Source organism: Gordonia rubripertincta, from assembly GCF_038024875.1.
GTDB classification, from domain to species: Bacteria; Actinomycetota; Actinomycetes; order Mycobacteriales; family Mycobacteriaceae; genus Gordonia; species Gordonia rubripertincta.
This window is the reverse complement of record NZ_CP136136.1, coordinates 115,344-172,401: the sequence shown is the minus strand read 5'-3', so window position 1 is coordinate 172,401 and position 57,058 is coordinate 115,344. Positions and strand designations below refer to the sequence as shown.

54 protein-coding genes and 2 pseudogenes (2 of these 56 only partly in view) are annotated in these 57,058 nt (G+C 67.4%); 37 read left to right on the top strand and 19 right to left on the bottom strand.

Annotated elements, in window-relative coordinates; translation table 11 throughout:
- Window positions 1-1,452, top strand: the 3' portion of a protein-coding gene (locus RVF83_RS23680; RefSeq protein ID WP_423133037.1) for an amino acid adenylation domain-containing protein. The gene continues 2,454 nt to the left of window position 1, outside the view; the window shows 1,452 of its 3,906 coding nt (coding positions 2,455-3,906); the start codon falls outside the window, past its left edge; its stop codon occupies window positions 1,450-1,452.
- Here RVF83_RS23680 and RVF83_RS00785 read toward each other — a convergent pair.
- The 5 genes and pseudogenes from RVF83_RS00785 to RVF83_RS00765 form a co-directional block, all read right to left on the bottom strand.
- Window positions 1,354-1,590, bottom strand: a pseudogene (locus RVF83_RS00785) (sigma factor); the annotation flags it as partial. The gene RVF83_RS23680 and the pseudogene RVF83_RS00785 sit on opposite strands and share 99 nt — an antisense overlap.
- A gap of 47 nt (window positions 1,591-1,637) precedes the next feature.
- Window positions 1,638-2,420, bottom strand: a complete 783-nt coding sequence (locus RVF83_RS00780; protein ID WP_005197651.1) for an ABC transporter permease — start codon at window positions 2,418-2,420, stop codon at window positions 1,638-1,640.
- A complete protein-coding gene (locus RVF83_RS00775) occupies window positions 2,410-3,624 on the bottom strand; it encodes an ATP-binding cassette domain-containing protein (protein ID WP_005197649.1) in 1,215 nt (404 codons plus the stop codon). The genes RVF83_RS00780 and RVF83_RS00775 overlap by 11 nt, the downstream gene beginning before the upstream one ends.
- On the bottom strand, window positions 3,602-3,859 hold the full coding sequence (locus RVF83_RS00770) for an MbtH family protein (RefSeq protein ID WP_005197647.1): 258 nt from the start codon (window positions 3,857-3,859) through the stop codon (window positions 3,602-3,604). The genes RVF83_RS00775 and RVF83_RS00770 overlap by 23 nt, the downstream gene beginning before the upstream one ends.
- A complete protein-coding gene (locus tag RVF83_RS00765) occupies window positions 3,859-17,652 on the bottom strand; it encodes a non-ribosomal peptide synthetase (RefSeq protein ID WP_005197645.1) in 13,794 nt (4,597 codons plus the stop codon). Before RVF83_RS00765 ends, RVF83_RS00770 begins: the two co-directional genes overlap by 1 nt.
- Window positions 17,653-18,223: 571 nt before the next feature.
- On the opposite strand from RVF83_RS00765, the gene rplN reads away from it, so the two are divergent.
- The 5 genes and pseudogenes from rplN to RVF83_RS00740 all read left to right on the top strand — a co-directional run.
- Complete coding sequence (gene rplN, locus RVF83_RS00760; protein WP_005197644.1) at window positions 18,224-18,592, top strand: 50S ribosomal protein L14; 369 nt, start codon at window positions 18,224-18,226, stop codon at window positions 18,590-18,592.
- Between the two features lie 2 nt (window positions 18,593-18,594).
- Window positions 18,595-18,912 (top strand): 50S ribosomal protein L24, encoded by a 318-nt coding sequence (rplX, locus tag RVF83_RS00755; protein ID WP_005197643.1) that lies wholly within the window; start codon window positions 18,595-18,597, stop codon window positions 18,910-18,912.
- Window position 18,913: 1 nt separating this feature from the next.
- Window positions 18,914-19,492, top strand: coding sequence for a 50S ribosomal protein L5 (rplE, locus tag RVF83_RS00750; protein WP_005197642.1), 579 nt, complete (start codon window positions 18,914-18,916; stop codon window positions 19,490-19,492).
- 1 nt (window position 19,493) lies between these two features.
- Window positions 19,494-19,679: a type Z 30S ribosomal protein S14 gene (locus RVF83_RS00745; protein ID WP_005197641.1), complete on the top strand. Its 186-nt coding sequence runs from the start codon at window positions 19,494-19,496 to the stop codon at window positions 19,677-19,679.
- A 242-nt stretch (window positions 19,680-19,921) separates the two neighbouring features.
- A pseudogene (locus RVF83_RS00740) lies at window positions 19,922-20,743 on the top strand (IS30 family transposase); the annotation flags it as partial.
- 244 nt (window positions 20,744-20,987) lie between these two features.
- Here the strand turns inward: RVF83_RS00740 and RVF83_RS00735 are convergent.
- Complete coding sequence (locus RVF83_RS00735) at window positions 20,988-22,730, bottom strand: hypothetical protein (protein ID WP_341261980.1); 1,743 nt, start codon at window positions 22,728-22,730, stop codon at window positions 20,988-20,990.
- Between the two features lie 32 nt (window positions 22,731-22,762).
- On the opposite strand from RVF83_RS00735, the gene RVF83_RS00730 reads away from it, so the two are divergent.
- Window positions 22,763-22,990, top strand: a complete 228-nt coding sequence (locus tag RVF83_RS00730) for a hypothetical protein (protein ID WP_341261979.1) — start codon at window positions 22,763-22,765, stop codon at window positions 22,988-22,990.
- 726 nt (window positions 22,991-23,716) lie between these two features.
- Window positions 23,717-24,313 (top strand): hypothetical protein, encoded by a 597-nt coding sequence (locus tag RVF83_RS00725; RefSeq protein WP_341261978.1) that lies wholly within the window; start codon window positions 23,717-23,719, stop codon window positions 24,311-24,313.
- Window positions 24,314-24,759: 446 nt separating this feature from the next.
- Here RVF83_RS00725 and RVF83_RS00720 read toward each other — a convergent pair whose 3' ends face one another.
- Window positions 24,760-25,215, bottom strand: a complete 456-nt coding sequence (locus tag RVF83_RS00720) for an SRPBCC family protein (RefSeq protein ID WP_005197638.1) — start codon at window positions 25,213-25,215, stop codon at window positions 24,760-24,762.
- 205 nt (window positions 25,216-25,420) lie between these two features.
- Between RVF83_RS00720 and RVF83_RS00715 the strand changes: the two genes are divergently transcribed.
- Both RVF83_RS00715 and RVF83_RS00710 read left to right on the top strand, forming a co-directional pair.
- Complete coding sequence (locus tag RVF83_RS00715; protein ID WP_005197635.1) at window positions 25,421-26,278, top strand: ParA family protein; 858 nt, start codon at window positions 25,421-25,423, stop codon at window positions 26,276-26,278.
- Window positions 26,275-26,745 carry a hypothetical protein gene (locus RVF83_RS00710; RefSeq protein ID WP_005197634.1) on the top strand — a complete coding sequence of 157 codons (471 nt, stop codon included), beginning with the start codon at window positions 26,275-26,277 and terminating at the stop codon, window positions 26,743-26,745. Before RVF83_RS00715 ends, RVF83_RS00710 begins: the two co-directional genes overlap by 4 nt.
- 30 nt (window positions 26,746-26,775) lie before the next feature.
- Here the strand turns inward: RVF83_RS00710 and RVF83_RS00705 are convergent, their stop codons facing one another.
- The gene (locus tag RVF83_RS00705; protein ID WP_005197632.1) at window positions 26,776-28,185 is read right to left on the bottom strand and encodes an AIM24 family protein; all 1,410 of its coding nucleotides are present in this window, start codon (window positions 28,183-28,185) and stop codon (window positions 26,776-26,778) included.
- Between the two features lie 266 nt (window positions 28,186-28,451).
- On the opposite strand from RVF83_RS00705, the gene RVF83_RS00700 reads away from it, so the two are divergent.
- Window positions 28,452-28,592: a hypothetical protein gene (locus tag RVF83_RS00700; protein ID WP_157226834.1), complete on the top strand. Its 141-nt coding sequence runs from the start codon at window positions 28,452-28,454 to the stop codon at window positions 28,590-28,592.
- Window positions 28,593-28,644: 52 nt separating this feature from the next.
- Here the strand turns inward: RVF83_RS00700 and RVF83_RS00695 are convergent, their stop codons facing one another.
- On the bottom strand, window positions 28,645-29,244 hold the full coding sequence (locus RVF83_RS00695) for a DUF4262 domain-containing protein (RefSeq protein ID WP_005197630.1): 600 nt from the start codon (window positions 29,242-29,244) through the stop codon (window positions 28,645-28,647).
- A gap of 131 nt (window positions 29,245-29,375) precedes the next feature.
- Between RVF83_RS00695 and RVF83_RS00690 the strand changes: the two genes are divergently transcribed.
- The 13 genes from RVF83_RS00690 to RVF83_RS00630 all read left to right on the top strand — a co-directional run bounded on the left by RVF83_RS00690 (window position 29,376) and on the right by RVF83_RS00630 (window position 40,796).
- Window positions 29,376-30,071 carry an EthD domain-containing protein gene (locus RVF83_RS00690; protein WP_005197629.1) on the top strand — a complete coding sequence of 232 codons (696 nt, stop codon included), beginning with the start codon at window positions 29,376-29,378 and terminating at the stop codon, window positions 30,069-30,071.
- 251 nt (window positions 30,072-30,322) lie between these two features.
- Window positions 30,323-30,721, top strand: coding sequence for a 30S ribosomal protein S8 (gene rpsH, locus RVF83_RS00685; RefSeq protein WP_005197628.1), 399 nt, complete (start codon window positions 30,323-30,325; stop codon window positions 30,719-30,721).
- Between the two features lie 13 nt (window positions 30,722-30,734).
- Complete coding sequence (gene rplF, locus RVF83_RS00680; protein WP_005197626.1) at window positions 30,735-31,271, top strand: 50S ribosomal protein L6; 537 nt, start codon at window positions 30,735-30,737, stop codon at window positions 31,269-31,271.
- A 3-nt stretch (window positions 31,272-31,274) separates the two neighbouring features.
- On the top strand, window positions 31,275-31,679 hold the full coding sequence (rplR, locus tag RVF83_RS00675; protein ID WP_005197625.1) for a 50S ribosomal protein L18: 405 nt from the start codon (window positions 31,275-31,277) through the stop codon (window positions 31,677-31,679).
- Between the two features lie 46 nt (window positions 31,680-31,725).
- The gene (gene rpsE / locus RVF83_RS00670; RefSeq protein WP_005197623.1) at window positions 31,726-32,373 is read left to right on the top strand and encodes a 30S ribosomal protein S5; all 648 of its coding nucleotides are present in this window, start codon (window positions 31,726-31,728) and stop codon (window positions 32,371-32,373) included.
- 2 nt (window positions 32,374-32,375) lie between these two features.
- A complete protein-coding gene (rpmD, locus tag RVF83_RS00665; protein ID WP_005197622.1) occupies window positions 32,376-32,555 on the top strand; it encodes a 50S ribosomal protein L30 in 180 nt (59 codons plus the stop codon).
- Between the two features lie 3 nt (window positions 32,556-32,558).
- Window positions 32,559-32,999 (top strand): 50S ribosomal protein L15, encoded by a 441-nt coding sequence (gene rplO, locus RVF83_RS00660; RefSeq protein WP_005197621.1) that lies wholly within the window; start codon window positions 32,559-32,561, stop codon window positions 32,997-32,999.
- A 202-nt stretch (window positions 33,000-33,201) separates the two neighbouring features.
- A complete protein-coding gene (gene secY / locus RVF83_RS00655; protein WP_005197620.1) occupies window positions 33,202-34,530 on the top strand; it encodes a preprotein translocase subunit SecY in 1,329 nt (442 codons plus the stop codon).
- The gene (locus RVF83_RS00650) at window positions 34,527-35,081 is read left to right on the top strand and encodes an adenylate kinase (RefSeq protein ID WP_005197619.1); all 555 of its coding nucleotides are present in this window, start codon (window positions 34,527-34,529) and stop codon (window positions 35,079-35,081) included. The genes secY and RVF83_RS00650 overlap by 4 nt, the downstream gene beginning before the upstream one ends.
- A 22-nt stretch (window positions 35,082-35,103) precedes the next feature.
- Entirely contained in the window at window positions 35,104-35,898 is a 795-nt protein-coding gene (gene map, locus RVF83_RS00645; RefSeq protein WP_005197613.1) for a type I methionyl aminopeptidase, read from the top strand.
- A 180-nt stretch (window positions 35,899-36,078) separates the two neighbouring features.
- Window positions 36,079-37,068, top strand: a complete 990-nt coding sequence (locus RVF83_RS00640; RefSeq protein ID WP_039880289.1) for an aldo/keto reductase — start codon at window positions 36,079-36,081, stop codon at window positions 37,066-37,068.
- A 261-nt stretch (window positions 37,069-37,329) separates the two neighbouring features.
- Complete coding sequence (locus RVF83_RS00635) at window positions 37,330-38,622, top strand: alpha/beta hydrolase (protein WP_005197608.1); 1,293 nt, start codon at window positions 37,330-37,332, stop codon at window positions 38,620-38,622.
- Window positions 38,619-40,796, top strand: a complete 2,178-nt coding sequence (locus RVF83_RS00630) for a bifunctional lysylphosphatidylglycerol flippase/synthetase MprF (protein WP_005197606.1) — start codon at window positions 38,619-38,621, stop codon at window positions 40,794-40,796. Before RVF83_RS00635 ends, RVF83_RS00630 begins: the two co-directional genes overlap by 4 nt.
- Before the next feature lie 82 nt (window positions 40,797-40,878).
- On the opposite strand, the gene RVF83_RS00625 is transcribed toward RVF83_RS00630, so the two are convergent.
- The 6 genes from RVF83_RS00625 to RVF83_RS00600 all read right to left on the bottom strand — a co-directional run bounded on the left by RVF83_RS00625 (window position 40,879) and on the right by RVF83_RS00600 (window position 45,504).
- Entirely contained in the window at window positions 40,879-42,306 is a 1,428-nt protein-coding gene (locus RVF83_RS00625) for an alanine--tRNA ligase-related protein (protein ID WP_005197603.1), read from the bottom strand.
- Window positions 42,307-42,437: 131 nt separating this feature from the next.
- The gene (gene fdhD / locus RVF83_RS00620) at window positions 42,438-43,265 is read right to left on the bottom strand and encodes a formate dehydrogenase accessory sulfurtransferase FdhD (protein ID WP_005197601.1); all 828 of its coding nucleotides are present in this window, start codon (window positions 43,263-43,265) and stop codon (window positions 42,438-42,440) included.
- 16 nt (window positions 43,266-43,281) lie between these two features.
- Window positions 43,282-43,731 carry a D-aminoacyl-tRNA deacylase gene (gene dtd / locus RVF83_RS00615; RefSeq protein WP_005197599.1) on the bottom strand — a complete coding sequence of 150 codons (450 nt, stop codon included), beginning with the start codon at window positions 43,729-43,731 and terminating at the stop codon, window positions 43,282-43,284.
- Between the two features lie 55 nt (window positions 43,732-43,786).
- Window positions 43,787-44,284, bottom strand: coding sequence for a hypothetical protein (locus tag RVF83_RS00610; protein WP_005197598.1), 498 nt, complete (start codon window positions 44,282-44,284; stop codon window positions 43,787-43,789).
- Between the two features lie 84 nt (window positions 44,285-44,368).
- On the bottom strand, window positions 44,369-45,103 hold the full coding sequence (locus RVF83_RS00605) for an SIMPL domain-containing protein (protein WP_039880288.1): 735 nt from the start codon (window positions 45,101-45,103) through the stop codon (window positions 44,369-44,371).
- Window positions 45,104-45,111: 8 nt separating this feature from the next.
- Window positions 45,112-45,504 (bottom strand): phage holin family protein, encoded by a 393-nt coding sequence (locus RVF83_RS00600; RefSeq protein ID WP_005197594.1) that lies wholly within the window; start codon window positions 45,502-45,504, stop codon window positions 45,112-45,114.
- 296 nt (window positions 45,505-45,800) lie between these two features.
- On the opposite strand from RVF83_RS00600, the gene infA reads away from it, so the two are divergent.
- The 8 genes from infA (at window position 45,801) to truA (ending at window position 50,562) form a co-directional block, all read left to right on the top strand.
- Window positions 45,801-46,022 carry a translation initiation factor IF-1 gene (gene infA, locus RVF83_RS00595; protein ID WP_004023539.1) on the top strand — a complete coding sequence of 74 codons (222 nt, stop codon included), beginning with the start codon at window positions 45,801-45,803 and terminating at the stop codon, window positions 46,020-46,022.
- Window positions 46,023-46,141: 119 nt separating this feature from the next.
- Complete coding sequence (gene rpmJ, locus RVF83_RS00590; protein ID WP_005207978.1) at window positions 46,142-46,255, top strand: 50S ribosomal protein L36; 114 nt, start codon at window positions 46,142-46,144, stop codon at window positions 46,253-46,255.
- 214 nt (window positions 46,256-46,469) lie between these two features.
- Window positions 46,470-46,838, top strand: coding sequence for a 30S ribosomal protein S13 (rpsM, locus tag RVF83_RS00585; RefSeq protein WP_005197588.1), 369 nt, complete (start codon window positions 46,470-46,472; stop codon window positions 46,836-46,838).
- Window positions 46,838-47,245, top strand: coding sequence for a 30S ribosomal protein S11 (gene rpsK / locus RVF83_RS00580; RefSeq protein ID WP_004023536.1), 408 nt, complete (start codon window positions 46,838-46,840; stop codon window positions 47,243-47,245). The genes rpsM and rpsK overlap by 1 nt, the downstream gene beginning before the upstream one ends.
- A gap of 24 nt (window positions 47,246-47,269) precedes the next feature.
- Window positions 47,270-47,875, top strand: coding sequence for a 30S ribosomal protein S4 (rpsD, locus tag RVF83_RS00575; protein WP_005197585.1), 606 nt, complete (start codon window positions 47,270-47,272; stop codon window positions 47,873-47,875).
- Window positions 47,876-47,963: 88 nt separating this feature from the next.
- Window positions 47,964-49,016, top strand: a complete 1,053-nt coding sequence (locus tag RVF83_RS00570; RefSeq protein WP_005197582.1) for a DNA-directed RNA polymerase subunit alpha — start codon at window positions 47,964-47,966, stop codon at window positions 49,014-49,016.
- A gap of 81 nt (window positions 49,017-49,097) precedes the next feature.
- Entirely contained in the window at window positions 49,098-49,667 is a 570-nt protein-coding gene (rplQ, locus tag RVF83_RS00565) for a 50S ribosomal protein L17 (RefSeq protein WP_005197581.1), read from the top strand.
- Window positions 49,576-50,562 carry a tRNA pseudouridine(38-40) synthase TruA gene (gene truA / locus RVF83_RS00560; protein WP_210735746.1) on the top strand — a complete coding sequence of 329 codons (987 nt, stop codon included), beginning with the start codon at window positions 49,576-49,578 and terminating at the stop codon, window positions 50,560-50,562. The genes rplQ and truA overlap by 92 nt, the downstream gene beginning before the upstream one ends.
- Here the strand turns inward: truA and RVF83_RS00555 are convergent.
- The 3 genes from RVF83_RS00555 to RVF83_RS00545 are packed head-to-tail and all read right to left on the bottom strand — an operon-like array spanning window position 50,559 to window position 52,865.
- On the bottom strand, window positions 50,559-51,188 hold the full coding sequence (locus RVF83_RS00555) for a TM2 domain-containing protein (RefSeq protein ID WP_005197576.1): 630 nt from the start codon (window positions 51,186-51,188) through the stop codon (window positions 50,559-50,561). The two genes, truA and RVF83_RS00555, sit on opposite strands and share 4 nt — an antisense overlap.
- Before the next feature lie 51 nt (window positions 51,189-51,239).
- The gene (locus RVF83_RS00550; protein WP_005197574.1) at window positions 51,240-51,746 is read right to left on the bottom strand and encodes a hypothetical protein; all 507 of its coding nucleotides are present in this window, start codon (window positions 51,744-51,746) and stop codon (window positions 51,240-51,242) included.
- Window positions 51,747-51,794: 48 nt separating this feature from the next.
- Complete coding sequence (locus RVF83_RS00545) at window positions 51,795-52,865, bottom strand: alpha/beta fold hydrolase (protein WP_005197572.1); 1,071 nt, start codon at window positions 52,863-52,865, stop codon at window positions 51,795-51,797.
- 166 nt (window positions 52,866-53,031) lie between these two features.
- On the opposite strand from RVF83_RS00545, the gene RVF83_RS00540 reads away from it, so the two are divergent.
- Window positions 53,032-53,727: a DedA family protein gene (locus tag RVF83_RS00540; RefSeq protein WP_239581767.1), complete on the top strand. Its 696-nt coding sequence runs from the start codon at window positions 53,032-53,034 to the stop codon at window positions 53,725-53,727.
- 9 nt (window positions 53,728-53,736) lie between these two features.
- On the opposite strand, the gene RVF83_RS00535 is transcribed toward RVF83_RS00540, so the two are convergent.
- On the bottom strand, window positions 53,737-55,287 hold the full coding sequence (locus RVF83_RS00535; RefSeq protein ID WP_005197568.1) for a MinD/ParA family ATP-binding protein: 1,551 nt from the start codon (window positions 55,285-55,287) through the stop codon (window positions 53,737-53,739).
- 430 nt (window positions 55,288-55,717) lie between these two features.
- Between RVF83_RS00535 and RVF83_RS00530 the strand changes: the two genes are divergently transcribed.
- The 4 genes in view from RVF83_RS00530 to RVF83_RS00515 are tightly spaced (at most 57 nt apart) and all read left to right on the top strand, a layout consistent with a single transcriptional unit that may run on beyond the window.
- Entirely contained in the window at window positions 55,718-56,104 is a 387-nt protein-coding gene (locus tag RVF83_RS00530) for a hypothetical protein (RefSeq protein WP_005197566.1), read from the top strand.
- A gap of 8 nt (window positions 56,105-56,112) precedes the next feature.
- Window positions 56,113-56,427, top strand: coding sequence for a YbaB/EbfC family nucleoid-associated protein (locus RVF83_RS00525; protein WP_039880295.1), 315 nt, complete (start codon window positions 56,113-56,115; stop codon window positions 56,425-56,427).
- 57 nt (window positions 56,428-56,484) lie between these two features.
- The gene (locus RVF83_RS00520) at window positions 56,485-56,793 is read left to right on the top strand and encodes a type VII secretion target (RefSeq protein ID WP_005197560.1); all 309 of its coding nucleotides are present in this window, start codon (window positions 56,485-56,487) and stop codon (window positions 56,791-56,793) included.
- Between the two features lie 14 nt (window positions 56,794-56,807).
- Window positions 56,808-57,058, top strand: the 5' end (the start) of a protein-coding gene (locus RVF83_RS00515) for a hypothetical protein (RefSeq protein ID WP_039880294.1). Its footprint extends 1,084 nt past the window's final position; only the first 251 of its 1,335 coding nucleotides appear in the window; it begins with the start codon at window positions 56,808-56,810; the stop codon falls past the right edge of the window.

Below are 57,058 nucleotides of genomic sequence, written 5' to 3'. Positions count from 1 at the left end.
GGTTCGCCCGACGATGCCGAGTCGGTCATCGGCAGGCAGCTCGGATATTGGCGCGAGGCACTCGCCGGGATGCCAGACCTGCTCGAACTGCCCTACGACCGGCCGCGGCCCAGAGTCGCCACCGGCCGGGGCGGGGCCACCGCGTTCACCATCCCGGAGAACCTGGCCCGCCGCATCGGCGACGTCGCCACCCGCACCGGCGCGACGCCGTTCATGGTGCTCGACGCCGCACTGGCTACACTGCTCGCCCGAATGTCGGCGACTGATGACATCGCCATCGCCACCCCGGTCGCCGGTCGCGGCCGGCCCGAACTCGACCCGCTGATCGGCATGTTCGTCAACACGCTGGTGCTGCGGTCGAAGATCGATCTCGGTGAGTCCTTCGTCGACGTCGTGTCCCGGACCCGCACCACCGCGCTGGGGGCGTTCGAGAACGCCGACGTGCCGTTCGAGACAGTGGTGGACGCGGTGAACCCGGTGCGCAGCGAGGCCTTCGCGCCGCTGGCCCAGGTGATGCTCACCCTCGACCCCGGGGGCGCGGCGCGTTCGACCGGCTTCCCGGTGGGCGACCTGGTGTTCTCCGGTGTCGAGATCGACAGCCGACCGGCGCAGGTGGATCTGACCTTCATGGTCAATTCCGAGCCCGCCGGCAACTGGCAGGGTGCGGTCGTGTTCGCCACCGACCTCTTCGAGGAGTCGACGGTGCGCACGCTGGCCGCACGGTTCGTGAAGCTGCTCGATGCTCTGACCTCCGACGTGCACAAACCGGTCGGCGACGTCTCGATCCTCGGGACCGACGAAGCAATGTCGATCACCGCCGGACAGCAGGGCCTCGCCCGGACGCTGCCGACCGAGGACCTGGCCTCCGCGCTCGCCGCTAGCGTCGCCGAGTACCCCGATCGCGAAGCCCTCGTGTTCCGGGACCGGAGCGTCACCTACCGCGAACTGGGCGCGCGGGTGAACACCCTGGCCCGGCAATTGATCGCGGCCGGGATCGGCCCGGATGTCGCGGTGGCCGTGTGCATCCCGCGGTCGGTGGAGCTCCTCGTCGCGATCCACGCGATCGTCACCGCTGGCGGACAGTACGTCCCGGTCGACACCGCCGCGCCCGTCGACCGCGCCGAGTACATGGTCGAGACCTCCGGTGCGACAGTCGCTCTCGTCCACGCCGGGTTGCCCACCCCGGAGCCGATCGCCGGACTCGGCGACAAGGTCGGGGTCGTCGCAGTCGATGCGTCGGTGCCGGTCGAGGGCGCCGACGCTCCGGTCACCGACGCCGAGCGGCGTGGTCGACTGCGTCCGCAGCACGCGGCGTACACGATCTTCACCTCCGGATCGACCGGCCGGCCGAAGGCCCGCCTTCTGCCAGTACTGCAGGTAGGCCTCCTGCACGATCTCCTCCGCGTATTCGCGGTCGCGGACGACGCGGAACGCGAGTCCGTAGATGCGTGAACTCGTCAGGTCGTACAGACGCGTGAAGGCGACACGGTCCCCGGTTGAGGCCGATTCCAGGAGATCGCGCAACAAGCGAGATTCGTGTCCACGTCCGTGGTCCGCATCGGGGGTAGCGCTGCCGTCGTCCGATGTCACCTCTTCACCGTAACCGGAATGGCCGGGAGTTCTCCGGCGATCCGCAATCACCGGTTTGCTGACCTTCGGTAAAGGACAAGGGACACAGGGACGCACGCGGCCAGGATGACCAGCGACGAGCCCACCGCATACCCCACGGCATGGTCGGCGACCCACCCGGTCGCGGTCGGGAACATCGGTGGTGCCTCGTTCCCGAACAGCTGCCGGCAGGCGGTCGCGACGGCGGTCACCGGGTTCCATTCCGCGATGGTCCGCAGGGGTCCGGGGAGGCTCTGCGCGGAGATGAACGCGCTCGACAGGAATGTCACCGGGAACATCCACAGGAAGCCTATACTCTGTGCCGCTTCGACATTCGGCGCCGCCAGGCCGCTCACGGCACCGACCCAGGCCATCGCGATGGCGAAGAGTCCGATGATGCCGAAGGCGATCGCGGCGTCGGCGGCGCTGCCGTAGATCCGCCAACCGATGGCCAGGCCGCAGGCGACCATCACCGCCAGTCCGACGGCGCCCAGGAGCATGTCCGAGGTGACCCGGCCGCTGATGACACCCAGTCGGGTCATCGGCAGTGAGCGGAGGCGGTCGATGATCCCGTCCGAGGTGTCGTTGGCCAGACCGACGGTGGTGAAAGCGGCATTGAACACGACGGTCTGCGTGAAGATCCCCGCCATCAGGAACTCGCGGTACGAGCTGCCGCCGAAGGTCGCGCCGAAGACATAGGCGAAGAGGAAGACGAACATCAGCGGCTGGATCGTCGCGCTGATGAGGAGTGTCGGGATACGTTTGACGGTCAGTAGATTTCGTTCGACCAGTACTGCGGTGTCAGTGAACACGGGCTCGCTCCGATCGGCTGGGCGGAATGTCGGTTACGTCCGCGAAGTTGTCGTCTGTTTCGACGACAACCTCGGCAAACCTGTTGACCGCCTTGCCATTGATGTCCGGTTCGGCGAACGTGATGTCCGACTCGGTTGGCGTGTCGGCGATCTCGTCGACCGGAGGGGTGTTGTCGCCGGACCGATCGGTGAGTGTCAGGAAGACGTCGTCGAGGGTGGGTGTCGACACGGATGCGTCGACGACCTCGATGCCGGCCGTCGACAGCGCCCGGACCGCCGCGACCGCACTTCGGGTGCCGGCGTCGACGGGAACAGACCAGCGCACCGAACCGGTGTCGGTGTCCGATCCGAGGTATTCTGCCGGTCCGACGCCGATGTCGGTGAGGGAAGCCGAGACCCGCGCGTCCGCGTCGTCCGTATGGGGTACAACGACTTCGACGGTGAGTATCGACCCGCCGGTGGCGGACTTCAGCTCCGCCGCGCTTCCCTGGGCCCGAATCGTGCCGTGGTCGATCACGGTGATCTCGTCGGCGAGAGCGTCGGCCTCCTCGAGGTACTGCGTCGTCAGCAGAACCGTTGCACCGGAGCTGACCTGCTCGGCGATGACCTCCCACATCTGGCGTCGTCCGCGTGGATCGAGTCCGGTCGTCGGCTCGTCGAGGATCACCAGTGAGGGGCGGTTGATGAGGGCGCCGGCGAGATCGAGGCGACGCCGCATCCCGCCCGAGTAGGTCCGCATCGGCCGGTCGGCGGCATCCTCGAGGTTCAGCTCCGCGATCAATTCGCGGGCACGTTCCGATGCCACCGCGCGCGGTTGCCCGTACAACTGACCGACCATGCGCAAATTCTCGAAACCGGTCAGGTTCCCGTCCACGGCGGCGTACTGGCCGGACACCCCCACGATCTTCCGGACCGCGCCGGGATCGGCGATGGCATCGATACCGTCGACGACGACCGAGCCCTCGTCGGGGGTCATCAGCGTCGCCACCGCGCGGACCGTGGTCGTCTTGCCCGCGCCGTTGGGGCCGAGGAGGGCGTGCACAGTTCCGGTGGGGACCGAGAGATCCAGGCCGTTCAGGGCGTGGACCCGCGGGCCGCGGCCGAACAATCCGGTGCGGAAGGTCTTCTGCAGCCCGCGGAGCTCCAGCGCGTACGGTGACGCCCCACGGTCAGGGGTGTCGTCAGCGATACTGTGTCGCCCCACGGGTGACCTCGCTTCCCTCGTCCTGTGCACTTTCCATCGTCCGGATCAGGCTGGCGGGCCGCATGTCTCGCCAGTTCTGTTCGACGTACTCGAGGCATTCGTCGTGACCGGACGGGCCGAAGACGGTCCGCCAACCGTCAGGCACGGGTGCGAACTCCGGCCACAGCGAGTGTTGGTTCTCGTGGTTGACGAGCACCCGGAAGACTCCGTCGGTGTCGTCGAAGGGATTGGTCATCACTTCTCCTGTCGTGTGGCGGACGCCGGTTCTCCCGGCGATACACCGATGGCATGTACCCAGTCGGACACGTGCTCGGGCAACATCATTCGTGCATGCGTGCTGTGCGACTCGATCTCGACGACCCGTCCGGTCACCTTCGAGGACCAGGCCTCGACGGCGGGCGCGCCGGGCTGAGGGTCGACGGTGGCGGTGACGAAGGTCAGGTCGCCGTCGTAGACACGCGGCCGCCACTTCTCCGCGAGCGGTGAGGCGTGGCGGAACACCTCGTGGACCGTGCCCAGGGTGTCCCGCGTGAGGCCACCGAGCGCTCCGCCCACCGAGGAGATGATGCGGTGGGCATCGGCTACGGTGAGTTCGTCTGTGCCGGAGAGGTCTTCGCTGTCGAGGTCGAGACCGAACTCGCGCATCAGGTCGGTGATCGACGCCTCCGCGTCGAGGTCCGGCCGCTCGGAGATGACGTAACTGTCGAGCACGACGAGCCGGGCGACCTCATCGCCGGCCTCGCGCAGCTGCACCGCCATCTCGTGCGCGATGAGTCCGCCGAGCGACCACCCGACGAGGTGGTACGGACCCTCCGGTGCGACGGTCCGGATCTGCGCCACGTAGTCCGCGGCGAGGTCGCCGATCGAGCGAGGGCAGCGCTTCCCGGACAGCGCCGGATGTTGCAGTCCGTACAGCGCCCGGCCGGCGGGCAGATGGGGCAGGAGCGAGGTGAAGCTCCACGACAGCCCGATCGCCGGATGGACGACGAACAGCGGTGGCTCGCCGGGATTCCCTGTGGTGTCACCGCGTTGCCGACGCAGCGGCAGGAGCATGTCCAGCCCCGCAGTGCCGGACTGTTGCGACGGATCGGTCGGCGCCGCCCCGTCGATCCCCAGTGCCGCAGCGAGTTCCGCCGGGCTCGGCGCGCCGAACAGTGATTGCGCGGACACCTGGCGGCCGGTCCGTTCGGTCAGGCGTGCGGTGACGGCGGTGGCCAGTAGGGAATTGCCCCCGAGGTCGAAGAAGCCGTCGTCGGCCCCGATCGTGTCCGGGGCGACTTCCAGGACCTCGGCGAAGACCTGCGCGATCGTCGTCTCCCCACCCGGGGCGGGTGAACGACGGGTGGCGTCATCGGTGGGTGCGGGCAGCGCCTTGCGGTCGAGCTTGCCGGTGGGGGTCAGCGGGATGGAGTCGAGCAGCGTCACCGAGGTCGGCACCATGTGCCGGGGGAGCCGGCGACTCACACGGCGTCGGAGATCGGCGGGGTCCGGTGCGGCTCCGTCGGTCGCGGTGACGTAGCTACGGAGCTTCGCCGCCGCAGCGGTCCCGTCGACGAGGGTCACCGCGAAGTCGACATCCGGCTCGGTTGTCAGGGCGTCGTCGATCTCGCCGAGCTCGATCCGGAAGCCGCGGACCTGCACCTGGGTGTCGCCGCGGCCCACGTAGACCAGTCGCCCGTCCTCGGTCCAGCGGACCAGGTCGCCGGTGCGGTACATCCGACGCCCGGCGAAACGCGGGCCGGTCACCATCGGTGCCGGCACGAAACGGGTCGAGGTGAGGCCCGGCCGGCGATGGTAGCCACGCGTGATCTGCGGTCCCATGAGGTAGAGCTCGCCCACCACCCCGGCCGGGACCGGATGGAGACGCTCGTCGAGAACGAGCGCGCCCACTCCGTTGTTCGGCGTGCCGATCGTCAATTGACGGTTGGGTGTGAGGGATTCGCTGCCGGTGATGATGATCGTGGTCTCGGTCGGACCGTACACGTTGATCAGGGTGCGTCCGGGAGCCCAGCGCCGGACCAGGTCGGCGCCGTAGTCCTCACCGCCGACGGCGAGCGCCCGCAACGAGGGCACCGCGGCCGGCGACATGCTCGCCACGGCCGCGGGCGTGATGAACGCATGGGTGACCTGCGCGGAGTCGATGACGTCGCTGAGGGCCTCACCGCCGTAGACCTGCGGACCGACGATGACCAACGGCGCCGAACCGGCAAGGGCGAGCAGCATTTCCAGGACCGACGCATCGAAGCTGGGCGACGCGAAGTGCAGCACCCGCGACATCGGACCCGGGGCCATCCGGTGGGCGAGTTCGTCGTGCACCGGACGCAGCCCGGAATGCGGCACGAGCACACCCTTGGGTCGTCCGGTCGAACCGGACGTGTAGATGATGTAGGCGAGCTGATCGGGCCGGATCGTCGAACCGCGTTCGGAATCGGTGATCGGCGAGGGCGACGAGTGCTGCAGCCGGGTCATCGTCGACGCGTCGTCGAGAACCAGCAGCGGTGTCGGATCCCCGGCCATCCCGGCGGCGATGGATTCGCCGGCCGCCGCGGTCGTCACGACGAGCCGTGCACCACTGTCGCCGAGCATGTGAGAAATCCGGTCGGCGGGATAGGTGGGGTCGATCGGCACATAGGCAGCACCGGTTTTCACGATGGCCCAGATCGCCACGAGGGACTCGATCGACCGCTGCACGGCCATTGCGACCACGTGTTCGGCGTCCGCGGCGCCGACGCCGCGACCCAGCAGGACGCGGGCCAACCGGTTCGAACGGGCGTCGAGCTCTGCATAGGTGATGGTCTCGGGAGACTCCGGCGAGCCCGCCATCGCCGCCACACCATCGGGGTTGCGTTGCACGGCCTGCGCGAACAACCGGTCGAGCGTGGTCGGCATCTGCGCCGGACGTCCGAGTGACGGTGTGCGCTCGGCGATCTCGAGCGGGTCGGTGATCCGGATGTCGCCGATCGGGCGGCCCGGGTCGCCCAGCATGCCTCGTACGACCCGCATCAGGCGCGTGGCCAGGAGTTCGGCATCCTGTCGGCGATATCGAGCGGTGTCGTAGGTGACCTGGAGTGTGGCGTCGCCGTCGCGCATGCCGGTGAGCGTGAACTGAAGGTCGAATTTCGCTTCCGGGGAATCGAATTCGGCGATCGACGCGCGGAGTCCGGCATCCATCTCGATGGTCGCCGCCGGCAGGCCGTCGGCCGGAACCCCGGTGTTCCCGGCGGTGTAGTCGTGGACCGACAGCGCGACCTGGAACAGCGGATGCCGTCCGGGGGTGCGCGGCGGGTTCAGCGACGCGACGATGTCGTCGAACGGCAGGCCGCGGTGGTCGAGTGCGTCGACGTCGGCGTCGCGAACCCGGCGGACGAGTTCGGCGACCGTGTCGGCCGCCGCCAGACGCGTTCGCAACGGCACGACGTTGACGAACATGCCCACCACACCGCTGTAGTCCTGGTCGGCGTCGTGCCCGATGCGATTGGAGACCGGGCTGCCGACGACGAGATCGTCGCCGAGGCCGAGCCGGGTCAGCAGGATCGCCAGCGCCGTGTGCAGCACCGAGAACGGCGTGGTCGACTGCTCACGGGCGAAGGCGACCAGGCCCGCTCGCGTGTGTGCCGGAAGCCCGAGACTCACCGAGCCCGCTCCGGACTCGGATGGCTGTGCGTCATCCGTCAGCGGCGCGACGGTGGTCTCCGCCGGGGCATCGGCGAGGGTCTCCTCCCAGAAGCGGAGGTCGTCGGCGAGACTCTCGGCGTCGGCACTCGCCAGCGCGTGGTCGCGGTAGTCGACGACGGCCGGTGGCCAGTTCTCGGCACGGCCGCGTCGACGTTCGCCGTAGGCCCGGGTGAGGTCGGCCACGAGGATCGGCAACGACGCACCGTCGGCGGCGATGTGATGCAGGACGAGCACGAGTACGTGTTCGGTCTCCGAGCCGATGGTCGAGCTGTCCGCGACGAGTGTTGCGGTGATCGGAGCACGCCGGGTGAGATCCATCGACCGGGTTGCGGACCGGGCGATCTCGGCGGCGACGTCCGTCGTCCACTGCACGGTGAGCTCCCCGATCACCGCCTCCGGGTCGTCGAGCACTCGACCCATGGGGCCGTGCTCGCCGGGTTCGAAGACGGTACGCAGGCTGGTGTGCCGGGCCACGATGTCGACGAGTGCGCCGCGCAGCGCCGGCACGTCGAGTTCTCCGCGAAGACGCAGCACGAAGGGCATCAGGTACTCCGTGGATTCCGGGTTCGCGGTGGCCATCGAGTGGAGTCGACGTTGGGCGGGCGCCAGCGGGAAGCGCTCGGGCCGGGCCGAAAGCCGTTCGGACGCGGTGTGTTCGGGTGCCCCCGAGATGGCGCCGGCCTGGGCCGGCGCGCTCGCGTCCCAATCCTCCGGGAGCACGAGCAGCGGCGCCAGCGATTCGGCTGTCGGATGGTCGAACACGTCCCGGACCCGGAGGCGCTCGCCGGTGTGAACGCGGTTGATCCGGCTTACGAGCGTGGTCGCCTGCAGCGAGGTGCCGCCGAGGAGGAAGAAGTCGTCGGTGGCCCCGACCTCGTCGGGACGGAGATCGAGAACGTCGGCGAGGATCTGCGTCAGGGCGTTCTCGGCGGGGGTGCGGGGAGCTCGGCCCGACGCCGACAACGTGGTCGTGGCGGGATCGGGGAGTGCCCGATGATCGAGTTTCCCGTTGCCTGTCAGCGGGATCGAGTCCAGCACGACGACGGCGGACGGGACCATGTGGCGCGGGAGTCGCTGCCGGACGGTGTCCAGGATCGCAGCGGTGTCCGGTGCGCCGGTCGGATCGGTGAGGGTGACATACCCGACCAGCACCGCGTCGGCCCCCTGTCCGCGGACGATCGTCGTCGCGAAGTCGACGCCCTCGGAGGCGTTCAGCGCGGCCGTGACCTCGTCGAGTTCGATGCGGAAACCGCGGACCTTGACCTGGTTGTCGCTGCGGCCGTGGTAGATCAGCGATCCGTCGGCGTCGCGCCGGACGATGTCGCCGGTGCGGTACATGACGTCACCCGAACCGTCGGGTCGGGCGACGAACCGGGCGGAGGTCGGTCCCCGCCGATCGAGATATCCGCGGGCCACGCCTGGTCCGCTGAGGTACAGCTCGCCGGGCACGTGGTCGGGCACCGGGCGCAGGCGGTGGTCGAGGACCAGTGCGGTGCAGTCGGTGACCGGGGTGCCGATGGTGACCGGCCCTCCCGGACGGAGCGGCCGCGACATGACGGCGACGATGGTGGTCTCGGTCGGACCGTAGGAGTTGATGTAGCTGCGGTCGGCTCCCCAGCGTGCCACCAGCTCCGGCGTCGAGGCCTCGCCTCCGACTCCCAGCGTGCGCAGCAGAGGAAGTGGATGCGGGGCGGCGGTGGCCAGCGCAGCCGGGGTGATGAACGCGTGGGTGACCGCGTGCTCGTCGATGAAGTCGACGAGTTCGTCACCGCCGTAGATCGTCGACGGGACGATCACCATCGTCGCGCCGATCTCGAAGGCCAGGAGGAACTCGAGCATCGCGGCGTCGAAGGCCGGGGAGGCGAAGTGCAGGGTGCGGTCCCCGGGCGCCACCCGGTAGCGATCGCGTTGCGCTGCACCGAACGCGGCGAGCCCGCGATGGGTCACGCTGACGCCCTTGGGCTTTCCGGTGGAGCCGGAGGTGTAGACCACGTAGGCGAGCGAGTCGGTGTGGCGGGGACCCGCGAGTGCGTCGGCATCCGGGGTCGGGCTTTCCCACGGGACACCAAGGATGCCGGGGGAGGCCCACCAGACCTCCTGCGGCATCTCCGCGAACCGATCCGCTGACGTGATGCCCAGGCGGGCCCCGGAGTCGCTGACCATGTGGGCGATCCGGTCGGCGGGGTAGCGGGTGTCGACGGGGAGGATCGCGGCCCCGCTCTTGGCCACTGCCCAGGTCGCGATCACCGACTCGACGCTGCGCTCGAGTGCGACGGCGACGACATCATCGGTGCCCACCTTGAAGGCCTGCAGGTTGTGCGCCCAGATCGTCGAGATCTCGTCGATCTCGGCGTAGGTCAGACCGCGACCGGAATCCTCGACGGCCACCCGGTCGGGATACCGACGCGCGGTGGCCGTGATGATGTCGGCGAGGTGGCGCGGTGTGATCGTGGGTTCGCCGACCGGTTGCGGGTCTGCGGTCGTCGTCAGGGGGAGATCGTCGAGGGGGACCTCTGGGTGTGCCGTCGCGGCGTCGGCGAGGTCGACGAACATCCGGGCCAGGGCCTCGACGCGAGCGCGGGTGTGGACGTCGGTGGCGTAGGTGAACCGTGCGTGCCCGTCCCGGATCCGCAGCTCGAGATCGAAACGGGCCACGCCGGTGTCGATCTCGTCGGCGTCGATTCGGAGGTCGGGGATCCCGGAGCCGGCGTCGAGCGGACCCGATGCCCCGCCGTCGGTGGAGGCGTCGCTCGTCTGCGCGTCGAAGGCGAGCGCGATCTGGAAGAGCGGATGCCGACCGGTACGCGGCGGATTGACCATCGAGACGATCCGCTCGAAGGGCATGTCGGACTGCGAGAGTGCCTCGAGGTCACGGTGTCGAACGGAGTCGAGCAGCGTCGCGAAGCTCTCACGACCGTCCACCGGGGTCCTCAAGACCACCGAGTTCACGAACATCCCGACGACGCCGGCGAGCCGGGGGTCGTTGCGCCCGGCGACCGGGGTACCGATGACGATGTCGGAGGCCGCGCCGTCTACATGGGTGGCGGGATCGGCGTGCAGACGGTGGAGCAGCGCCGCGAACAGTGCGTGCACACTCATGAATTCGGTTGCGCGACCGGGGGAGACGGTCATCAGCCGGCGACGGATCTCGGCGCCGAACTCCACCTCGACGACCTCGGCACGTCGTGCCCGCCCGGCCGGGGCGTCGGGGATCAGGATGGGACCGGCGTCGATCCCGTCGAGCTCGCGCCGCCACCATTCCGTGAGCTCGCCGTGGTCGGCGAGGTTCTCGGCCTGCCACCGCAGGTAGTCGAGGTAGTCGATCGCGGCGTCGGTCACGGGCTTCGCGCCCGCTGCGGCATCCTCACGGAGTTCGGCGTAGGTGCGGGTGATGTCCCGATGGAGCGGGATCATCGACCACCCGTCGGCGGCGATGTGGTGGATGACGATCGACAGCCGGTGGTGCATGGCGTCGCCGTCGATCCGATGCAATGCGGTCCGCAGCGGGAGGTCGGTGGTCAGGTCGAACGGGCAAGCGGCGAGAGCACGGGCCAGGTCCGGCCACTGCGCTTCCGTGGTGTCGGTGACCGCGAGATCGAGAGTCACGGCGTCGGCGGGGCGCACATCGAGGACAGGCCTGCCGTCGAGGTCCGGATACACGGTTCGCAGCATCACGTGACGGTCGACGGTGTGCCGGATCGCGGCGGCGAGTGCGTCCACGTCAAGCCGGCCACGGAGATCGAGTGCGAACGCGATCGCGTAACCGGCTGTCGCGGAGCCGTCGCCATCGGCGGCCTCGCCGACGGCGAGCTGATTGAGGAACCACAGCTGCTGCTGGGCGGGGCCGGGCTCGACGGGTGCGTCGGGATCGTGCACGAGACGGGGGATGCGCGTCTCGTCGTTGTCCGCTCGCTCGGTGTCCCGTCCGGGCACGAGGCGAGCGATGGCGGCGACGGTCGAATGGTCGAAGACCTCACGCACCGGTATCCGGTGACCGGTCAGGTGCTCGAGCGCACCGACGATCTGGGTCGCCAGCAGCGAGTTCCCGCCGAGGTCGAAGAAGTCGTGATGACGGCCGACGGTACCGGGTTCGAGGTCCAGACGTTCGGCGATGAGGTCGGCCACCGCCTGCTCGGTCGGCGTGAGCGGCGCGACATACACGACGCCGGTCTCGGCCGGCAGGGCCTCCGGCGCGGGCAGCGCTCGCAGGTCGACCTTGCCGATCGGTGTCGTCGGGATCTCGTCGAGTTCGACGATCGTCGACGGGATCATGTGCCGCGGAAGACGATCCGACAAACGCTCACGCACGTCGGACGCGGTGTCGGAGGTCCCGTCAGTCATCGTCACATACGAGACGAGATGAGCGCGGTCGCCCTCGCCGTGGGTGGTCGTGACCGCCGCACGCACCGCGGCGTCGGCGACGAGCACGGCGTCGATCTCGCCGAGTTCGATACGGTGACCGCGGACCTTGGTCTGATGGTCGGCGCGGCCACGGAACTCGAGCTCGTGATCGGGCGTCCAACGCACCAGGTCGCCGGTGCGGTACATCCGCTCGCCCGGATCGCCGAACGGGTTGGCGATGAACATCTTCGAGGTCAGCGGTCGTACCCCGTGATACCCGCGGGCGAGATGCTCACCGGCGATGTACAACTCGCCGACCGCGCCGGGGGCGACCGGCTGCAGTCGTTCGTCGAGCACGAGCGCGGAGACGCCGCGAATGGGCCGTCCGATGGTCAGCGTCCGGTAGTCGGGTTCGATCGGCGACGACACGGCCGCGACGACCGTGGTCTCCGTCGGGCCGTAGGCGTTGAACAGCCGCGGCCCGCTCGACCACGTACGCACCACCTCAGGGTTCGGATGCTCGCCGCCGATCACGAGGGCCTCGAGTTCGGGGACGTCGTCGGGCGACATGGTGGTGAGCACGGACGGGGTCAGGAAGGCATGGGTGACATGGCCTTCCCGCATCAGCTCGGCCAGTTCGGCGCCGCCGACGATGCCCGGCGGGACGATGTGCATCGTCGAACCGGCCGCGATCGCCATCAGGATCTCGAGCACCGACGCGTCGAAACTGGGCGAGGCCATGTGCATGGTCTGGCTGTCGGGGGTGATCCGGTACTGCGTGACCTGCTGCGCCGCGAAGTCCGCGAGACCGCGATGACTGACCACCACGCCCTTGGGCGTGCCGGTGGTGCCGGAGGTGTAGATCAGGTAGGCGGGCTGGTCGACGTCGAGCGGGCCCGGGCGTTCGCCGGACGACACCGGCGCGGCGGACATCCGGCGCACCGACTCGATGACCTCACCGTCGTCGAGAACGAGAGTTTGCGGGAGATGCCCGGGGTTGCTTGCCGCTTCGTCGGCCAGTGCTGTCCGCGGGTCGGCGGACCGGTCGGTCAGGAGCAGGCAGGCACCGGAGTCGCCGAGCATGTGAGCGATACGCGCCGCCGGGTAGGCCGGGTCGACGGGCACCCACGCGGCCCCCGACCGGGCCACGGCCCACATGGCGATCATCCAGTCCACGCCTCGGGGAAGCGCCACCGCGACATGACGTTCGGGTCCGGCGCCCCGTTCGATCAGCAACCGCGCGAGCCGGTTCGACGCCGCATCGAGGTCTCGATACGTCAGCGACCGCGTGCCATCGGTGATGGCGATCCGATACGGGGACGACGCGGCGGCCGTGGACAGCAGCGTCGTCAGATGCTCGACGGGTCGGCGTCCCTCGCCGACCGCGGGAACGAGATCGAGTCGCTCGTGGAGATCGAGGACCGGGAGGTCGCCGACCGCGGAACTCGGCTGTGCGGTGGCCGCCTGGAGCAGGCGGTCGAGGCGGGAGGAGAGCGCGGTTACCGTGGACCGGTCGAACAGTGCCGTGGCATAACCGATCTCGAGAGAGATTCCGGCGGGCTCGCCGTCGGTGTCCTGCACCTCGGTGAAAGTCAGCTGGAGGTCGAAGGTGGTGTATCCGGTGTCGACGCGTGACGCGGTGGCCGAGAGCCCGGCGAAGTCGAGGCGGATGGCCGAACGGTCCTCCAGTGCGAGGGACACCTGGAAGAACGGATGGACATGCGACGACCGGTCCGGATTGAGTTCGGTGACGAGACGGTCGAAGGGCAGGTCGGCGTTGTCGAAGGCGTTGAGGTCGACGTCGCGCACGTGCGCCAGCAGGTCGACGAACGCGGCGTCCTTGTCGACCGCCGTGCGCAGTGCCAGTGTGTTGACGAACATGCCGACGAGACCGTCGAGGTCGGCGTCCCCGCGCCCCGCGACAGGTGTTCCGACGATGACGTCCGACGACCGGGACAACGACCGCAGCAGGGTGGCCACGGCGGCGTGCAACACCATGAACACGGTGGCGCCGGTGGCGGCGGACAGGTCTCGGATGGCGCGGTGCGTGTCGGGTGAGAGGGTGTGGGTCACCGACGCCCCCGATGCGTCACCACGGCCGGTACGCGGGCGGTCGAGTGGGAGGTCGGTCTCGCCGGGGGCGTCCGCGAGGGTGGCCCGCCAGAACTCGAGTTCGGCCGTGGCGCCGCTGCTCGCGGACAGCCAGGCATGACGATCCGCACTGACCTGCGAGTACGTGACGGGCAGTGCGGCCCAGTCGGGTTCGTTGCCGTCGCGCCGGGCGCGATAGGCGGTGGCCAGGTCACCGGCGAGGGGCGCCAACGACCATCCGTCCGCGGCGATGTGGTTGACCACCATGGTGAGGCGGTGGTCATCGTCGGAGGTACGGACGAGACGCGCCCGGATCGGCAGGTCGACGCCGAGATCGAAGGTCTGGGAGGCGAACTCACGGTCGGGGAGGTCGCGCACGTCCTGTGCCCGCAGGACCGGCAGGTCGACGGTCACCGTCTCCGGCGAACGCGGCGACACGAAGGCGACGCCGTCGCGCTCGACGACGACGCTGCGCAGCGGTTCGTGGCGGACGATGACGTCGGTGAGGGCCTGCCGCAGGGCGTCGGTGTCGAGCATGCCGACGAGCCGGACGGTGAAGGGCATGTTGTAGGTGGCCGCGCCGGCCGGATCGAGGCGGGTGGCGAGCCACAGCCGGTGCTGTGCCGGCGACAGGGGTACCGGGGAGTCGGCGAGGACGGGTGAACCGGTGCGGGCGGAGGTGCTCTGCGGGGAATCGTCGGCCCCGACACCCAGCTCGGCGAGCGCGTCGACGATCCCGCCGATGTCCGCGGCGTCGAAGATCGTGCGGATACCGATACGCCGGCCGGTCGCCTTCGACAGACGGGAGGCCACCCGGGTCGCGGACAGCGACGTGCCGCCGATGGCGAAGAAGTCGTCGCGCAACGAGATCGGCGCGCTCTCCGTCGAATCAGGGTCCAGTCCCAGGACATCGGCGACGGTGCGCACGACGAACCGGTCGAGTGCGGTTTCCGGGGCGACGAACTCGCGGTCGGTGCGGAGTTCCGGCCGGGGGAGCGCACGGCGGTCGAGCTTGCCGTTCGAGGTGGTCGGGAGCACGTCGAGCACCATGATGGCCGTCGGGATCATGTGCGCGGGCAGCGCCGACTCCAGTTCGCTCCGCAGCTCGCGGGTGTGCAGGTCGGCGGTGCCGCTGACGTAACCGACGAGGACGGGTCCGTCGACGACGAGATCGTCGCGGACGACGACACCGGCGGTGGCGACCCCGTGTAGAGAACCCAGCGTCGACTCGATCTCGCCGAGCTCCACTCGCTGACCGCGGATCTTCACCTGGGAGTCGGTGCGTCCCAGGTATTCCAGTTCACCGTCGTCGTTCATGCGGACGAGATCGCCGGTGCGGTACAGCCGTTCGCCGCTTCCGGCAGGGGAGGCGACGAATCGCGCCGCGGTGAGATCAGGCCGTGCCCGGTAGCCGCGGGCGAGTTGGACCCCGCCGAGGTAGAGTTCGCCGACCGCGCCGGGCGGTTGCGGGCGCAGGCGGTGGTCGAGGACGTGGACGCTGGTGTTCCACACCGGTCGGCCGATGGGCACGACCGGGACGTCCGGACGGCAGGCGTCGTGGTGGGTCACGTCGATGGCCGCCTCGGTGGGGCCGTAGAGATTGTGGATCGGCGCGGAGGTGAGTGCCGCGGTCGCACCGACCGTGCCCGGCGTCAGTGCCTCACCGCTGGTGAAGATCTGACGCAGCGACTTCAGGGTCGTCGTGGGGCGCCGGTGTGCGCCGCCGGGGCTGTCGGAGTCGTCGGCGAGAGCCGCCGAGAACGTGGTGAGCATCGACGGGACGAAATGCACGGTGGTGATGCGGTGTTCGTCGATCACGTCGCGCAGGTACCAGGGGTCGCGGTGCCCGTGGGCGGAAGGGACCACGAGCGCGGCGCCGGTGACGAACGGCCAGAAGAACTCCCAGACCGACACGTCGAAGGTGGCCGGGGTCTTCTGCAGGACGCGGTCGGACTCGGTGAGGGAATACCATTCCTGCATCCATCCGAGCCGGTTGACGATGGCACGGTGGGTGATCGCCACGCCCTTGGGCTTGCCGGTCGAGCCGGAGGTGAACAGCAGGTACGCCGTGTTGTCGGGGCCGGCGACCGGCGCCGGTTCCGGTCGGGCGGGGTTCGCGCGCAGCTCGGCCAGATTCTCGTCGGTGAGGACGAGATCCGGGGCGGCCACCGCCAGGATGTGCTCGAGACGGTCCGCCGGCTCGTCGGGGTCGACCGGGACGAAGGCCGCGCCCGCCCGGACGACGGCGTGCAGAGCCAGCACCTGATCGACGCTGCGGCGGAGCCGGACGGCGACGGTGCTTTCCGCTCCGATGCCGCGATCCTGGAGCGCCGCCGCCATGGACCGTGCCTGCCGGGCGAACTCCGCCTGGGAGAGCGGCCGGGATTCGGTCGAATCCCGCGGGTGCGCTGCGATGAGGGCAGGTGCGTCGGGATGAGCTGCGGCTGCCTCGTCCAGCAGGTCGACCAGGGTGCGCTCGCCGAGTTCGACGCGGGCGCCGGTGGAGTGGTGCGACAACTCCGCGTACTCACACTCGCGCAGCACGCTGACATGGGACACCGGGGCGTCGGGAGCGGCGGTGACGAGAGCTCGGAGGAACTCGACGAGCCGCCGGTGATGGGTGGCGATCTCATCGTCGGAGTAGATGTTCGGATTCGCCTCCAGGTCGACGCTCATACCGCCGTCGAGGCTGTCGTAGACGTTGACCGAGACGTCCTCGATCGGTCCGGTGGACAGCACGTTGAGCTCACCGTGCATCGGTCCGAAGTCGATGTGCTGGAAGAACAGCATCACGTTGACCAGCGGTCCGAAGAACCCGCGACGGGCCCCGGCGGCCCCCAGGATGTCGGCGACGATGTCCTCGTGGCGGTACTTCTGGTGGCGCACGGCGCTCTTGATCTCCGCGTTGACGGCCGCGAGCAGATCGGCCACGGTGGCGTTGTCGTCGAGTGCGACGCGCAGCGGGACGACGTTGGAGATGAGGCCCGCGGAGGTACGCAGGATGTCTCGGTCGCGTGCCGCGACCGGAAGGCTGAGGACCGCCTCGTCACGATCGGTGAACCGGGCGACGTACGCGGCGACGGCGGCGGTGATGACCGACGCCGGCCGCACCCGGTGAGTCCGTGCCAGGGAGCGGATGCGAGTGACAAGGTCATCGTCAAGGGTCGCCGAATTGACCTTCGACAGCGGCGCTGCCGGGCCGGAACGCCTGGTCAGAGTGGCTGACTCGGGCAGCTCGGCCAGATGCTGCGACCAGTACTCCCGATCGGCGATGAACTTCTCCGAGGTTCGGTACTCGACGTCCATCGCGGCGATCTCGGCCATCGTCGCGGTGTCCGCCAGGGGAGGCGGGGCATCGTTGACGATCGCCGTGTAGTGCGACGAGACGCGGAGCATCAGATACATGGCGGCATAACCGTCGTACCCGATGTGATGCCCGCGGCAGTACCAGATCGAATGTCCCGGACCGATTCTGAGCAGGTGTGTGTCGAGGAGGGGATCGGAGAACATGTCCGGACTCTTCGACCGGTGGTCGTCGATCCAGGCCAGCGCGGCCGCGCGCGGGTCCGCGGCGTCGCTGAAATCCTGTGTGCCGACGAACAATCTGCGCGACCGGTCGATGGTAAGGGTCGGTTCGGCGTCGTCCGTCGGGGTCAGCCGCAGCATGGAGGCTTCGGTTTCCAACTCGGTCAGAGTCGTCGCGCGCTGCAGGATCTCGGGATCGATGTCGACCGGAGCACCGTCGGAACCCGATGTGTCGCCGCGGAACTCGATGTACGCGTCGATGGTGAGCGGCACATCGGGTTCGAGCTCCTGGGCGTAGAAGATGCCGCGCTGGGCGGCCGTCATCGGGATCGTGGGGTCGGGGTCGGACGTGCTCTCGATATGGCTGGTGTGCCGGATCGTGTCTTCAGTGGTCACGCATGCCTCCCCTGTGAACGGGCGCCTGGCAGTCGGGAACCGAAGTCCTGAGAAGGCCAGGTCGCGCGTGTCGTGCTGGACGTCGGACCTCGATGGCGTGAAGAATGTGGTCACGCTCGGGTCGAAGCAGATCCCCCCGGACTCGTCAACTTGTCGGGTGCCCCGCCGGCCGCAGATCTGCTTGCTGCGCTCCGGACGGAGAAGGCCGTACTGATCGCTCACGGTTTGAATCGCTCAGTGCGGGCCGGTCTCGTCCCAGGAGTGCTTCGTGTGGGGCACTGGTCCAGATGGGTCCTATGCGAAGAAAGTCTTTCCCGGTTCGAGCGATTGCTAAACGCCCGAGGCTGTCCGCAGGACGGATTTGGCTCCCACCTGCGCGTTCCCCTACACTTGTGGGGTTGCCTGCGGCACTGCTGTGTCGCGAATCGGCTCACGAACCCACTGGGCGAAGTGTCCAGGTGTCACAGCCTGGTGCAAAACCCCAGGCAGGCGTGTGTTCGGTGGCAACGGACCGTGTGCGTCGGGTCGGAAATCCGGCGTACATAAGAAGCCAGGTCAAGGAGACTAACGAGTGATTCAGCAGGAATCTCGCCTGCGGGTCGCCGACAACACAGGTGCCAAGGAAATCTTGTGCATCCGCGTGCTCGGCGGTTCCTCGCGGCGCTACGCCGGCATTGGTGACGTGATCGTTGCCACTGTCAAGGACGCCATCCCCGGCGGCAACGTCAAGAAGGGTGAGGTCGTCAAGGCCGTCATCGTGCGCACCACCAAGGAGCGCCGTCGTCCGGATGGCAGCTACATCCGCTTCGACGAGAACGCCGCCGTCATCCTCAAGGGTGAGAGCGACCCCCGCGGTACCCGCATCTTCGGCCCGGTCGGCCGCGAGCTGCGTGAGAAGAAGTTCATGAAGATCGTGTCGCTGGCACCGGAGGTGATCTGAGCATGAAGGTTCACAAGGGTGACACCGTGATCGTCATCTCGGGCAAGGACAAGGGTGCGAAGGGCAAGGTCATCCAGGCCTTCCCGAAGACCCAGCGTGTCCTCGTCGAGGGCGTCAACCGAATCAAGAAGCACACCGCCGCGTCGGCCAACGAGCGCGGTGCCTCCTCCGGCGGCATCGTGACCCAGGAAGCCTCGATCCACGTCTCGAACGTGATGGTCGTCGATTCCGACGGCAACCCGACTCGCGTCGGCTACCGCGTCGACGAAGAGACCGGCAAGAAGGTCCGGATCTCGCGCAAGAGCGGGAAGGACATCTGAGATGACCACCACTGAGAAGATCCAGCCGCGCCTGAAGACTCGCTACCGCGAGGAGATCAAGAGCCAGCTGAACGAGCAGTTCGAGTACTCCAACGTGATGCTGATCCCCGGCGTCGTGAAGGTCGTCGTGAACATGGGCGTCGGCGACGCCGCCCGTGACGCGAAGCTGATCAACGGCGCTGTCGAGGATCTGGCCAAGATCACCGGTCAGCGTCCGGAGATCCGTCGCGCTCGCAAGTCCATCGCGCAGTTCAAGCTGCGTGAGGGCATGCCGATCGGTGCCCGCGCGACCCTGCGCGGCGACCGCATGTGGGAGTTCCTGGACCGTCTCGTGTCCATCGCACTCCCGCGTATCCGCGACTTCCGCGGTCTGTCGGACCAGCAGTTCGACGGCAACGGCAACTACACGTTCGGTCTGAACGAGCAGTCGATGTTCCACGAGATCAACATCGACAACATCGACCGCCCGCGGGGTATGGACATCACCGTCGTGACGTCTGCCCGCACGGACGAGGAAGGCCGCGCGCTGCTGCGTGCCCTGGGCTTCCCGTTCAAGGACAACAACGTTAAGGACAACTGACATGGCAAAGAAGGCTCTGGTCAACAAGGCCAACAAGAAGCCCAAGTTCGCCGTGCGGGGCTACACCCGATGCAACAAGTGCGGTCGTCCGCACTCGGTGTTCCGCAAGTTCGGCCTGTGCCGAATCTGCCTGCGCGAGATGGCGCACGCGGGCGAGCTCCCGGGCGTGCAGAAGTCCAGCTGGTGACCTTCACCCGAGGCTGACGCTTTGACGAAACGGCCCCACCTCTTCGGCGGATGCTAGCGATCCCCGCAACACCCTGGATTTCAGGGAGTTGCGGGGATCGTGCATTCTGCGGAGTTGAAGGACATGTTCTTTGCGGCGTTGGACCGTGTGGACGGGAACGTGTGCGAGGCTGCTCGCATCGTCGGGATGAGCCGGGACACTGCCTACGGGTGGGTACGCAAGGCAGGGATGCGTGGTCGCCGCACCGTGCATGGACTCGTTCGCGGTCACGTCCTAAAGAGTCCAAGCTCGCCCAGCCCGGCCCGCTGCGCGACTACGTCGCCGGCAAGTTGCAGGACCAGTGGTCCCCAGAGCAGATGTGCCACGCTCTCATGACCGAGTTCCCCGACGATCAGGGCATGCGAGTGAGCACCGAAACCATCTACCAGGCGATCTACGTCCAGGCCCGAGGAGGGCTGCGCCGCGAGGTCGCGATGGCGTTGCGGACCGGGCGGACCCGACGCAAACCCCATCGCAATACCGAACAGCGCACCAAGCGGTTCATTGACGGCATGGTGATGATCTCCGACCGTCCAGCCGAGGTCGAGGACCGGGCCGTGCCAGGACATTGGGAAGGCGATCTGATCGTCGGCACTCGCAGCGAGTCCGCGATCGTGACCCTGGTTGAACGTTCCACCCGCTACGTCATGCTCGGACACCTCCCGGGCGGGCACACCGCTGAGGAAGTCCGTGACGTGCTGGTACCGCTGATCGGATCACTACCCCAACACCTGCGTGGTTCGCTGACATGGGACCAGGGCTGCGAGATGGCAGCCCACAACCAGTTCACCGTAGCCACCGGAGTACCGGTCTACTTCTGCAACCCGCACTCACCCTGGCAACGCGGATCAAATGAGAACATCAATGGCCTGCTGCGCCAGTACTTTCCGAAGGGAACCGATTTGAGCGTCTACGGACCCCAGGACCTCGAACTCGTCGCCCAGAAACTTAACCGACGCCCACGCAAGACGCTCGACTGGAAAGCTCCAGCCGAGCGTCTGCGTGATCTACTGATAGCCGTCTAACCATCAGGTGTTGCGAGGACCCCTTGAATCCGCCCTTCGCGGAGGTGGGGCCGTTTTGCATCGGTGTCTGGCGGGTGGCTGGACCGACTTCCGTGCATCGATGAGAAGACGCCGGTGGTTGTTGCATTGCCGCCGGATAAAACGGTCAATTGTTTTGTCTAACAGAGGCACTCGCCGGGATCAGTGCCGTTGGCCAGGTTGCTGGAGCATCCGGCCACGGTCGGCGAAGCTGTTGCAGCGCAGCTTATTCGAGCGCCTCGAGGATCTTCGCTGGCACGATCGGGACGCTGACCGAGATCACCGTGGACGAACCCGATGCGTCGGACACCAGGACGGTGAAGTCGTGGGCGGTGGGCCCCGAGCGCGTCTGTCGTTGTGCCATCGTCGGCGTGAAAATGAAAGCGCCGCTTGCTGAATCGAGTGTCACCTGGGTGTCTGTGGTCAGATAACTCAGGGTGGAGGCGGTGTCATCCAGGTCGGTCACCGATCCCGAGATGACGCCGGTTTCCGGATTGATGTCCGAAATGGTCGGAGTGACGTCGAAAACCATGGCGGGTGTGGAACTCCGGGCGTGCCGTCCGCCGCCCGTGGTCATCTTGAGCGGGCGGATCGTGGTGGTACCGGCGTCGTGGGTGAGGAGGACGACGTCGCCGTCGAGCGTGATGGCGGGGCCGTGCGTCGAATGGCCGTGGAACCCGCCGGCCTCCACAGCAGAACCGTCGGTGTGGAAGACGGTCAGAATTGTTGTAGGCCAACGTGTTTCGGGACAGAATCGGGTCAATGGCAGGTAGGTCCGGCCGTCGTCCGTGATTGCCGGGGGGCCGGCCGGTTCTCCGACGACGGTCGCGGACACCACGGGCGCGGAGTCGGGCCGCAAGACGGCGAGGGAGACGACTGGGTCCCCACTCGCCGGGTCGGTGGTGAGCATCGGGAGATGGGCGGCGCCGTGCCGGTCGAAGTGAACCGAGATGGGAGATCCGTCGACGCGTGTGTCGCTTGTCGTGCCGTCACCGCAGATGACGGTCACGGTGGTGGCGTCCTCGCCGTCCGGCGTGAGGGTCGTCGTCGTGAGGAAGACGGTGCCGCTCTCGTCGGCCCGGACCCCGGCCGACCCGATGCCCGCGGCCATGACCCGCGACACGGCGTCCGGCGAGATCCCGACGACGGTGCTCTCCCCGGTGAGAGGGTTCGCCAGCGGGAGGTAAAGGTGGTCGTGGGGACCGGCGACGGCTGCGCAGTCGCTGACGCCGGACAGAGTTACCGACGATCTGCGCCCATCGGGGCGCACCACGGTGACGACGACCGAACCGGGTGACCGTGAGACCACGTAGACGGCGGTCTCGGTGGGCACCACAGAGGCCACCCGGCCGGGTATCCCGTCGACGGTGTCCAGCGAACCGTCGGGGTGACGGATCGCGAGCGTGGCGACCGGTGTGCCGGTGGGATCGCCGTGGTGCCGGGCGAAGTACAGCGAATCCTCGCGCCGTGCCCAGAGGTCGCCGCCCTCGCCGTCGAGCACCTGCCCGGCGGGTGCGAGTCCACCTGGCCCGGCCTCGAGAAGACGGGTTCCCTCGGCATCCGACGTCGCGACCAACACCTTTCCCGACGAGGTCAGGATGAGGCGACTGTGCGCGCCAGGGACACGGGGGAACGTCGAGGCGGTGCCGTCGTGGTCCAGGACGGTCAGGTACGTGTACGTCCGGCCGTCGTCGTCCGGCCAGGTGGTCAGCAGGTGGCCGATGCCCGCATCGTCGAATCGAAGGTGATCCGCGGGTAGTCCGAGAATCGGTCCCGTGGTCGACGCGGCGCCGGTCGGATCGATCCGGGTGATCCGTACCGATGTCCGGATGGTGTCGCCGGCGATCTCGGTGAGCTCGGTGAGCTGGTGGGCCCGACCGTCGGGGCCGAGGACGACGCCGCGGTCGGGCTCGGTGGGAGAACCGGCGATGGGTACCGATGCCACCGTCATGGTCTTCGGGCGGACCACGGAGACCTGGGTGCACCCGTCCTCGCGTTGGGGTGGTCACGAAGACCACGTCCTCGTGGCCGACGACGACCTCGTCGATCTGGGAGCCCGGCACGGTCACCTGTCCGAGCGAGTACGGGCTCGTGATGGGCAGTGCAACCGTGATCGGCGTCGTACCGCCGCGACCGTCGTCGGCGGTGATCGTCACCGAGTCGAACCGTGCCGATTCCGGTGCGCCCGGTGCGGTCGCGGTGATGCGCGCCTGCAGGGCGGGCTTGTAGGTGTAGGTGCCCGCGGGTGCGTCGTAGGTGAGCACGCCGCCGCTCGCGGTGCGGAAGGTCTGGTCACCGATGGGAGTGACGCCGTGCAGCGTCGTCGGGATGGGGTTCCCGTCCGCATCGGTGAATCTCAGCGAACCGTGCAGGACCCCGGCCGGGGCCGGGCCGGGTGCGGGAATCGGCTCGGTGAGTCCACTGTCCGGTACCGGGATGGTCGGTGTCGGACCGCTCGCAATGACCGTCACCGCCGCCGACATGCGCTTGCGGCTGAGGAGCGCGGATCCGAAGACGAGACCGCCGACGAGAGCGAATTGTGGGACGGGACCCGGGCTGTCCGGACCGTCGGCTGCCGTGAGGAACTGGTCCGGGTCGGTCGCCAGGCCGAATGTGTAAGGGGTGGCGGGGGTTTCGGCGGAGGCGACCGGGCCCTGGGTGCCGAAACGCCGGATCCACCACAGGAGTGTCCACGGCGCCGGGCTGGCCGCGCCGGTGCTCCCGCCGCCGAGGATGTTGATCCCCAGGAATGTGAGGATCCCGATGGCGCCGGTTCTGGCCGGCTGCGGGGCCACGGCGACTGGCGGGGTGGAGGTCTCGAGAAGGGGCGCCCAGGGCGGCGGACCGCCGGACGGCGACACGTCACGGTCGAACTTTGATCGGGTGACGTCATCGGCTCGAGCAGCGAGGGCGGTGTCCCCGGGCCGTCGGCCGTCGGCGGCGGGTGGTGACGTGGTGTCGGCACCGTCACCGGCGCGGTCGGGCGCGTCGGGTTCGGCCGGGCCCGGCTTCTCGTGGACGTCGACATCGAGGGAGGCGTGGTTCGGGGTGGAGTCAGAAGAGGATTCCGGGTCGGGCTCGGTCTCCTCGGCGGCAGGCGGCACGGCCGGCTCGCCCGCGGACGATCCCTCGCTCTGGGCAGGCGGATCGGTGAACTGCGGGAGGGTGTCGTTCTCTGCGACGGGACCCGAGGGTTCGATCGTGGTGTCTCCGGGGTCGGAATCCGGTGTCGTCCCGGTATCGCTTCCGGATGCGGGCCCACTCTCGGCGGAGTCGCCATCCCCGGAATCACCATCGCCGGACCTGGTGCTGCCCGACCCCGAGTCGCTGCCGCCCGACCCGCCACCGCTGCCGCCGGAGCCGCTACCGCTTCCGCTGGAATCGCTGCCGCCGGAGTCCCCACCGCCCGAGCCGCTGCCGCTGCCGCCGGAGTCGCCCCCACTGGAGTCACCACCGCCCGAGTCGCCGCCGGAACCCGGGGCGTCGACGCTGTGTGATCCGACGCCGAAGGGGCTCGGTTCGGCTGTCGCGGGGGCTTGGCCTCCCCAGTAGAGAGCCAGTCCCACAGCAGCTGCAACCGCGAGCGCCCGGACTCGGCGGGGTCGCGCAGTGGTCATGGTCATCTTCGGAAGACCTTCGATACGAAGCAGCACGTTCGCCGTGTACGACGACGGGTCAGGATGTCACCGCCGCGAACACAGTCGATGTCTCTGACGGTAGCCGCTGGTGGTCGCGATCACTAACACTTCGTCGAGGGGTTCATCCGGCCGGATTCCAACGGGTGATCGACGTCCGCACGGACCGCCGAGGGCCCCTGAACGGGTGACATCCGGGTTGCGCTGTTGTGCAGCACTTTCGAAGCGGATCCGGACCCCGGTTCGGATCCCCGGCGGCCCGATGATCCGTTGCCCGGTTTGACCTCGCTCACCCGTGCGAGGTGAAAACCGTCCGACCGGACGACAGTCGTTTCGGGCCCTTGTGGCGGGCGTGCAACGCGTTCAGCGTCGTGCCGCCCATTCGTCGATTAGGCGCGGCAGCTTTCGGGCGCCGGCCGTGAGCGACCGCTGGAAGGCGCGGATGGCCAAGGCGTCGGCGACCTTGCCGATCGCCCCGCCCCCGACGCCGTCGTTGTGGACGCGGTAGGTGAGTCGTACCCCGTCGCGGGCGTCGTCGAAGGTGGCGGAGATGGTGAACCCGAACGGGGACTCTATGGAGGTGAACTCGGTCCCCTTCACGGGGTCGACGCGGGTGAACTCGCCGACCCAGTCGACCGTGCGTCCCAGAGCCTTCATCTGACCCTTCCACGTGGTGCCGACGCGAGTGGGTCCCTCCGACACCGGCGCGATGCCGACGACACCCGGCGTGAGCGCCGCGACGTGCTCCGGGACCAGGCAGTACTCCCAGACCGTTTCGGGCGGCTGGTTGATCACGACGGAGGTGGAGGCTTCGGGCATCGTCGAACTCCTGCGGTGGTGGCGGTGTGCGGCATCGACGTTACCCACGCCCCGGGATTCCGACGCGAAAGAGCGGATATGGTGCGCATTTCGCCACGGGAGGGGGTGTTAGGCTCTCACGCCGGGGCGGCTGATCAGTGCGATGGGACGACCCGTTTCCCTGCCTACTGCCGACGCATGACCGCAGGGAAGGCGGAGATTTTCGATGGCCAAAGTGATCGCGACGATCAGCTTGAAGGGCGGGGTCGGCAAGACCACGGTGACCGCGGGGCTGGCCGAATATATGTCGGCGGAGTTCGGTCAGCGGGTGCTGCTCATCGACCTCGACTCGCAGATCAATCTGACCACAATGATGATCAGCGAGGAGCGCTGGCTCGAACTGAACACCAACGGCCGAACGCTCGCCACACTGTTCTCCGACGCGGTCAGGGGCACCCGGTACTTCCGGCTCGACGAGGCCATCGAGCGGGGCGTCTCTCCGGTGAAGAAGGTGAACTCGGTGGACCTCCTCGCATCGTCGCTGGATCTCATCGAGGTCCAGGAGGATCTGAGTGCGCTGCGCGTCGAGGGGCGGGTGCCAGACGGTGGCACCGGCTTTCTCCGCGAGGCGATCGAACCGGTCCTCGACTTCTATGACTACGTGCTGATCGACTGTCCGCCCAACATCGGGCCCATCACCCTGAACGGTCTGGCCGCCGCGGACGCCTACATCATCCCCACCATCCCGGATGTGCTGTCCACGTATGGAATTCCGCAGATCCAGACCCGGGTGCGGAAGATCGGCCACGAGATCGGCCGGACCATCGTCGAGCTCGGGGTGGTGATCACGAAGTACAAGGCGAACTCGGCCGTCCACCGCTCGACGGCGATGCGCCTACGCCGCGACCCCACCATCCAACACGTGCTGCCCAGTTACATCAACGAGGCCAATTCCGTTGCCGCAGCAGCGGAGTTCACGTCGTATGGGACCCTTCGGGTCAAGTACGGCAATCAAGGTCAGTTCGACCAGTTCCGTGGCCTGACCATGGACGTGATGACCGAGGCGCAGGAGAAGATCCGATGAATTCCGACGAGACCCGCCGGCGTATGGAGTACCAGGCTGTCGGCGGTGCGCTCGCGCAATTGGACGCGAAGGACCCGCAGGCCGCACAGCTGATCGCGGGACTGGTCACCGTGATCATCGGCGAGGCCGAGCGGTCCTCCCGATTCGCTTCCGCGCTCACCGGGGTCGTCGACGCGCTGCGTCCGGCCGACGTTGCTCTCGATGGCGCTCCCGTGACGGCGCCGCGGAAGCGGGTGACACGGCAACCGGGCGCGTTCGATCCGTTCGTCGTCTACCGCCAAGGCGGTAGGCAGGAACTGTCAGCGCGACTCGGCGAGCTGACGCTCGACCAGCTCCGGGACATCATCGCCGAACAGGAACTCGACACCCGCAAGGAGACGAGCCGGAAGCGGAAGCCCGAGGTGCTCGCCGCGTGGATTGTCGAGCGCGTCGAGGCGTCCGAGAACAAGGGGAGCGTCTTCCGGTAGCCGGCGTACGCCGGTAAGCGATCGCCGGGCTCAGCGGCCCAGGATGCCGCCCAGTACCCCGCCGGCGCCCGAGCCGGCGGCCCCACCACCGCCGGTGCCTCCGATGAACCCGCCCGGTGGCAGCTCCGACGGCTGCACGACGACGAAGCCCTGACCGGAGAAGGCGAGGGTGAAGCGTTCGCCGGTGCTGCGGCCCATCAGGGTGCCGAGGTTGAACGAATCGTTGGACTTCACCGAGGTGCGCAGGCTCGACGACCAGGCGACCGCGGCCTGCGGGTCGGCGTAGGTCGCGGCGTCGACGTTGAGGACCACCGGTGTGCCGTCGGTGGTGATGGCGATACGTCCGCGGCCGGTGAACACGCAGTTGTACAGGCCCGCGTTGCTCATCGCGCCCGCGCCCTGGACGCGTTGGATGTCGTAGCGAAGGGTCGAGTCGAAGGCGAGGACATTGGCGCCGTTGATGGTCAGGCCGTCGGTGCCGTCGAGGTCGATCAGATGAACGTCGGACGCGGCGTTGGCGAGGAACAGGTCGCCGCGACCGGTGACCTTCATCAGGGGGACACCCTCGCCGGTCATCGCCTGACGCATCATCCGGCCCAGACCGCCGGACCCGAGTGCTTCGAAGTGGAGATCACCCTGGTAGGCGACCATCGAACCGGTGCGGGCCATGACCTCACCCGAGAGTCCGACGCGGCACATCTTGCTGCCCTGCTTCTGGATTCCCTGGCCGCTGACCTCGGCATGGGACGGGGCGAACAGATCGCTGTGCATGGGGACTCCCAAGGGTTGGGTCGTGACCGGAGGGTGGGGCGGGGTGGCCGGCGGCGGTGCGGCCGGAGGCGGCGATTGTGGTTGTGGGACCGGCTGATTCGTCGGCGGCCACGGCTGCGGATCGGTTACCCGCGGTGGCTGACCGGGAGGCGGCGGCGGTGCCGGATCGTCCTCGACGTCGATGCCGAACGCGGACACCAGACCGGCGAGCCCTGCGTCGTAACCCTGGCCGACGGCACGAACTTTCCAGGTGTCGTTGCGGCGGTAGATCTCGAGGCAGACCACGGCGGCCTCGCTGGTGAGACCCGTCGGCGTGAAGCCGAGTTCCTCGCCGCCGCCGCTCAGGGTCGCGGTCAGTGCGCCGGCGGTCGCAAAGGTGGACGGGCCGGTGCCGTCCAGGCTCGCGGCGACGACCACCGTCGTGATGTCACGGGGGAGCTCGGCGGTGTCGACCGTGACGATGTCGACCGCTCCCGACGAGCGATAACCGACCCCCGGGCCGGTGGGCTGGTTGTAGAAGATCAAGTCGGCGTCGGAGCGGACGCGACCGGCGTCGGTGAGCAGGATCGCCGAGGTGTTGACCGGCGATGCGGAACGTACCGACACCGTCACGGCCGACGACGGCAACGGGCGGTTCTCTCCGGCGGACAGCGTGAGCACGTTGTCCATTGTGCCAAGGCGGGTGCACGAGGAGATCGCTCTGTCGACCGACCGGCGCGTCACCGGCTGAGACCGCCTCTTCGACGGCCATATGCAGGGTGCTTCTCGGAGGCGTTTCTCAGCGCATGGGCACTCTCCGGCCATGAAAAAACAGTGGCGCCCCCGGCGGTTCCGCGCAACCATGTTCGGCAACATGTTCGTCACGGACCGACCGGGACGATTTCAACGGTGCCGCAACGTGGTTCGCGTCTGCGGAGCGAGGTGAGGGGGTCGTCATGGCCGCAGTACCACTGGCAACCGTGTGCGGTCTCGTCCTGCTCGCGATCATCGTCTGCACAGTTCTCGCCGTCGCCGGTGACGGCCGCCGGCGGGTGAAGTACCGGGAGGCGTACGACACCCGACGGCCGACCCTCTGAGATCAGACGTCTGTCCCATTCATCAAGGCGGGCAACGGATATCCGGCACGAGTCAGTGTCCCGAGATCCGGCGACCCCGACGGGGGCGGGTGCGGTCGGGACCGGACTCGACCGTGACGACGTGTGCGGCTTGTCGTGCGTGGACCGAGAGATCCGGGATGCCCTTCACCGGCTGATGCATCGGCAGCAGGACGTATCCCTCCTCCCAGGGGAACCGGCCGTATTCGTCCGGCCAGACCACCTGCAGCGTCGGGGAATCGGGGAACAGCAGGTTGGCGAGGATGAGTTCGTCCTTGTCGACCTGTTCGATCAGCCGCACCGAGACCGCGACCGTCTGCAGACGGATGTCGGTCTGAGTCGCGACCAGGTCGCGCCAGTCCTCGCGGTGCAGCAGGTCGCCGAGTTCGTTCAGGACGTGATGGGCGGTGAGCGGGTCGACGCCGTAGACGGCGAGCTCGGGGATCGAATGCAACGAGAGCCCGGCGGTGTAGGAGAACCCGCAGTCGGCCTCGCGGCTGTTGGCCTCGGGGGATCCTTCGCCGACGGAGGTCACCTGCCAACCGCACCGGCGGATGGTGTCGATGGTCGAGCGGATGACGGGGTTGGGATGCCACCGGGGCAGACCTCGGATCGCGGCAGCGTGGTCTGACATGGATCGCTCCTTTGTTCGAAGGGTGACGCCATGACACCACGGGGGTCCGACAAGTTCCGTGCGGAGATCTCGCGTGGTCGGGGATGCCGAACCGGGCCTGTCGAAGCGTCGCCGTCCGTTAGCGTGCCCGCATGACGAAGGTGATGGTGGCGCTGCGTGGACTCGGGCCCGGTGTCGAACAGTTGGGTATCGAACTGCTCGGGGCGGGTTTCCGCCTGGCCTGCGAACGGTCGGGTGCACGTCGCGTGCAGGTGAACATCTCCGACGACGCGGTCGACGGCGCGATGAGGATCTCCGAACTCGACCCGCCGATCACGGCCGTCGTCAGCCTCTGGGGGGCCGACCTGGACACCGTGCTGGCGGCTCTAGGCGACACCGCCGGCGTCGTGGGTGCCTGGCGGGTGACCGAACGCGCACCGCTCGACCCGGACCTGCCCGCCGACGGCTCCCGTGTCGACGCCCTCTCGAATGTGGCCTTCCTGCGCCGTCCGGCAGAACTCGACCCGCAGGAGTGGCGTCGGATCTGGCTCGACGAGCACACGACCGTCGCCATCGAGACCCAGGCGACGTTCGGCTACTACCAGAACGTCGTCGAGGAGACGCTCACGCCGGAGACGCCGCAGGTGGACGGCATCGTCGAAGAACTGTTCCCGATGGCCGCGGTCAGCGACTTCCACGCATTCTACGGGAGCGGAGGAGACCAGGCGGAGCTCGAACACCGCATGACCCGGATGCTCACCAGTGTCGGCAGATTCGGCGCCGACCGACACCTCGACGTGGTGCCGACGTCGCGCCACGACCTCGTGCTCGAGGTGCCCGCCCGGTAGCGTCGCACGAGGGGTCGCCGGACGCGATTTGGGTCTGGCCAGCAGATTCCCTACACTAGACCGGTTGCCTGTGCACCTCAGGTGCCCGGGACTCAACTGAATAGTCTCCGGTGCCGGCGAAAAGCCAAGGGCACCGGCGGCGAGAACCTTCAGAAAACTATCCACTTCGTGGAAGGCCCACCGCAGGTCAGAGGTATTTCCTCTCATCGGCGCTGTATGGGAACCGCCACGAGAAAGGTTGACGGTCAACCATGACCATGACTGACCCGATCGCAGACTTCTTGACGCGTCTGCGCAACGCCAATTCGGCGTACCACGACGAGGTGAAACTCCCGTCGTCGAAGATCAAGGTGAACATCGCCGAGATCCTCAAGCGTGAGGGCTACATCACCGACTACCGCATCGAGGATGCGGAGGTCGGCAAGAGCCTGATCGTCTCCCTGAAGTACGGCCCCAGCCGTGAGCGCTCCATCGCTGGTCTGCGCCGCGTCTCGAAGCCGGGTCTCCGGGTTTATGCAAAGTCCACCAACCTGCCCAAGGTGCTGGGCGGCCTCGGCGTGGCCATCATCTCCACGTCGTCGGGTCTGCTCACCGACCGCCAGGCAGCCAACCAGGGCGTGGGCGGCGAAGTCCTCGCCTACGTCTGGTAGGGGAGGGAACGACATGTCGCGTATCGGAAAGAACCCCATCGAGATCCCCGCGGGCGTCGACGTCACCGTCGACGGCCAGCGCGTCTCCGTGAAGGGCCCGAAGGGTGAGCTCTCGCTCACCGTCTCCGAGCCCATCACGGTCGCCAAGGAAGACAACACCATCGTTGTCACCCGCCCCAACGACGAGCGTCGCAGCCGCGCGCTGCACGGCCTGAGCCGTTCGCTGATCAACAACCTGGTCATCGGCGTCACGCAGGGCTACACCACGAAGATGGAGATCTTCGGTGTCGGCTACCGCGTCCAGGCGAAGGGCAACGACCTCGAGTTCGCCCTCGGTTACAGCCATCCCGTGCCGATCGAGGCCCCCGAAGGAATCACCTTCGCCGTGGAGTCCCCGACCAAGTTCTCGGTCTCGGGTATCGACAAGCAGAAAGTCGGCCAGATCTCGGCGAACATCCGCCGCCTCCGTCGTCCGGACCCGTACAAGGGCAAGGGCATTCGCTACGAGGGTGAGCAGATCCGTCGCAAGGTCGGAAAGACGGGTAAGTAAGCCATGAGTGACACAGCTACCAAGACCAGCCGCAAGCCCCTCGGCAAGGACGTGTCGACGCGTCGTCGCAAGGCGACCGTCAACCGGCACTTCCGTCTCCGCAAGAAGGTCAGCGGAACCCCGGCTCGTCCGCGTCTCGCGGTCAAGCGCAGCTCGCGCCACATCCACGTGCAGCTCATCGACGACCTGGCCGGCAAGACGCTGGCCGCCGCGTCGTCGATCGAGGCCGACGTGCGTGCGGCAGGCGGCGACAAGTCGGCTCAGGCCCGCAAGGTCGGAGAGCTCATCGCCGCCCGTGCCAAGGCTGCCGGCGTCGACGCCGTCGTCTTCGACCGTGGTGGCAAGGACTACCACGGCCGTATCGCCGCGCTCGCCGATGCCGCCCGTGAGGGAGGCCTGAGCTTCTGATGACCATCTTCACCAGCTACACCCACATGACCGGAGGGAACCTCTGATGCCCGGACGTCAGCGTGACGGCGGAAACGGACCCGCCGGTAACGACAACAACCAGAACAACGCAGGTGGCGGCAACGACCGTCGCGGCGGTGGCCGCGGAGACCGTCGCGATCGCGGCGGCCGCGACCAGGACCGCAACCAGCTCGAGCGCGTGGTGACCATCAACCGCGTCTCGAAGGTGGTCAAGGGTGGACGCCGTTTCTCGTTCACCGCTCTAGTGGTCGTCGGCGACGGCCAGGGCATGGTCGGCGTCGGCTACGGCAAGGCCAAGGAAGTTCCGGCCGCGATCCAGAAGGGCGTCGAAGAGGCTCGCAAGAACTTCTTCCGCGTGCCGCTGATCGGTGGCACCGTGACCCACCCGGTTCAGGGTGAGGCCGCTGCCGGTGTCGTCATGCTTCGCCCGGCCAGCCCCGGTACCGGTGTCATCGCCGGTGGCGCGGTGCGTGCCGTGCTCGAGTGCGCAGGCGTCCACGACGTCCTGGCCAAGAGCCTCGGCTCGGACAACGCGATCAACGTCGTCCACGCCACCGTGGCGGCACTCAAGATGCTGCAGCGTCCCGAAGAGGTTGCAGCCCGTCGTGGTCTGCCGATCGAGGATGTCGCTCCGGCCGGTATGCTGCGCGCTCGAGCGGGACAGGGAGTCTGATCATGGCCGAGCTGAAGATCACCCAGGTCAAGGGCACCATCGGTACCAAGAAGAACCAGCGTGACAGCCTGCGGACCCTCGGACTGAAGGGCATTCGCCAGACCGTCACCCGCGAGGACACGCCGATCAACCGCGGCCTCATCAACGCGGTTCGTCACCTCGTGACAGTCGAAGAGGTTTAAGCAATGACCATCAAACTCCACCACCTTCGCCCCGCGCCGGGGTCGAAGACCGACAAGACCCGCGTGGGTCGCGGTGAGGGGTCCAAGGGTAAGACCGCCGGTCGCGGCACCAAGGGCACCAAGGCACGCAAGAACGTGCCGGCCGGCTTCGAGGGCGGCCAGATGCCGATCCACATGCGGCTGCCGAAGCTCAAGGGCTTCACCAACCGCAACCGGATCGAGTACCAGGTCGTCAACGTCGGCGACATCGCTCGCCTGTTCCCGCAGGGTGGCACCATCGGCGTCGACGAGCTCGTCGCCGCGGGCGCTGTGCGCAAGAACAAGCTGGTGAAGGTGCTCGGCGACGGAGACCTCTCCGTCAAGGTCGACGTCACCGCCGACAAGTTCACCGCCTCCGCCAAGGAGAAGATCGCCGCTGCCGGAGGCAGCGTCACCGAACTCTGACGGAACAAACCCGCGGTCGGGCGGCAGCTACGCTGCCGCCCGACCGGGGCGTTTCGGCGTCACTGTTAGAGTTTCAGACGTTGTCTGCCGCATCCGCAAAGATCAGCCGCATCCCGAACATCGTCGATTGCCGAGCACACGGGGATCGGGTCGTGACCGACCCGGAACACAGCCCTCGCGTGGTCGTTCCTAGGAGGAGTTAGTGCTTTCCCCCCTCTTCGCGGCCATACGGACGCCGGACCTGAGGAAGAAGATCCTCTTCGTTCTCGGCATCATCATCCTGTATCGCCTCGGCGCGACCGTGCCGTCGCCCGGTGTGGACTACCAGGCCGTGCGGGCATGTCTGGACGAGGTCTCGGCCGGTGAGTCGAGCTCGGTCTACTCCCTGATAAACCTGTTCTCCGGCGGCGCGCTCCTGCAGCTGTCGGTGTTCGCGATCGGAATCATGCCGTACATCACGGCATCGATCATCGTCCAGCTGCTCACGGTGGTCATCCCACGGTTCGAGCAGCTGCGCAAGGAAGGCCAGGCCGGCCAGGCCAAGATGACGCAGTACACGCGTTATCTCGCCGTGGCCCTCGCGCTCCTCCAGTCGACCGGCATCGTCGCCCTCGCCGACCGCGGTCAGCTCCTCCCGCAGTCGTGTGCGACCAGTGGTGAGGTCATCAACGACTCGAGCATCTTCGGTCTGATGATCATCGTGCTCGTCATGACCGCCGGCGCCTGCGTGGTCATGTGGTTCGGCGAGCTCATCACCGAGCGCGGCATCGGCAACGGCATGTCGCTGCTGATCTTCGCCGGTATCGCCGCCCGTATCCCGGCCGAGGGTCGGACCATCCTGAACACCCGCGGCGGGCTCGTCTTCGCGCTGGTGTGTCTCGCCGCGCTGATCATCGTTGCGGGAGTTGTCTTCATCGAGCAGGGGCAGCGCCGCATCCCGGTGCAGTACGCCAAGCGCATGGTGGGCCGCAAGATGTACGGTGGATCCTCGACCTATCTGCCGCTGAAGGTCAACCAGGCCGGCGTCATCCCGGTCATCTTCGCCTCGTCGCTGCTGTACCTACCGCAGCTGATCGTCGAGCTGACGCGCAGCACCGACGGCACGCAGTCGACGTGGCAGGAATACGTCACCAGGTACCTCACCGATCCCAGCAACGGGGTGTACATCGCGGTCTACTTCCTGATGATCATCTTCTTCACGTACTTCTACGTGGCGGTGACGTTCAATCCGGAGGAACGTGCCGACGAGATGAAGAAGTACGGTGGCTTCATCCCGGGTATCAGGCCGGGCGCCCCGACCGCGGAGTACCTGGGCTACGTGCTCAGCCGCATCACTCTGCCGGGCTCGATCTACCTCGGTATCATCGCGGTGCTGCCGAACCTCTTCCTCGAGATCGGCAACAGCGGCGGGGTCCAGAACCTCCCATTCGGTGGCACGGCCGTCTTGATCATGGTCGGCGTGGGTCTGGACACGATGAAGCAGATCAACAGTCAATTGATGCAACGCAAGTACGAAGGATTCCTCAAGTGAGACTCGTCATTCTCGGCCCCCCCGGAGCAGGCAAAGGCACTCAGGCGGAACTGCTGAGCGAAGCCCTCGGCATCCCCCACATCTCCACCGGTGATTTGTTCCGCGCCAACATCTCTCAGGGCACTCCGGTCGGCATCGAGGCCAAGAAGTACCTCGACGCCGGCAACCTGGTCCCGTCCGAGATCACCGTCGACATGGTTCGTGCCCGGGTGGGCGAGCCGGATGCGGCCAAGGGCTTCATCCTCGACGGCTTCCCGCGTTCGACCGAGCAGGCCGATGCCCTCAAGGACATCCTGGCCAATCTCGACGCCTCGCTCGACGCCGTGCTGTCCTTCGTCGTCGACACCGACGTCGTCGTGGAGCGCATGATGGCCCGTGGTCGTGCCGACGACACCGAAGAGGTCATCCGCAACCGGATGGACGTCTACACGAAAGAGACCTCGCCGCTGCTCGAGTACTACGGCGACGAGGTGAAGACCATCGACGCGGTGGGCGACATCCAGGATGTCCACCAGCGTGTGCTGAGCGCCCTCGGCGCCGGCGTCAACTGACACCCCGAGACTGCGTCCGCTGATGGGTTTCCGTAAACGCAAGCGCGTTCCGTTCCGCTCCGCCGGCGAACTGGATGCGATGGCAGCAGCGGGCGCAGTCGTCGGATCGGCCCTCGTGGCCGTCCGCGCCGCCGCGAAGGCGGGGGTCAGCACTCTCGATCTCGACGAGGTCGCGGAGACCGTGATCCGCGAGGCCGGGGCCGTTCCCTCGTTCAAGGGCTACCACGGTTTCCCCGGATCGATCTGCAGCTCGGTCAACGACGTCGTGGTCCACGGAATCCCGTCGGCCGATGTCGTTCTCGCCGATGGTGATCTGGTGTCGATAGACTGCGGCGCCGTCCTCGACGGCTGGCACGGCGACTCGGCCTGGACCTTCGGGGTCGGCGAGATGTCGCAAGCCGACGCCGACCTGTCCGAGGCCACCCGGCTGTCGATGGAGGCGGGTATCGCCGCCATGGTCGACGGCGCGCGACTCACCGACATCTCCCACGCCATCGAACTGGGCACCCGTGCCGCCGAGAAGAAGTTCAACCGTCCGTTCGGCATCGTCGACGGCTACGGCGGTCACGGCATCGGTCGCGAGATGCACATGGATCCGTTCCTCGCCAACGAGGGCGAGCCCGGTAAGGGGCCGCTCCTGGTGATCGGGTCGACGCTGGCGATCGAGCCGATGCTCACCCTAGGCTCCGTGGACACCACCGTCCTGGAGGACGACTGGACCGTCGTCACCGACGACGGCTCCCGGGCCGCGCACTGGGAACACACCGTCGCGGTCACCGCCGACGGCCCGCGGATTCTGACGCCGCGACCCCACTAGTCGACGCTCGGCTCCGGCGCGACAGCCCCGGAGTCTGCCGGGACGCGGAATTCCGCTTTATCGTTCATACAGCGAACAACGATTGATCGCCGATCCGCTCACCCGTTGAATGGTCATGACCGCGTAGGCGTGTTCGGGCGTGGTGGAGGACGAGTGTCGAGCAGAGAAGAGTGGGACGAGATGACGACTGTGGAACTCGGCGACGGACTGAAGGTCTCAGCCCTCGGATTCGGTGGGATGTCGTTGACCGACGTCTACGGCGCGGTGACGGATGACGACGCCCTGCGCACCCTCACGCATGCGGTGGACAGCGGCGTGACGTTCATCGACACCGCCAACGTCTACGGCAACGGGCGCAGCGAGACCACGATCGGGAAGCTGCTCAAGTCTCGGCGCGACGACGTCCAGCTCGCCACCAAGTTCGGCATCGTCGGTCAGGGCGGCGTCGGGCAGCGCGGGGTCCGCGGTGACCGAGGGTACGTTCGCGAGCAGGTCGAACTGAGCCTCGCACGACTCGGCACCGATCGCATCGACCTGTACTACCAGCACCGCGTCGATCCGGTCGTCCCGATCGAGGAGACCATCGGCGCGGTCAAGGAACTGGTCGAGGAGGGCAAGGTCCTGCACATCGGTCTCTCTGAGGCGACCGGTGACGAGATCCGCCGCGCGGTCAGCGTGCACCCGATCGCCGCCATCCAGTCCGAGTGGAGCGTCGTCTCCCGAGACGTCGAGCGGTTCGTGGTACCCGCTGCCCGCGAGCACGGACTCGGCTTCGTGTCCTACTCGACGCTGGGCCGCAAGTGGCTGGCCGGGCTCCTCGACCACAGAGATCTGGTCGAAGGCGATGTGCGCCTGAACATCTCGCGCTACACGCCCACCAACCTCGCGTACAACCAGCCGATCCTCGAGGAGTTCTTGCAGATCGCCGACGAGGTCGGTGTGACCGGTGCACAGCTGGCGCTGGCCTGGTTCTACACCAAGGGTCGCGAGTTCGATCTCCCCGTCGTCTCGATCCCGGGTTCCCGGTTCGCCGAGCGTGTCTCGGAGAACCTGGCGGGCGTCGACGTCGAACTGACCGCGCAGCAGGTCGAGCGACTGGATACGTTGGCCGCCCGGATTCGCGGTCATCGGTCCGCCCAACCGCAGTTGGTTTCGTCGGCACGCGAGTGACCCGCGATCGCACCACTGCGGGTGAGTATCGGTCGCTCATCTGGGTGAACGTCCAATTGGTGTCGTGGTGAACGCGTCTCAAATTCGATGTGTCGAACTACAGACAGCCGCGTCACTCCTGCCTTACGATTTCCCTTGTCTCGCAAGAGAGCGAGGGGGATGCGCCGGTTGGGGTGCCCTTGATACGTTCGATCCGTATGTCCTCCACTAGGGTTTCTCGGCTGTGGCCGCACACCCGAGTCCAGGTGACGGAGGTGCGGAGTGGTCCTGTCGGCATCGTTGTCCGTCGTCAGTGGACCGGTACCAGTCGTCGTCACCGTCCTCGGTGTGGTCGGTTTCCTGTGGCTCATCTTCTATCCGTCGGTCCGCTATCTCCTGATCGTCGTCCCGATCTCGATCGCGGTCGCCGTGGGCGGGACGCTGTTGGCGCACTACCTGGTCGAGGACGTGTGGCGTCCGTTTCCGGAGGCGATCGAGACCGGTGTCTACATCTCGAGTTGCGTTGCCGCCCTTGCGCTGATTCTCGGGGTGGCCCGGTTCGTGGCCGGTCACGGATGGTTGCAGAAGCTGATCACCGTGCTCGCCGGACTGTTCGCGGTGCTGATGGCGTTGTCACAGATCAACGTCACCTTCGCCTACTATCCGACAGTTGATGCGCTGCTGGGTGATTCGGGTGCGCGGTCGGTGACCCTCGAGGAACTCGACGACGAGTCACTGATCGTGGTGCCGATTGACAAATGGCGGGCACCGCAGAATATCCCGAGCGGGGGGCGGATCCTGACGGCGCCCATCCCCGGCACCAAGTCCGGATTCACGGCACGTCCGGCGAAGATCTATCTGCCGCCGGCTGCTCTCACCTCGCCGACACCGCGGTTGCCGGTGCTGGTCCTGCTGGCGGGCCAACCGGGTGCCCCGGACGACTGGCTGCTCGGCGGTCAGCTGGTCGCCACGATGGACGCGTACGCGGCAGAGCACAACGGCCTGAGCCCCATCGTCGTGGTCGCCGACGGCACCGGATCGACGATGGCCAACCCGATCTGTGTGGACTCCAAGCTGGGCAACGTCGCGACCTATCTGTCGCGAGACGTGCCGGACTGGGTCGCGGCCAACCTCAAACTCGCGAACACGGACAGCAGGTCGTGGGCGGTCGGTGGATTGTCCTACGGCGGAACGTGTGCGCTGCAACTCGCGACGAACCATCCGGACGTCTATCCGACGTTCCTCGACCTGTCAGGTCAGATCGAACCGTCCCTGGGGACGCGGCAGCAGACCATCGCCACGGCGTTCAACGGCGACGAGGCTGCGTTCAAGGCGGTCAATCCGATGGATCTGATGGCCACGCGGCAGTATCCCGACACGGCCGGTGCGTTCGTCGTCGGGCGAGACGACGCGATGTACCGCGCCGGTCTCAAAGAGGTGTTCGAAGCTGCGCGGCGTGCCGGCATGGACGTGCATTTCAGCGAGGTGCCCGGTGGGCACAGCTTTGCGGTGTGGTCGGTGGGCCTGCGTCAGGAGATGCCGTGGCTCGGTAAACGATTGGGGATTCCGGAATGAGCGCACCCGTTGTCGAGACAGAGCGAGACGACGCCGACGGCCCACACGAGAGCAAGGTGCTGAACAAACTCAAGGCGTATGCGGCGGTGCTGATGCGGCTCCCGTTTACCCTCGCGTTGTGGCTGACCGTCTTCGGTCTGGCGCTCTTCACGGGGTCGTTGTGGAGTCACGCGGCTCGCAAGTCCTGGTACCACGACGTCGCCTTCGGGGTCCCGGCGTTGGAGGACGGCAAGTGGTGGACCATCGTCACCTCATCGTTCTTCGAGCCGAGCCCGGGCAAGTACGTGCTCGCGCTGATCCTCATCGCGGTCGGAATCGGTTGGGCCGAATACCGGTTGGGCACCGCGCGGGTCGCGATGGTGGCCTTCGGTGGCAAGATCGTCACCGAGTTGATCACGGTCGGTCTGGTCTGGATGTTCAGCCGCGACTTCACTTCGTGGGAGTGGGTCGAACGCCTGTCGCACGTGCACAGCGCGAGCGCGATCACGATGGTCGTGGCGGCGGTGGCGGTGGCGACGGCCACGCTCCGGTCACCCTGGCGCCTACGCATCCGGGTCGCCCTCGGGGCTGTCGTGGCGATCGCTTTCCTGTTCGAGGGCACGTTCAGCACTGTCCAGTATGTGATCGCGGTGCTCGTCATGCTGCCGGTGGGCGAGCGGTGGTTCAGTACCGTCGAGCACGGCTATCTGCCACGTACCCGCCGCGAGGTGCGCATGCTGGGCTGTGCGGGCCTGCTCGTCATCGCGGGCGCGAACCTGCTGGTGTTCTTCTTCCCGGGTAGCGGGCCCCTCGGGCCCACCGACGCGAACGACGAGTCCACCTTCACGATGATCATCGGCCTGGTGATCAACCTGCTGATCGCCGACCAGTTGCGTCGAGGTCGGCGTTGGGCCTGGTGGGTTGCGGTGGTCTACGGACTGCTCAACGTGGTTGCGACCATCGCGGTGGTGGCGTTGGTCGCCTTCACCGACTTCGCCGCCGAGGGGGGCGTCACCGTCGGCACCACTCTGCTGTGGGTGGTGGTCCTGGCGATTCTGCTGCCGGGACGGTTCGCCTTCCGGGTGCCGTGGCGGACCCGACTGACCGGTGATGTCGACGGCGATCCGCTGGAACGGGTCAAGGACCTGCTGCACGCCCACGGCGGCGGCACGATGTCGTGGATGATCACCTGGCCCGGCAACAACTACCTGTTCCCCGCGGGCGGCGCCGGTGCGGGCGAACCGTCGGGTGTGGTGGCCTATCAGCACCACATGGGAACACTGCTGGCACTCTCGGATCCGGTGTGCGCGCCGCAGGATCGTCGGGCGGCAGTCCAGGACTTCATCGACAAGGCCGAACACAGCGGCAAGGTGCCCTGCTGGTTCTCGGTCGGCGCCGAGACGGCCCAGATCGCCGAAGAGCTCGGCTGGCGGAGCCTCCAGATTGCCGAGGACACCATCATCGACCTGCCGAATCTGGCCTTCAAAGGCAAGTCGTGGCAGCACGTGCGGTCGGCACTCAACAAGGCGACGAAGGAGAACATCAGCTTCCGCCTGGTGACCCTCGCCGACGAACCGTTCGCCATCCGTTCACAGGTGCGCGCGATATCCGAGGAGTGGGTGGGGGACAAGGGGCTACCCGAGATGGGCTTCACCCTCGGCAGCGTCGACGAGGCGATGGACCCGGAAGTCCGTGTCGCGCTTGCCGTCGACGAGGCGGGCGATGTCCACGGCGTGCTGTCCTGGTTGCCGGTGTACGCGGAGTCCGGCGCCGACGGCGCGTCGGTACCTGCCGGAACCGTGCGCGGTTGGACGCTCGACGTGATGCGGCGTCGTACCGACGGATTCGGCCCGGTGATCGAATATCTCATCGCCTCGTCCGCGACGGCGTTCAAAGAGGAAGGCGCGCTGTTCGTCTCGTTGTCGGGCGCACCGCTCGCGCGGAGCGGCGACTCGGTCGAAGAGGGGATGGACCGCCTGCTCGACAGTCTGGGAGCCGCGATGGAGCCCTTCTACGGTTTCCGGTCGCTGCACGCGTTCAAGAAGAAGTTCAGCCCGCGCTACGAGCCGGTGTACCTGGCCTTCCGGGACGAGAGTGACCTGCCCCGTATCGGTCTGGCCATCTCGCGGGCCTACCTCCCCGACGCGACCCCCGGACAGCTCGTCCGACTCGCCGCCTCGGGCAAGGGCAACTGACCGTTGACCGGGCACCACCTGTTCCCTGAGGTGCGAGGAGCGCAGCGACGAGAGCCTCGAAGGGGGCGTCGACCGGGCAGAGTCAGTCGTGTGCGCCGAGCTTGGTCGCCGTCTGGGACCGTAGACGCTGTTCCTCACGGAGCGCATCGAACTCGGCACGCCAGTCGGTGGTGAGTGTCAGCCCCTGACGCCCGGCCTCTTCGGTGCTGAGTTCGACGGGGAAGCCGAACGTGTCGCTGAGGGTGAAGAAGTCGGCTCCGGTGATGGGACGGGCCTCTTTGACGATGTGCCGCAGCTCGCGTAAACCCTTGCTGAGAGTGCGACGGAAGGCGCGCTCTTCCTTCTGCAGGATCTTGACGATGGCCTCGCGCTGCTCGCCGACCTCGGGATAGGCATCGGAGTAGACGTCGGCGACCACATCGACGAGCGGCGCCAGGACGTTGTTCTCGACGCCCACTTCGGTGGCGAAGCGGATCGCCCGGCGCAGCAGCCGACGCATGACATAGCCGGCTTCGCGGTTTGAAGGGGTGACACCGTCGGCAGCCAGGAAGACCGCTCCGCGAACATGATCGGTGACGATGCGCATGGCGTGGGTGGCGTCGTCGTAGCTCGTACCCGAGAGCTCCTGGAGTTTTTCGATGATCGGCCACAACAGGCTGACGCGGAAGACGTCGGGGCTGTCGATCGACGCCGCGGCGATGCGTTCGAGGCCGCCACCGAAATCGACGTTGCGATTGGGGAGTTCGGCGAAGGACACCGCGCCAGGGGTGGCGGACTCGGCCCGGCGGTACTGCATGAACACCGAGTTGCCGATCTCCATGTACTGGCCGCCGTCGGAATTCTGGTGGGGGAAACGACCATAGGCGGTGTCGTGTTCGACTTGCGGGAAATAGTAGAAGACCTCGGAGTCGGGCCCGCCCGGATCGCCGACCGGCATCGCCTCGGGACCGCCGGCGCGCGACCACCAGTTCTTGTCCTGGTAGAACGCAATTCGTGCGCCTTGGTTACCGACCTCGTTGCCGTGTTCCTCGGTGATGAGGTCGACCCGGTCGTGGGAGACCCCCGCGTCCTTGAAGAGCTCGGTCCAGATGTCGGCGCTCTCGTCGTCGCGCGGGATGCCGTGCTCGGGATCGCCGGCGAAGACGGTCACGTAGATCCGGTCGGGATCGAGGCCGACCACGTCGACGAGGAACGAGAAGAACATCGGGATCTGCTCGGACTTGAAATACTCTCCGAGACTCCAGTTCCCGAGCATCTCGAAGAAGGTCGTGTGTCGGTTGTCGCCGACCTCGTCGATGTCCTGGGCGCGAACGCATGGTTGGACGTCGGCGAGCATGGTGCCGGCGGGGTGTGGCTCGCCGAGCAGGTGGTTGAGTAGCGGCTGCATTCCCGAACCGGTGAAGAGTGTCGTCGGGTCGTCGCGGGGCACCAGCGATGCCCGGTCGATGAGGGCGTGTCCACGCTCGGCCATCATCGCGAGGTAGGCCGAACGGATCTGCTGAGCGTCCATGACTGGCATTGTGCGGTCCGACCTGGTGATGTGGGCCGTGAATCGGCGAGGAAGGCACGATAGTTGGGATACGGCCGTCGTCCGACAACGCGAACAGACGCCCGGTCGACGGGCTTCGTACCCGGTCGAGGTCAGGTGAGTACGCGGTCGTCGCGGCTGTAGACGACCATCGACTCACCGCGCGAGAAACCGACGAGGGTGATGCCGAGCTCGTCGGCGGCCTCGGCGGCCAGTGACGACGGTGCCGAGACGGCGCACAACATCGGGATGCCGGCCATCGCGGCCTTCTGTACCAGCTCGAAGCTGGCGCGCCCGGACACCTGAAGGATCGTGCCGGACAAGGGGAGCCGATCGGACAGGACGGCCCAACCGATGACCTTGTCGACGGCATTGTGGCGGCCGACGTCCTCGCGGACGACGAGTAGTTCGCCCGCCGCGTCGAAGAGCGCCGCCGCATGCAGTCCGCCGGTCTTGTCGAAGACCTCCTGCTCCGCCCGAAGTCGTTCGGGGAGAGCGAGAACCGTGTCGACGTCGACGGTGAGCGGGTCGTCGGCGGGACGGTGCGAGGACGAGACGTGCACGGCGTCGATGCTGTCCTTGCCGCAGATCCCGCAGGCGCTCGAGGTCGGGTTGCGTCGGATCAACGTGGGATCGAAGGGTGCGGTCTGCGCGGAGAGCGACACGTCGATGACGTTGTAGGTGTTGGCGCCCTGCGCGTCGGTCCCGGCGCAATAGCGCGCCGTCGAATAGTCGGGGCCGGTCGTGATCGCGCCTTCGGATACGAGATAGCCCGCGACGAGCTCGAAGTCGTGTCCTGGGGTGCGCATGGTGACGGCGATCGGTGCGCCGCCGACCCGGATCTCGAGTGGCTCCTCGACGGCCAGGGTGTCGGCCCGTTGCGTCGGCGCCGCATCGCGTCGGATGCGGGTGACACGGCGTCGTGCGGTGATTCGTCCCACGGCTCGACCCTAGCCCTCAGACATCGAGAATCAGGGTCACCGGCCCCTCGTTGACCAGGCTCACCTGCATGTTCGCCCCGAACCTCCCGGTGGCGACGGTGGCTCCGGCATCGCGCAGGGCATCGGCGACCGCGTCGACCAGCGGCTCGGCCACCGGGCCCGGCGCCGCGGCGTTCCACGACGGCCGTCGTCCCTTGGTGGTGTTCGCGTACAGGGTGAACTGGCTGATGACCAGGATCGGCGCATCGATGTCGGCGGCCGCCTTCTCGGGGCCTTCCTCGCCGTTGAAGATCCGCAGGCGCCAGATCTTGTCGGCGAGCTTCGCGGCGTGGTCGGGGGTGTCGTCGTGGGTGGCGCCGACGAGAGCGACGATGCCGGATCCCCCTGCTGGGATGTCGAGCTCGCCGACGACCTCGCCGTCGACGCTCACGCGGGCTTGACTGACTCGCTGGATGACGGCTCGCACCGATCCAGGATGCCAGGCGGGATGGTCCTCTACTGGGGTAGGTCTGGCGCCGGAGCTACTTGATCTCGATCTCCCCGTCGAACTCGAACGGGGTCGCCGCGGGCGTGCATCCGCTGAAGGAACCGGTGGGTGCGGGACCGTTCACCCCGACCTTGTTCGGATCGCCCTTCCGCACCGTGATCTGTACGGCGAGCGCGTCCTTCAGCGGTGTGGGGACCAGATTCGGGTCGGTCGCGCTGATGGGATACACCAGCGACGCGGTGTCGCCGTCGGTGTGGATGCAGGTGATCGGACCCTTGACCTTGAGCGGCAGGGGATTGTCGTCGTCACCGGCCAGCAGGGTCGCCTCGTAGGTGCCGGTGGTCTTGCCCTCCGCGTTCGTGAGGCCCTCCGCCTTGATCGCGAGGAGGTCGAGGTCTGCGACCTCGAGCTCGCCCTCGATCATCAGCGACTTGGTCTCCGCGGCGTCGGCCGGCGCCGCGACGCCGAAGGTCGCGAATACTGCGGCGGCCGCCAGTCCGGTGGCGGCGAGGGTGCGTGCTCGGATGCCCATGACAGATCTCCTTCGATCGACCACGGACGGGTACCCAGGGACCGCCCCTGAAAACCGCCCTCGAACCGCGACATGCGAACCCGCTCAGCTGAGCGCAAACGTCACCGTGACGGTGAAGGTCAACTCCTGCCGGCCCGGTTCGATGGGTACGGGTGCCGCGGCGACGTCCCGTTCGAAGGAACCGGGGGAGGCGGGCTGCTCCTGGCCGCTGGTCGTCTCCTTGATGGTCAGCACCTTGCCGAGGTCGTCACCGGCGAGAGAGGCGTACTGCTCGGCGCGGCCCCGGGCGTCGTCGAAGGCGGCCTCCCGGGCCTCCTTCAGCAGCTGCGAGTTGTCGTCGATGGCGAAGGAGACGTTGCTGATCCGGGTGTTGTCGCCGCCGGCGGTGGCCGCCGCGCTCAGGACCGTCGAGGCCTTGGAGATGTCGCGGATCGTCACGCGGATGGAGTTGGTCGCCACGTAACCGCTGATCTGACTGCTGCCACCGGGGACCGGGCTCGAGTACTGCGGGGTCACCGACACCTGCTGGGTGGCGACATCCTTGCGTTCCACACCGGCGTCGACGACGGCGTCGGTCACCGTGCGCACCTTCTCGCTGGTCTCGTTCAGTGCCGTCGTCACGTCACCGGCGGTCGACTCGAGGCCGATGTCCGCGCGGAGGGTGTCGGGGACGCCGGTGACCTGACCCGAACCGACGACGGTGACCGACCGTTCCTGGTCGACCGCGGCGTCGCTCCCGCAGGCGGCGAGGGTCAGGGCGAGTGCAGACACGACGAGTGCCACGAGTCCCGCGCGCCGGGGCGTCACCGCCCGCCTCATGGCCGGACTCATCGTTCCGCCGGGTCGCGCATCACCAGGGCGAGCAGCCAGCCGACGACCGAGACGACGATCGCGCCGAAGATCGCCGACCAGAAGAAATCGTCGACCTCGAGACCCCAGTGCGTGGTGTTCCGGGTGATCCACGCGGTGATCTCGAGCATGAGCGCATTGATCACGATGTGGATGAGCCCGAGCGTGAGGATGTAGAAGGGGATCGAGATGATCTGCACGACCGGCTTCACGAACGCATTGAGCAGGCCGAAGATCACCGCCACCACCAGCGCGATCCCGATCTTCTCGGCGGTCGTCGACCCGCCCACGAACTCGATTCCCGGGACGATGAGCGTCGCCACCCACAACGCCACCGCGGTGCACACGGTGCGGACCAGAAATGCCAGCATGCGCAACAGTCTGCCAGTACGGTCGTGCCGGATACGGCGGTCTGATGTCCGAGTCGGGCGGAATGCGGTGGCCGAACGGCACGCATTTGGACTGTTCTCGCAGTTCGCGTAACATAGATCGTCGGTGCGTCTCGCGTGCCCGCATCCGCGTGTCAGCACGCGGGTCGGAGCGCTCGCACCGGGCGCAGGTCCTCGCGGGCCGGTGCCCACACCCTAACGGACAAACACTGATTCAACCGGGCCAACGTCGCAGCACCATCTCCGGTGTCGCGGAAACGGCCAGGATCGCGGAGGAAATGGCGAAGAAAGACGGGGCCATCGAGGTCGAGGGTCGAGTGATCGAACCCCTGCCCAATGCGATGTTTCGCATTGAGCTGGAGAACGGACACAAGGTTCTCGCCCACATCAGCGGCAAGATGCGGCAGCACTACATCCGTATCCTGCCCGAGGACCGGGTCGTCGTGGAACTCTCGCCCTACGACCTTGCTCGTGGGCGGATCGTGTACCGCTACAAATAAGACTTTCCCGGCACTCCCGGGAGAAGACTTCCCGGACATCCGTCTGGGAGGAGACCGACACCCACGTGTACGGCCGCGTTTCGGCGTGCGCGCGGGCGAGCCGAGCAGGAGAGATTGACGTGAAGGTTCAGCCGAGCGTCAAGCCGATCTGCGAGAAGTGCAAGGTGATCCGCCGCAACGGTCGGGTCATGGTGATCTGCGAGAACCTGCGTCACAAGCAGCGTCAGGGCTGATCACGCGCACCCTCCGGGTCGCTTGAGTCAGAACAACAACTGAAGAACGACAACTGAAGAACAGAAGACCTCTCAGCACCAGCGGCGACAGACGAGTCACCGCCTACCTCCGGATCAGAGGCCGGAGCCCGCGAGGTGTGGACACACGGTTCACACAGAGCTCGCGGGACGGACTGGGAGAAGACCTCTGGGAACCGAAAAGGAAATCCGCCACATGGCACGTGTTGCTGGTGTGGATCTCCCCCGCGAAAAGCGGCTGGAGATCGCACTGACCTACATCTACGGAGTTGGACGTACCACCTCCAAGGAGATCCTGGCTGCCACCGGTCTGTCCGCAGACCTCCGCGCCAAGGATCTCACCGACGCAGACGTCTCGAAGCTGCGTGAGTACATCGAAGCCTCGGTGAAGGTCGAGGGTGACCTGCGTCGCGAGGTGCAGGCCGATATCCGTCGCAAGATCGAGATCGGCTGCTACCAGGGTCTGCGCCACCGTCGCGGACTGCCCGTCCGTGGACAGCGCACCAAGACCAATGCCCGCACTCGTAAGGGCCCGAAGAAGACCATCGCCGGGAAGAAGAAGTAATGCCTCCGAAGTCACGTAGCGCAGGCCCCAAGAAGGGCACCCGCCGTCGCGATAAGAAGAACGTCCCGCACGGCCACGCGCACATCAAGTCGACGTTCAACAACACCATCGTGTCGATCAGCGATCCCAGTGGAAACATCATCAGCTGGGCGTCGTCGGGCCACGTCGGTTTCAAGGGCTCGCGCAAGAGCACCCCGTTCGCGGCTCAGCTCGCGGCCGAGAACGCTGCGCGCAAGGCCCAGGAGCACGGCGTCAAGAAGGTCGACGTTTTCGTCAAGGGACCGGGTTCGGGTCGCGAGACCGCGATCCGCTCCCTGCAGGCAGCCGGCCTCGAGGTCGGCACCATTTCCGATGTCACCCCGCAGCCGCACAACGGTTGCCGTCCGCCCAAGCGGCGTCGGGTCTAGTCGGGAAAGGGAGGAACAGAGAAAATGGCTCGTTATACCGGCCCCGCAACAAAGAAGTCTCGTCGCCTTCGCGTCGACCTGATCGGTGGTGACGCCGCATTCGAGCGTCGCCCCTACCCGCCCGGCCAGCACGGTCGCTCGCGGATCAAGGAGAGCGAATACCTGCTCCAGCTGCAGGAGAAGCAGAAGGCGCGCTTCACCTACGGCGTCATGGAGAAGCAGTTCCGTCGCTACTTCGAGGAAGCCAACCGTCGCACCGGCAAGACCGGTGACGAACTGCTGAAGCTCCTCGAGACTCGCCTCGACAACGTCGTGTACCGCTCGGGCATCGCGCGGACCCGTCGTCAGGCTCGCCAGCTGGTCAGCCACGGCCACTTCACCGTCAACGGTGTGAAGGTCGACGTCCCCAGCTACCGCGTCAGCCAGTACGACATCATCGACGTCCGTCCGAAGTCGCTGCAGACCGTCCCGTTCCAGATCGCCAAGGAGCTCGTCGGCGATCGTCCGGTCCCGGGCTGGCTCCAGGTCGTGCCCTCGACCCTGCGCATCCTCGTGCACTCCGTGCCCGAGCGCGCTCAGATCGAGGTCCCGCTGCAGGAACAGCTCATCGTCGAGTTCTACTCCAAGTAGTCCTCGAGCAAGACCAGCCCGACAGCTACCTGCTGTTCGGTTCACTTTCTAGGTCGTCATATGGCGGGCGGCCAAAGGAGAAAACGAAATGCTCATCTCACAGCGACCCACCCTCACCGAGGAAGTCATCGCCGAGAACCGGTCGAAGTTCGTCATCGAACCGCTCGAGCCGGGCTTCGGTTACACCCTCGGTAACTCGCTGCGTCGTACCCTGCTCAGCTCGATCCCGGGTGCAGCCATCACCAGCATCCGCATCGACGGTGTCCTCCACGAGTTCACCACCGTCCCCGGGGTCAAGGAAGACGTCACCGACATCATCCTGAACCTCAAGGGCCTCGTGGTCTCCTCGGACGAGGACGAGCCGGTCACCATGTACGTGCGCAAGCAGGGTCCGGGCACCGTCACCGGCGCCGACATCGTGCCCCCGGCCGGTGTCACCGTGCACAACCCCGATCTGCACATCGCCACCCTGAACGACAAGGGCAAGCTCGAGATCGAGCTCGTCGTCGAGCGGGGCCGCGGCTACGTGCCGGCCGTGCAGAACAAAGCGTCGGGTGCCGAGATCGGCCGTATCCCGGTCGACTCGATCTACTCGCCGGTGCTCAAGGTGACCTACAAGGTCGAGGCCACCCGTGTCGAGCAGCGCACCGACTTCGATCGGCTCGTGCTCGACGTGGAGACCAAGAACTCGATCAGCGCGCGTGACGCGCTGGCGTCGGCGGGCAAGACCCTGGTGGAGCTCTTCGGGCTCGCCCGGGAGCTCAACGTCGAGGCCGAGGGCATCGAGATCGGACCGTCTCCGGCGGAGGCCGACCACATCGCGTCGTTCAGCCTGCCGATCGAGGATCTGGAGCTGACCGTCCGTTCGTACAACTGCCTCAAGCGCGAGGGTGTTCACACCGTCGGCGAGCTGGTTGCCCGGACCGAGTCGGATCTGCTCGACATCCGCAACTTCGGCCAGAAGTCGATCGACGAGGTCAAGGTCAAGCTGCACGCGCTCGGCCTGTCCCTCAAGGACAGCCCGGCCAGCTTCGATCCGTCGCAGGTCGCCGGATACGACCCCGCCACCGGTACGTGGTCCGAGGACGCGTCGTTCGACGCCGATTCCGGTGAGGATTTCGCCGAAACCGAACAGCTCTAGTCGCTTCCAGCGGCAAGCTGTCACGCTCGCCCAAACCCTGACTTCCGCTCGAGTGATCGGGAGTCCTCCTAGGAGAAGACAATGCCCAAGCCCACCAAGGGTGCCCGCCTCGGCGGGTCGGCCAGCCACCAGAAAGCGATGCTGGCGAACCTCGCCACCTCGCTCTTCGAGCACGGCCGCATCACCACCACCGAGGCCAAGGCCAAGCGCCTGCGCCCGTACGCGGAGAAGATCATCACCCACGCCAAGGCCGGCAAGCTGGCCAACCGCCGTGAGGTGCTGAAGGACATCCGCAACAAGGACGTCGTGCACACGCTGTTCGATGAGATCGGCCCGTTCTTCGCCGATCGCAACGGTGGCTACACCCGCATCATCAAGACGCTGCCGCGCAAGGGTGACAACGCCCCCATGGCCGTGATCGAGCTGGTGCGCGAGACCACCGCGTCGAGCGAGGCTTCTCGCGCGACCCGTGTCGCCGCTTCGAAGAAGGCTGCGGAGACCGAGAACGTGGTGGAGGCCGTCGAGGCCGACGCCACCGACGCCGAGGTCGCCAACGCCGATGCTGTCGCCGAGGCCGTCGACGACGAGTCGACCGCTGCCACCGCCGTCGAGGCGGAAGAAGCGACCGACGCAAACGACGACAAGAAGTAGTCGACTGAGTCGAGAACTGCTGACCGAACCCGTCGGCCCGGATTCCGGTGCCGGCGGGTTCTGTCGTCTGCGCTTCGACCTCGGTTACGACGGCACCGATTACGCCGGGTGGGCACGGCAGATCGGGCAGCGCAGTGTGTGCGAGGAACTCGAGACCCGCTTGTCGACGATCCTGCGGGTGCCGGTCCGGCTGACGGTGGCAGGCCGGACCGACGCCGGGGTCCACGCGACGGGGCAGGTCGCGCATGCCGTCGTCCCGCGGTCGGCGCTGGATACCCGGTCGATCGCCGGGGACCCGTCGACGCTGGTCGGTCGGCTGGCGAAGATGTGCCCGGACGACGTCCGGGTGAAAGAGGTTCGGGTGGTCCCGGACGCATTCGATGCGCGTTTTTCCGCGTTACGACGCCACTACCGCTATCGGCTCGACGACTCGCGGTGGGGACCGGAACCCGTGGTGGCCCGCACGACCGCGACCTGGCGTCGCCCCCTCGACATCGACGCGATGAACGCCGCGTCGTCGGAGCTGTTGGGACTGAACGACTTCGCCGCGTTCTGCCGCCGGCGTGAGGGCGCGACCACGATCCGCGACCTGCAGCGCTTCTCGTGGACCCGTGACCAGGACGGCGTCCTCGTCGGCGAGGTCAGCGCGGACGCGTTCTGCTGGTCGATGGTGCGCTCGCTGGTCGGTGCGGTCGCCAGCGTCGGCGACGGTCGGCGGAGCGTCGACTGGTGCCGCGCTCTGTTGGCCGAGAAAGCACGCAGCCCGCGGGTGCCGGTGGCCGAGGCCAGGGGACTGTGTCTGGTCGGCGTCGACTATCCCGCCGACGACGAACTGGCCGCCCGCAACACGGTGACCCGCGACGTGCGCGGGTCCACCGGTTGCTGCGGCGGCTAGTTCCCGAGCTTCAGGCCGTTCTTGTCGCGGACACTTCCGGTCAGCATCATGATGCCGTCGACGAGCGCCCAGATCGCGACACCGAAGATCAGCACGAACCCGATGAGGAAGATCGCGGTGATGTAGCCGATGATCGTCAGGCCGAGTTGGATGCCGCCGATGGTGTTGTCGCCGATGTAGAAACGGCCGACGCCGAGCGTGCCCAGGAAGATCTGCAGCAGACCCGCCACGAGCTTCGACTTGTCCGAGAGCGGCTCGCCGGTCGCGGGGTCGCGGCCGTACGGCGCGGTCGGGTCCGGCGCCCCGGGATATCCATAGCCGGCCGGTGCGCCGTACTGGGGCGCACCGTACGACGGAGCACCGTATTGGGGTGCGCCGTACTGTCCGGCCCCGTACTGCTGACCGGTCCCGTATGGCTGCTGGGCGTCATATCCCTGCGGTGCCCCGTAGCCCTGCTGAGCGTCGTATCCCTGCGAGGCACCGTCGGCCGTTCCGTAGGACGGCGGTGCGTATCCCGCGTTCGGGTCGGTGCCGTAGGCGGGGGTGCCCGGTTGGGAGGTGTCCCCGGTCGGGGGCTTCTTGACGAAGTCGTACGGCTTGTCGCCGGGGTTCTCCGGGCTGGTCATCGGTCGGTCCTCCTCGGTGTGTCCTGCGTGGTGTCGTCGTGGGGCGGGCGGTCAGGCCATCGCGGCAAGGGTGCGGGCGTAGTTGACGCGACCCGAGACGTCACCCATGGTGACCGGCGAGTACGCCGGGATGTTGGTGACGTGCAGGAAGCCGCCCGCGCCGCGCACGGTCACCTGGATGTATCCGGTGGTACTGCGTTCCTTCATCAGCAGGAACAGCAGGCTGAGAAAGCACACCATGAAGAACCCCACGATGGCCAGTACCAGACCCGTCTGTGACATCCGTTCGGTCGACACGGACATGTCGGTGACGATCCACTGGGTGCCGGCGATCGGGCAGGTACCCGACGGCGTGATGACGTGATTCCGGGTGCATGTGATGTCACCGATGACGACGAGCGGTTGCTCGGGGGCCGGTGCGGCGCCGTACTGATACGGTGCCGGATTCGCTTGTGCCGCATCGTACCCGGGCACGGCGAAACCCGGGCTCGAGTCGTATTCGGAAGGTGGGTGGCCGAACGGCTTTGTGCTGTCCGGCCCGTCGCCCGGGTAGGTCATGGACTCATCGTGGCACAGACCTGTGACGCAGGACGCGGGTGCGTGCACTCAGGTCGCGTTGCGCTCGTCCTCGAAGGCCTCCATGACGACTTCGAGCGTGTCCTCGTCGTCGATGAAGTCCTGCGGGTGAGCTCCCTCGGACAACAGATGCCGCCAGTTCAGCGGGTCGAACACGATGGCCTCGTGCCGGGTGATGAAGTCGATGACCACGCGGCAGAAGCGTTCCGGATCATCCCGGAACGGGAAATGGCCTGAGCCCTCGAAGGTTTCGAGCTCGGAGTGGGGAATCGCGGAGTGGGCGAGTTCGGCGTGGTGATAGGGGATGACGATGTCCTCGTCGCCCCAGACGAGCAGTACGGGGAGCCGTTCGGTGAGATAACAGCGGTCGAGCATGGTGACCGACTGCCCGCGCCAGTCGACCACGGCTCGGAGCGTCCGCAGGAATGCCGCGTAGGCGGTCGGGTCGGCGAGATCGCCGAGGACGCGCATCAGGTCCTCGTGATCGGCGAGCAGGCGTTTCGGCGTCGCGGTCACCGGTGCGAACGGGAGTACCGGCGCGGCCGCGACGGCCTTGGCCGTTAGTCGTAGGCCCGGTACGACGCCCGGGATCCGCAGCGCGGACAGGGCCTGGTGCACGACGGGCAGCGAGATGAGGCGCAGGGCGGGATTGACCTCCCGAGTCACGCCGCCGGCCGCGACGAGGACGAGGCGTTCGACGAAGCGCGGGAACTGGTAGCAGAACTGCATCGCCACACCGCCGCCGAGCGAATGGCCGACGACGGTGACCTTCGAGTAACCCAGGACGACCAGCAGGTCGCGCATGCCGTTGGCGAACGCGGGGACCGAGTAGTCGGCGCGCGGCTTGTCGGAGCGGCCGTGACCGAGGAGGTCCGGCGCGATGACCGTGTAGTGCTGCGCCAGGATCGGGATGACCTCGTCCCAGGTCGACGAGTTGTCGCCGATCCCGTGGATGAGCAGGAGTGCCGGGCCGCTGCCGGCGATCCGGTAGGCGCGTCGGTAGCCGTGGATGGTGTGGTATTCGATGCGGACGTCGGTGTCCGAGACGGGCCGAAGGGTCGGAGCCGGTGGCTTCGACGGACCGGGGGTCTTCGACGGCATTGTGGTTCCCCCTTTTCTCGAGGTGTGCTGCTTACGGTCGAGTAAACCCCACCTGAAGATGGTTCGCGCGTCGGCGGTCGGGTGGGACGGATGCCGAGGCCGGCCACTTGTCGGGATGCCACCGCCGCCGGTGGGGTCGTTCGGTCGGATCACCGCTCTCACCTGCATGAACCATCTACTGTGGGGCCTGATGAATCCGTTCGACGTCGAGGCCTTCGTGGCCACCGGTGGCCTGGTCGGCCTGTGCGTGCTGGTCTTCGTCGAGACCGGGTTGCTGTTCGGTGTGATCTTTCCCGGGGACTCGCTGTTGTTCACCGCGGGGGTGTTCGCCGCACAGCCGGACCCGTTCGCATCGGTCTGGCTGGTGGTCCCCCTGGTGGCGCTGGCCGCGATCGCCGGGGACCAGTGCGGCTACCTCATCGGCCGACGCCTGGGCCGAAGCGTCGTCGAGGGTCGGATGATGCAGCGCATCGGGCCACAGTATGTGGCGCGGACCAACGCCTTCTTCGACCGCTTCGGGTCGTTGACGGTCTTCTTCGGCCGGTTCATCGGTATCGTCCGAACGCTGGTGCCCCTCACCGCGGGTTTCAGTGGGATGTCCTACCGGGCGTTCACCTTCTTCAGCGTCCTGGGCAGCTTCACGTGGGCGGGCGGGATCATCGTGGCCGGCTACCTGCTGGGCAATGTGCCGATCGTCCGCGACAACATCGAGATCCTGATCGTCGCCTCGGTGCTCACCGTGGTGGTGCCGATGGCCGTCCACGTCGCGCGCCGGTGGCGGGCGACGAGACGCCGGCAGGGCGTCGTCGCAGCGGTGGACCCGACCCCGCCCGGGGATCAGGCCCCGCGGGAAACGCGCTGACGAGTCGGTCTACCCGGGGTACGGCTCTTCGCGCGGCAGCGTGGTGCCCGAGAAGTCGTCGGCGATGGTGGCCGCGAGTTCGACGAACGACCGCTTGGCGGCCTTCGACATCAGTTCGAGGTCGACGTCGGCGCCCTCGGCGAGATGGTCGTCGAACGGGATCTTGTGGACCGCACGGCACCGGGTGAGGAAATGCTGACCGAGCTGATCGGTGTCGATGGTCGACGACCCCGGACGCGAGGAGCTCAGTACGACGACGGCCCGCGACACGAGGTGCCCGAAACCGTGGGCTTCGAGCCAGTCCAGGGTGGCGCCCGCACTGCGCGCGCCGTCGAGCGCCGGCGAGCTGACCAGGATGATCGTGTTCGCGAGGTCGAGGACACCGTTCATCGCCGAGTGGCTCAGGCCGGTGCCGCAGTCGGTGATGATGATGTTGTAGAACCGCTGGAGGATGGTGACGACGCCGCGGTACTCGTCCTCGTTGAATGCCTCTGCCATCGCCGGATCGCGTTCGGAGGCAAGGACTTCCAGGCGGCTCGGGGCCTGGGACGTGTGCGCCCGGACGTCGGAGTAGCGGTAGACGTTCTGGTCGGCAAGCAGGTCGCGCACCGTCGAACGGGTCTGCTGCGGGATGCGCTGGGCGAGCGTGCCGAGGTCGGGGTTGGCGTCGACCGCGATCACCCGGTCGCCGCGCAGGGACGCGAAGGTCGAGCCGAGACCGACGGTGGTCGTGGTCTTGCCGACACCGCCCTTCAGCGACAGGACTGCGATGCGGTAGTCGCCGCGCACGGGCCGGTTCACGCGTTCGAGCAGCTGCTGATAGGCGATGTCGCCCTGCGACTCACCGGGATTGATGGCACCGGCCGACAAGGTGTGAACGGCGCGTCGCCAGCCACGGCTCGGTGCGCGCCGGGCCTTGCGGATCAGTGCGACCTCGTCCAGCGACGGGCCACCCGGTGGCGGGCCGTAGCCCCCGGGCGCCTGCTGGGGTGCATACGCGGGGGCGGGTCCGGTGCCCGGACTGAACTGTCCCGGCGGCATCTGGCCGTTCCCGACCGGCGGTCCGGCGTGCTGTGCGGGGCCGGGAGACCCGGGCTGCGGGAACGGCGGCGGCTCGTGCGCCGCCGGCGGGGGTGCCTGGCCGAACGGGGGCACGGGTCCCGGCTCGAAGGACGGTCCGGCGTGCGGCGCCTGGAAGTCCGGTCCCGGCGGCGGGGGTGGGCCGGGGAAACGGGTGGGCTCCGGTGGCGGCGGGGTCTGGCGACCGGCGGGGTCGGCGGGGCCGTGTGTCCACGTCTCGGGACCGGGACCGACCGGATCGGCAGCTGCTTCCTCCGGTGGGCGCGGTGCGTCGGGGTGAGGCGACGGAACTCGATTCGACGGCGCGTGACCGGGGGTCGGCGGAAGGTCCGTCTGGCGGCCGTCGTTCGTGGGAGTTCGAGCCGCCGACGGTGGCTCCGGAGCCGGCGCCGGCTCCTGCGGAGGCGGCGCGAACTGCAGCCACGGGGGTGGTGCCGGTGCTTCGGCGCCGTCGGGCGTCGTCGAGTTCTCGTACGTCATCGTGGAATCCTCTGGTCTTGCGGCCGGGCCGACCTGGCGAGCCGTGGTCTGTGCGCGAGCATGATCAGCGGCAGCATGCGAGGATCGATGAGGTATCGATCCTGGGCGCGATCTGCTTGCACTCCGACCGACTCCGGCAGCGTCGACGGGAGTCTATCGAAGAGTGTGAGAGGATTTCGGACGAGATTCACAGTTTGTCTCACACTCTCGCTTCGGCATACCGAATTCGGCGTGTAGTGGCGTTGATCGAGTTGTGGCAGGATCAGGCACTTGAACCTCAGGTGCGAGGCGGGGCGGCACCTGGGTCGTTGCTCGTTGACGACCCGGTGAACCGGCATCTGGGGGAGGCGGTTTCATCGAACGGGAATTCGATGGAACCGGGAGGAACCCCGTCTGCGTCTAAATCGGCGTGAAGGGGGGTTCGGCTTCTATGAGCTACACCGAAGAGACGGCAGCGCACTGCGATGAAGCGCGCGACGGCGACGATCCGTGGGCCGTCGTCCATCAGTTCTCGCAAGCGCGATCGCGGTCGGGTGGTCTCGCCGTCCGCACCACGGCCCAAGGACTGCCGGTGGCCGTGCACATCGCCTCGACCGAACTCGACAAGCACCCGGAACTGCTGGCCGCAGACATCCTGCGCCTCTGCAAGCAGTCCGCGATGTCGGCCGGAATCCGGTTGCGGGAGAACCTGCTTGCGGCCGGGGTGGATCGCGATCTCGTCAACGAGATGAAGCTGCCGCAACCCGAGGACCTGGCGGCGGCGGAAGAGCGGGACGACGAGGAAGCCGACGCCATGACGTCGTGGTTGCGCAGATGAGCTGGGCGATGGACGAACTCGAGGCACGCGCTGCCCGTCAGCTCGACGGCTTGCGGACCTTCCAGGAGAATCTCGAGGCGATCACGGTGACGGTGACCTCTGCCGATGGTCTGGTGATGGTCGAGGTGGACGCCAAGGGCGCTCTGGTCGACCTCCGACTCGCGCACGGCGCGAACGAGCTGGGCGCCACCCGGCTCGGTGAGCAGATCATTGCGACGTCAGCCCTTGCCGCACAACGGGTCTACGCGCGGGTGGCCGCGGTGACCGAGGACTTCAGCGAATCATTCGGCGACTTGCTCGGCGCGCGTCCGGCGGATGAATGACGTGAACCGGCCGGCAGGCGGTCGATCGACAGGACTTGCACTCACGAGGGGGTTGCGATGACGAACGTGAAAGTGACATCCGAAGCGCTCGACGGCTTCGCGGCGACGAATGCTGCGATGGCGTCGGCCATCGGGACGGCCGGGTCGATCGACGCCGCGGCCAACACGGCCGCGATGGTCCCGGTGTTCGGCCTCATCGGCCAGGAGTTCCTCGCGTCGTTCATCTTCGCGCAGGCCAACCATCTGATGTCGGTCGGACAGCTCGCCGCGGTACACGCCGCGACCGCCGCCGCCACCGCCGCAGGTCTCGCCGAGTACGAGGGCACCGATACCGCGACCGCCGCGGCGATCCGTTCGCTCCTGTGAGCCCGATCCCGCCGATGCCAGGTCCGTTGCCCGGCATCCCGGATGTGCCTGCACTCAGCCACATGACCGTGCAGGAGGTGATCGATGCCAGTCCGCTGGGGCCGATCCTCGATCGCACGGTCGCCGATGTGCTCGGGGGCCTCGGGCTTCCGCCGCTGCCGGTACTGCCGCCGTTGCCGCCGATGCCCGGGTTGCCGCCGATACAGCCGCCCAGCCTCGACATGTTCATCAAGCCGATCACCGACCTGCTCGGTGGTTTCGGCAC

Coding starts and splice junctions, on each gene's coding strand:
- RVF83_RS00770 (WP_005197647.1), bottom strand. CDS start 3,859: ATGACCAATCCCTTCGACGACACCGACGGAGTCTTCCGGGTGCTCGTC.
- rplX (WP_005197643.1), top strand. CDS start 18,595: ATGAAGGTTCACAAGGGTGACACCGTGATCGTCATCTCGGGCAAGGAC.
- rplE (WP_005197642.1), top strand. CDS start 18,914: ATGACCACCACTGAGAAGATCCAGCCGCGCCTGAAGACTCGCTACCGC.
- RVF83_RS00745 (WP_005197641.1), top strand. CDS start 19,494: ATGGCAAAGAAGGCTCTGGTCAACAAGGCCAACAAGAAGCCCAAGTTC.
- RVF83_RS00720 (WP_005197638.1), bottom strand. CDS start 25,215: ATGCCCGAAGCCTCCACCTCCGTCGTGATCAACCAGCCGCCCGAAACG.
- RVF83_RS00715 (WP_005197635.1), top strand. CDS start 25,421: ATGGCCAAAGTGATCGCGACGATCAGCTTGAAGGGCGGGGTCGGCAAG.
- RVF83_RS00710 (WP_005197634.1), top strand. CDS start 26,275: ATGAATTCCGACGAGACCCGCCGGCGTATGGAGTACCAGGCTGTCGGC.
- RVF83_RS00705 (WP_005197632.1), bottom strand. CDS start 28,185: ATGGACAACGTGCTCACGCTGTCCGCCGGAGAGAACCGCCCGTTGCCG.
- RVF83_RS00700 (WP_157226834.1), top strand. CDS start 28,452: ATGGCCGCAGTACCACTGGCAACCGTGTGCGGTCTCGTCCTGCTCGCG.
- RVF83_RS00695 (WP_005197630.1), bottom strand. CDS start 29,244: ATGTCAGACCACGCTGCCGCGATCCGAGGTCTGCCCCGGTGGCATCCC.
- RVF83_RS00690 (WP_005197629.1), top strand. CDS start 29,376: ATGACGAAGGTGATGGTGGCGCTGCGTGGACTCGGGCCCGGTGTCGAA.
- rpsH (WP_005197628.1), top strand. CDS start 30,323: ATGACCATGACTGACCCGATCGCAGACTTCTTGACGCGTCTGCGCAAC.
- rplF (WP_005197626.1), top strand. CDS start 30,735: ATGTCGCGTATCGGAAAGAACCCCATCGAGATCCCCGCGGGCGTCGAC.
- rplR (WP_005197625.1), top strand. CDS start 31,275: ATGAGTGACACAGCTACCAAGACCAGCCGCAAGCCCCTCGGCAAGGAC.
- rpsE (WP_005197623.1), top strand. CDS start 31,726: ATGCCCGGACGTCAGCGTGACGGCGGAAACGGACCCGCCGGTAACGAC.
- rpmD (WP_005197622.1), top strand. CDS start 32,376: ATGGCCGAGCTGAAGATCACCCAGGTCAAGGGCACCATCGGTACCAAG.
- rplO (WP_005197621.1), top strand. CDS start 32,559: ATGACCATCAAACTCCACCACCTTCGCCCCGCGCCGGGGTCGAAGACC.
- map (WP_005197613.1), top strand. CDS start 35,104: ATGGGTTTCCGTAAACGCAAGCGCGTTCCGTTCCGCTCCGCCGGCGAA.
- RVF83_RS00640 (WP_039880289.1), top strand. CDS start 36,079: ATGACGACTGTGGAACTCGGCGACGGACTGAAGGTCTCAGCCCTCGGA.
- RVF83_RS00630 (WP_005197606.1), top strand. CDS start 38,619: ATGAGCGCACCCGTTGTCGAGACAGAGCGAGACGACGCCGACGGCCCA.
- RVF83_RS00625 (WP_005197603.1), bottom strand. CDS start 42,306: ATGGACGCTCAGCAGATCCGTTCGGCCTACCTCGCGATGATGGCCGAG.
- RVF83_RS00610 (WP_005197598.1), bottom strand. CDS start 44,284: ATGGGCATCCGAGCACGCACCCTCGCCGCCACCGGACTGGCGGCCGCC.
- RVF83_RS00605 (WP_039880288.1), bottom strand. CDS start 45,103: ATGAGGCGGGCGGTGACGCCCCGGCGCGCGGGACTCGTGGCACTCGTC.
- RVF83_RS00600 (WP_005197594.1), bottom strand. CDS start 45,504: ATGCTGGCATTTCTGGTCCGCACCGTGTGCACCGCGGTGGCGTTGTGG.
- infA (WP_004023539.1), top strand. CDS start 45,801: ATGGCGAAGAAAGACGGGGCCATCGAGGTCGAGGGTCGAGTGATCGAA.
- rpsM (WP_005197588.1), top strand. CDS start 46,470: ATGGCACGTGTTGCTGGTGTGGATCTCCCCCGCGAAAAGCGGCTGGAG.
- rpsK (WP_004023536.1), top strand. CDS start 46,838: ATGCCTCCGAAGTCACGTAGCGCAGGCCCCAAGAAGGGCACCCGCCGT.
- rpsD (WP_005197585.1), top strand. CDS start 47,270: ATGGCTCGTTATACCGGCCCCGCAACAAAGAAGTCTCGTCGCCTTCGC.
- RVF83_RS00570 (WP_005197582.1), top strand. CDS start 47,964: ATGCTCATCTCACAGCGACCCACCCTCACCGAGGAAGTCATCGCCGAG.
- rplQ (WP_005197581.1), top strand. CDS start 49,098: ATGCCCAAGCCCACCAAGGGTGCCCGCCTCGGCGGGTCGGCCAGCCAC.
- truA (WP_210735746.1), top strand. CDS start 49,576: ATGCTGTCGCCGAGGCCGTCGACGACGAGTCGACCGCTGCCACCGCCG.
- RVF83_RS00555 (WP_005197576.1), bottom strand. CDS start 51,188: ATGACCAGCCCGGAGAACCCCGGCGACAAGCCGTACGACTTCGTCAAG.
- RVF83_RS00550 (WP_005197574.1), bottom strand. CDS start 51,746: ATGACCTACCCGGGCGACGGGCCGGACAGCACAAAGCCGTTCGGCCAC.
- RVF83_RS00545 (WP_005197572.1), bottom strand. CDS start 52,865: ATGCCGTCGAAGACCCCCGGTCCGTCGAAGCCACCGGCTCCGACCCTT.
- RVF83_RS00540 (WP_239581767.1), top strand. CDS start 53,032: ATGAACCATCTACTGTGGGGCCTGATGAATCCGTTCGACGTCGAGGCC.
- RVF83_RS00535 (WP_005197568.1), bottom strand. CDS start 55,287: ATGACGTACGAGAACTCGACGACGCCCGACGGCGCCGAAGCACCGGCA.
- RVF83_RS00530 (WP_005197566.1), top strand. CDS start 55,718: ATGAGCTACACCGAAGAGACGGCAGCGCACTGCGATGAAGCGCGCGAC.
- RVF83_RS00525 (WP_039880295.1), top strand. CDS start 56,113: ATGGACGAACTCGAGGCACGCGCTGCCCGTCAGCTCGACGGCTTGCGG.
- RVF83_RS00520 (WP_005197560.1), top strand. CDS start 56,485: ATGACGAACGTGAAAGTGACATCCGAAGCGCTCGACGGCTTCGCGGCG.